Below are 52,816 nucleotides of genomic sequence, written 5' to 3'. Positions count from 1 at the left end.
CCTGGAGGAGGCGGCGGCGCGCCGCCTCGACGCCACGGCCCGTCCCGTCGACGCCGGTCTCGTCGGCGCCGTCGTGAACGGCGTGCGGGCGGGCCTGCCGGTGGCGCGGATCGCCGCCGACGCCGGGGTCGGCGAACGGCGGCTGCACCGCCGGTGCCTCGACGCGTTCGGGTACGGGCCGCGCACGCTCGGCCGGATCCTGCGGATGAACCGGGCGGTGGACCTGGCCCGCCGGGGCGCGCCGTTCGCCGCGGTGGCCGCCGTGGCCGGGTACGCCGACCAGGCTCACCTGTCGCGCGAGGTGAGGTCGCTGACCGGTGTGACGCTCGGCGCGCTGATCCGATGAGCGGTCACATGGCGGGCAGGGCGGCGAACAGGTCCACCCCGTTGCCGTCCGGGTCGTGCACCGACGCGTAGCGCTGCCCCCAGAACGCGTCCCACGGCGGCAGGCTTCCCTCGTATCCGGCCTCGACCAGGTCCGCGTACACGCGGTCGACCTCCTTCGGGTCGTCGCAGCGGAAGGCCAGCGCCATGCGCGGCCCGCCGACGCCGGGCGTCCAGGCGGGGTCGAACGAGCGGACGGTGTCGGCGGTGTCCCACGCGAGGCGCAGCCCGCCGGGCAGGGTCACCTCCACGTGGGGCTCGGTGTCGGCCGAGGGCGGGATGTCCAGCCCGAGCCGGCGGTAGAAGGACAGGGAGGCGGCCATGTCGGACACGACCAGGCCGATGAGATCGAACGAAGGTGCCATGACGGCCACGCTAAGGGGCGCACCGGTCGGCCGTATTGAACGAATCGGACACTCAGCGGGAGAAGGGCGTGACGGCCGTGACGGCGGCCACCGGGATCGGCCCGTAGATGTGGGGGAACGCCTCGTCGGACCCCTCGGGCACCTCCAGCCTGACGGGGCAGCCGAGCCGGTCCTCGTCGATCTCCAGCAGCACCAGGGGCTCGGCGACGCCCGCGTAGTAGCGGTTCGCGACCCCTCGCGCCTGGGTCAGGTCTGCGGAGGCGTGGACGTAGCCCTCCTCCGCCAGGGTCCGGCCGAGGGTCGAGACGCGGTATTCGCCCGCCGTGACGGCCGCGTCCCAGTCGGCGGCCAGCGCGAGATGGAAGATCATGGGCTGACCCTAGCGGGCGGTCCGAGCGCGGCGAGCGCGCGGGCCACCGCCTCCCGGGCCCGGTCCCTGGAGTCGGGGCGGGCCTCGACGACGTCTTCGACCCACAGTCCCGACAGCAGGCCGGCGACGAAGCGGACCTCCGCCGGCCCGCAGGGGTAGCCGGCGCGCTCCAGCACGGCGGCCACGATGCCGTCGCAGCCGTCGGTCCAGGCGCGGGCGATGGCCTGCAACGCCGGGTCGCGGCCCGCCTGCAGGTACAGCTCCCACAGGCCGAGCTGGCGCAGCCGGTCGGAGGCGTACACGCCGGTGAGCGTCTCGGCGACCGCGGGCGGCGTACGGTCGGACGGGCGGTCCACCGACTCCCGCATGCGGGCGAGTTCGCGCTCGACGAGCAGGGCGAACGCCTCGGCCAGCAGCTGGTCTCGGCTGGTGAAGTAGTAGGAGGTCGCGGCCAGGGGAAGGCCGGCCCGGCGGGCGACGGCGCGGTGGGTCACGGCGGCGAAGCCGCCGTCGCCGAGCAGGTCGACGGCGGCGTCGAGCAGCGCCTCCCGGCGGCGTACGGCACGCTCCTGCGGGCGCCGCGGCTGAGGTGAGACCGCCCGCACGGCGACGCCGTGCGGGGAGGCCGCCGCGGGGACGGGTGCGGGCCGGTCCTGATCGGGCACGCCGTGATCCTCCCCTGGATCGTCGGGGCTCCCCCTCGGCGGGGAAGCCGTCCGGAACACCCATAGGTCGCTGACAATCATGCCCTGCCGTGCGCGGCTCGGTGTCCCGGTGACGACGGGATCGGCCCGGCGGCGGCCCGTCCGCTCCCCGTCCCTGTTCAGGGGCCGAGCGGGTGCCCGGTCGTCGCGTCGACGTGGCCGGGGATCTCGCCGTGGCGGTCGCCGACCGTCGATGTCCCGGCGGGTTCGAACATGAGGATCGCGGCTCCGGCGGGAGCCGACGGCTTGTGCTCGGTGCCGCGGGGGACGGTGAACACCGCGCCCCGGGGGAGCCGGACCGTGCGCTCCCCGCCGGGCTCCCGCACGGAGATGAACAGCTCCCCGTCGAGCACGAGGAAGAACTCGTCGGTGTGGTCGTGGGCGTGCCAGACGTGCTCGCCTTCCACCTTGGCGACGCGTACGTCGTAGTCGTTGACGCGGGTGACGATGCGCGGGCTCCACAGGGCGTCGAAGGAGGCCAGGGCCTCGCCGAGGGCGATGGGTTCGTTGCTCACGAGTGCATCCTGGCCGCTGCGGCACGCCCGGCGTGAGTGCTAGGAATAGCGCATGGCGCAAGGATCCTCGCACGACGGACGGGGGGCCGGCCCGCACCGGGTCGTCGTGATCGTGGACGAGAACTCCAACCCCTTCGAGCTGGGCTGCGCGACCGAGGTGTTCGGCCTGCGCAGGCCCGAGCTCGGGCGCGACCTCTACGACTTCCGGCTGTGTTCCCCCGAGCCGCGCACGCTCATGCGCGACGGGTTCTTCACGCTCGCGGGCGTCGCCGGCCTGGAGGCGGCCGAATCGGCGGACACGTTGATCGTCCCCAACCGTCCCGACGTCGAGGTGCCGCGCCGCCCCGCCGTACTCGACGCGGTCCGGCGGGCGCACGCGCGCGGCGCCCGCCTGGTCGGCTTCTGCAGCGGTGCTTTCACCCTGGCCGAGGCCGGGGTTCTCGACGGGCGCCGGGCCACCGCGCACTGGCGGTGGGCGGCTTCCTTCCGGGCCCGCTTCCCCGCCGTGCGGCTGGAGACGGACGTGCTGTTCGTGGACGACGGTGACATCCTGACCTCCGCGGGGAGCGCCGCCGCGCTCGACCTCGGCCTGTACATCGTGCGCCGCGACCACGGCGCGGAGGTCGCGAACTCCGTGAGCCGCCGGCTCGTCTTCGCCGCGCACCGTGACGGCGGGCAGCGGCAGTTCGTGGAGCGGCCGGTGCCGGACGTGCCGGACGAGTCGCTGGCGCCGGTCCTGTCCTGGGCGCAGGAGCGGCTGGACGCCCCGCTCACGGTGTCGGATCTCGCGGCCCGCGCCTCGGTCAGCCCGGCGACGCTGCATCGCCGCTTCCGCGCGCAGCTGGGCACCACGCCGCTGGCGTGGCTCACCGGGGAACGGCTCGCCCTGGCCTGCCGCCTGATCGAGCGGGGAGAGTCGCGCTTCGAGACCGTCGCGCGGTGCAGCGGTCTGGGCACGGCCGCCAATCTGCGCGCGCTGATGCGCCGCAAGATCGGGCTCACGCCTGTGGAGTACCGACGCCGGTTCGGCCCGGCGACAGGAACGGGGACGCGGTCCCGCTGAGCGGACGGACGGGAGCCGGCCCGCACTTGCCTGTCGCGACACCTCGCGGACAGGCCGCCACCGGCTCGGCGGTGTTCACGGCCTGATCGGCCTCGCCGAGCGCGGCAGGGGCCTAGTGGTCCTGGGCCCGCCGGTCGTACAACGTGGTGAGCTGGACGGCCAGCTTCGCCAGTTCGTCCCGGACGGCCTGCGGGCCCTCCACGACGACGAGGTCGCCCCAGCCCGCGAGCTGGCGGGCGATGTCCAGCGCGGTCGGCGCGGTGAGCGCGACACGGACCCGCTCGCCCTGGGAGATCACCTCGCAGTGGCGGCCGAAGCGGTCGCGCAGGACGGGCAGGTGGCGGGCCTCGACGGTCGCGGTGGCGGTGGTCGTCGCGCGTCGCGCCTCCATCGCGGTGACGACCTCGTCCCAGGCCGCCGCGAGGTCGAAGTGCGCCGGGCGCTCGGCCGGTTCCTCCGTGACCTCGGCGCCGGTGATCCGGTCGACGCGGAAGGTCCGTTGCCCGCCGGGGGTTGCGGCGATCAGGTACCAGGTGTCGTCCTTGTCGACGAGGCCGAGCGGTGCGACGACGCGCTGCCGTCCGGAGTAGGTCAGGCGGGCCTTGCGGCGCCGGACCACCGCGTCCTCCAGCAGACCGACGAGCGCGGGCCGCGCGCGGCGGCGCTCGCCCCAGCGGGCCGGATCGACCACGACCGCGTCCGCCGCCGCCTCGGCCTCCTGCCGGAACGTCGAGGGCAGGGCGCGCACGAGCTTGCGCAGCGCCGCCTTGGCCTCCGGCGCGATCGCGGAGGCCGGGCCGAGCAGCAGGAACAGGGACCTGGCCTCGGAGGCCTTGAGCCCGGACAGGTCGGTGCGGGCGCCGCCGAGCAGTGCCCAGCCGCCGCCGCGTCCGGCCTGCGGGTAGACGGGGACGCCCGCGGCCGACAGCGCCTCCAGGTCGCGGCGGGCCGTGGCGACCGAAACCTCCATCTCGGCGGCGATCTCCGCCGCCGTCACCCTGCCGCGCGACTGCATCAGCAGCAGGACGGCCACCAGACGATCCGCTCTCACGTTTCGACGATGCCAAAAAAGTGCTCATTCGGTGAGCACTTTGCCTGGAAGCATCGGTTCCACAGGTCACCGAACGGAAGGCAGAAGGACATGCTCCGCGGACTCACCACCATCAGCTTCTACGCCCATGACGTCGTCGCCGCTCGTGACTGGTACGCCGAGTTCCTCGGCGTGCGGGCCTACTTCCAGCGGCCCGAGCAGGGCGACCCTGCCTACGTGGAGTTCCGCGTCGGCGACTACCAGCACGAGCTCGGCATCGTCGACGCGCGCTTCGCTCCGGCCGGCCGGAGCGCCGAGGACGGCGGAGCGATCGTCTACTGGGCCGTCGACGATCTGGAGTCGACCTGGGAGCGGCTGCTGGAGATGGGGGCCACGCCGTTCGAGAAGCCGACCGAGCGCGGCCCGGGGTTCGTCACCGCCTCGGTGCGCGACCCGTTCGGCAACATCCTCGGCGTCATGGTCAACCACCACTACATGGACGTCCTCGCGGGCCGGAGGGGCTGACCACGATGACCGGCAACGCCCTGCTCATGGACGACGCCGCCGCCTGGAGGGCATGGCTCGCCGAGCATCACGAGACCGCCCGCGACGTCTGGCTGGTGATCGCCAGGAAGAACGGCGACGCGACGACCGTCACCCTCGACGAGGCCTTGGACGAGGCGCTGTGCCACGGCTGGATCGACAGCCACCGCAGGGCGTTCGACGGCGACTACTACCTGCAGCGCTACTCGCCGCGTACCCGCCGGAGCCCCTGGTCCCGCGTCAACGCCGCGAAGGCCGAGGCGCTGACGGCCGCCGGCCGGATGCGCCCGGCAGGCCACGCCGCGATCCGGGCCGCCAAAACCGAGGGCCGCTGGCCCGCCTGAACGCGTCGCCGGCTCGGCCCGGTGACGCGCGGCGCGTGTGCCGCGGGGGCGGCGACGGTCAGTGCGCGCCGGAGAGGTTGAGCACGGCGACCCCGGCGATGATCAGCGCGATGCCGGCGGCCTTGACGAGATTCATGTGCTCGCCGAGGAACAGGGCGCCGATCAGCGCGATCGCGGCGGTACCGGTGCCCGCCCACACCGCGTACGCGATCCCGACGGGCATGCGTAGCTTGAGCGCCCAGGCCAGCAGGACGAACGACGCGATGTAGCCGACGGCGACCACGATGGTCCAGCCCCAGCGGCTGAAGCCGTCGCTGAGTTTGAGCGCGGAGGTGGCCAGGACCTCCGAGGCGATCGCGCCGACGAGCAGGAGCCAGGCCATTGGGAACCTCTCCGAACCAAAAACTGTACGCTTGTCCCAATTTTACTCGGCATGGCATCGCAAGGCCATGGGCGGGGCAACCGGGTGCTCCAAGCTTGTGAACCGGTGGTCCCAAGGCGGGCGTCATCTCCGGCCGCGAGGACCTGCGGCTCCCGGACCGGTCAGGGTCGCGGCGAGGCCGCGTCCAGGAGAGCGCGTCCGGCCTCGGTGAGTTCGTGCCGTGCGCAGCCCTTCACGGTTGACCTGGATGGCCCGGTCCAGCATCTCGGCACGCAGCGCCTGCCGCAGCGCGAGCGCGCTGCCGGAATCAAGCGGGCCCGTGACCCGCACAACGTGTTCCGCGCGAACTACCCCGTGCTCGGATAGGCCGGGCGGGCGGTGAGGGATGCGTTACGGCGGATGAACGCGCCCGTGACGACGGGGAAACGACCGCGCCGTACATATCTGTCAACCGACAGAAATCCCCCCAGCTCCCGGAGCCACGATGGCCGTCACCGTCCCTCCCTCGCCCCCCACCGACGAGAGCGCCCTGCAGACGTTCGGCTACCGCCAGGAGCTGCACCGCAGCATGGGCAGGTACGCCTCGTTCGCCGCCGGATTCTCCTTCATCTCCGTGCTGACCACGGTCTTCCAGTTCTTCGCCTTCGGGTACGCCTCCGGCGGCCCGGCCTTCTTCTGGACCTGGCCCGTCGTGCTGGCCGGGCAGATCATGGTCGCCCTGTGCTTCGCCGAACTGGCCGCCCGCTACCCGATCTCCGGCGCCATCTACCAGTGGTCCACCCGGCTCAGCACGGCGGCGTTCGGCTGGTTCGCCGGATGGATCATGATCCTCGGGCAGATCGTCGTGATCGCCGCCGCGGCGCTCGCCCTGCAGGTCGTGCTGCCCGCGATCTGGCCGGGCTTCCAGCTCGTCGGCGGCGACCCCACGCCCACCACCGCCACGGGAGCGGCCAACGCCGCCGTCCTCGGCCTCGCCCTGCTCGCGCTCACCACGACCGTGAACGCCGTCGACAACCGCGTCCTCTCCCGGATCAACAGCATCGGCGTCACCGCCGAGATCATCGGCGCGGTGCTCATCGTGGTGCTGCTGCTCACCCACGCCGAGCACGGCCCCGGCGTCACGTTCAGCACCGGCGGGCACGGCGGAGCCGTCGGCGCGCTGCTGGTCGGCTCGTTCACCGCCGCCTACGTCCTCATCGGGTTCGACAGCGCGGGCGAGCTGAGCGAGGAGACCCGCAGCCCCCGGCGGGTCGCCCCGCGCACCATCCTGACCGCGCTCACGGCGGCCGGGCTGCTCGGCGGGCTCATCCTGTTCGCCGGTCTGCTCGCCGCACCCAGCCTGACCGACGGAAGACTGGCCGCCGAGGGCCTGTCCTACGTGCTCACCAGCAGCCTGGGCGACTGGGTGGGCAAGCTGCTGCTGGCCGACGTGGTGCTGGCGATCGCCGTGGCGACCATGGCGATCCAGACCGCCGCCACCAGGATGCTGTTCTCCATGGCGCGCGACGGGGTGATGCCGCTGTCGGGCGCGCTGTCCAGGGTCTCGCCCCGCACCGGCATGCCGACCGGGCCCGCGCTGGTCACCGGGGTGGCCGCCGGGGCCGTCCTGCTGCTCAACTTCGCCTCTCCCGAGGCGTTCCTGGCCATCGGCACCACCTGCATCGTGCTGCTCTACCTGGCGTACGCGATGGTGACGGGGCCCCTGCTGTTCCAGCGCCTGCGCGGCGGCTGGCGGGGCGGGGCGCCGGCCGGGGTCGCCGAGGACGGCAGCCCGCTGTTCAGCATGGGCCGCTGGGGCCTGCCGGTCAACGCGCTGGCCCTCTGTTACGGCCTGGCGATGGCGGTCAACCTGGCCTGGCCGAGGGCCGAGGTGTACGCCCCGATCACCGGCCACTGGTTCTTCCAGTGGTTCACGCTGCTCTTCCTCGCGGCGGTCGTGGCTCTCGGCGCGCTCTACCGGCGGCTACGCCGGCCCGCCGCCCTTCTTCCGCAGGTCGGGCAGATCCCCGTCGGCAACACCGGCCAGGCGTAGCGCCGCGTCGGCGGTGGCGGCGGCCAGCGTCTCCAGGACTCCGGCCGCCATCTCTCCCGGGGTGTCCCTGCGGATGAGGATGACGCCCTCGATCAGCGCGAACAGCAGATCGGTGCGCAGCGCCCGCTCGGCGGACGTCAGCGCCGCACCGGCGGAGGTGGCGGCCAGCAGCCGCCCGTAGGTGTCCTTGAGCTCGCCGCGCATGCGCCGGAACCCGGCGAACCGCTCGGTGCGCACCTCGGGCAGGAGATAGAGCGCGCCCAGGTTGTGCGGGCCCGAGCACAACAGCCCGGCGTCGCAGTGGCACAGCTGCCACAGCCGCTCCTCCGGCGTGGCGCCGGTCAGGGCGCGGGCGGTCTCCAGCGAGGGCCGCACCGTGCTCTCCAGCAGTTCGGCGAGGATGTCCTCCTTGCCGTCGAAATAGTGGTAGATCGACGCCTGCCTGATTCCGGCCCGCTCGGCCATCGCCCTCGTCGAGGTCGCGGCGTAGCCGTGCGTCGTGAACAACTCCGCCGCCGCGGTGAGGATCTCCTCGCGCGGGCTCAGGTCGCCGCGCGGGCGCGCGACGGCCCGCGGCCTGCCGACTCTCCTCCCTCCGGAGCCCCCGCCCGAGCCGGGCACGCGGGGTTCGGGCGCGCCGGATTTGGGCGTCGCTGGGCCGGTCACGCGGGAAACGGGCAGGTCGGAAGGGGCGGTCACCCCACGATCGTCGCACACCTCCCCCGAACTCTCTCGGCTGTGCGATCTCGGTAACGGACGGGAAACCTCGCGGCGCGTGAGAGGAAACACGCGCCACCTAATTTCTGTCGCACGACAGAAATTCCTGCCCCCTCTCACAGGAGATCGCGTCATGGCGACCAGCACGACGTACGGCGCGCGAGAGCACGCCCGCGCCCAGGAGGGCACCAGAAGCGACACCATGCCGGTGCTCCCGGCCTCGGACTGGCCCGCCCCGCCGGACGGCGTCGCCCCCGCCGACCTCGTGTGGGCCGAAACCGTCGCCGGAGGCGGCTACACCCACAAGGTGCTGGCCCGGGGCACCGAGCTGCGCCTCACCGACCTGGCCGGCGACGCCTGCGCGCACCTGCTGCTCTACGTGGAGGGCCGCCCCTGGGAGCGGCTCAACGTCGCCGACACCGTCAAGGTGCTGTGGAACGCCTACCTCGGCGAAGGCCACCTGCTGCTGTCGGACCAGGGCCGCGTGCTGGCCTCCGTGGTCGCCGACACCTCCGGCCGCCACGACACGGTGTGCGGGACCTCGACCCTGCGGCGCAACACCGCGCGGTACGGCGACGGCACGCCGCACGGCCCCGCCCCCGCCGGGCGGGAACTGTTCACGCTGGCCGCCGCCAAGCACGGCCTGGAGCCCCGGGACCTGCCCCCGTCGATCTCCTTCTTCCAGGGCGTCAGCGTCGGCGCCGACGGCGGCCTCGCCTTCACCGGCTCCGCCGGGCCCGGCGCGTCGGTCACCCTGCGCGCCGAGCTGCCGCTGACCGTGCTCATCGCCAACACCGCCCACCCGATCGACCCCCGTCCGGCCTACACCTGCACGCCGCTGGAGGTCCTGGCCTGGCGCGCCCGGCCCACCGGTCCCGGCGACCCCCTGTGGCAGGCGAGCCCCGAAGGCCGCCGCGCCTTCCTCAACACCGCCGAGGTGACCCGATGACCCTCCCCGACACAACCGTGCCCGGCGTACCCGTGCTTGATAACACCGTGCTCGACGTTCCCGTACTCGATGTCACCGTGCCCGCCCGCGCCCCCTGGTCGGCGATCGTCCGCGCGGGGCGGGAACTGACCATCACCGACCTCGGCGGCAACCAGGCCGTCGACTGCCTGCTGTACGACGCGCACGACACCGCCGTCCGCTACAGCGCCCCCGACACCGTCCACGCCCAGGGCGGCATCTTCCTGACCACCGGCAGCGTGCTGATGTCCAACGAGCACACCCCGCTGATGACCGTCGTCGCCGACACCTGCGGCCGCCACGACACCGTCGGCGGCGCCTGCTCCAAGGAGTCCAACACGCTGCGCTACGGACACCACACCTACTCCCAGCACGCCTGCGTGGAGAACTTCCTCATCGAGGGCAGCCGCCACGGGCTCGGCAAACGCGACCTGGTGAGCAACATCAACTGGTTCATGAACGTCCCGGTCGAACCCGACGGCACGCTCGGCATCGTGGACGGCATCTCCGCCCCCGGCCTGGCCGTCACCCTGCGCGCCGAGACCGACGTGCTGGTCCTGGTCTCCAACTGCCCGCAGATCAACAACCCGTGCAACGGCTTCGACCCCACGCCCGTGCGGATGACGATCCGATGAACACCCTCCTCGTCGCCAACCGGGGCGAGATCGCCGTCCGCGTCATCGCCACCGCCCGCCGCCTGGGTCTGCGCACGGTTGCCGTCTACTCCGACGCCGACCGGGGCGCCGCCCACGTCCGCCTGGCCGACCACGCCGTACGTCTCGGCCCCGCCCCCGTTCGCGAGAGCTACCTGGACGCCGACCGGGTGCTGCGGGCCGCCCTGGACAGCGGCGCGGACGCCGTCCACCCCGGTTACGGCTTCCTGTCCGAGGACGCCGCCTTCGCCCGCCGGGTCGAGGCCGCCGGGCTGGCCTTCGTCGGCCCCACCCCCGAGCAGCTCGACCTGTTCGGCGCCAAGCACACCGCCCGCGCCGCCGCCGAGCGGGCCGGCGTTCCCCTGCTCCCCGGCACCGGCCTGCTCCCCGACCTGGACGCCGCCCTGGACGCCGCGCGGGAGATCGGCTACCCGGTGATGCTCAAGGCCACCGGCGGAGGCGGCGGCATCGGCATGCGCGCCTGCCGCGACGCCGATGACCTGGCCGAGGCCTGGCAGAGTGTGCAGCGCACGGCCGCCGCGAGCTTCGCCTCGGCCGGGCTGTTCCTGGAACGCCTGGTCGAGGGCGGCCGGCACGTCGAGGTCCAGGTGTTCGGCGACGGCATGGGCGGCGTCGTCACGTTCGGCGACCGCGACTGCTCGCTGCAGCGGCGTCACCAGAAGGTGCTGGAGGAGGCCCCCGCTCCCGGCCTGCCGCCGCGGGTGCGGGCCACGCTCGCCGAGAGCGCCGCCGGCCTGTGCGCCTCGGTGCGCTACCGGTCGGCGGGCACGGTCGAGTTCGTCTACGACCCGGTGCGCGCCGAGCCGTACTTCCTGGAGGTCAACACCCGGCTGCAGGTGGAGCACCCCGTCACCGAGGCCATCTACGGCGTCGACCTGGTCGAATGGATGCTGCGCCTGGCCCAGGGCGACGTGGGCCACGTGCACGCCGCGCTGCGGAACCCGCCCCGGGCCGCCGGACACGCCGTCGAGGCCCGCGTCTACGCCGAGGACCCGAGCCGCGACCACCGGCCCGGCGCGGGCCTGCTCACCCGCGTCGAGTTCCCCGAGGGCGTACGGGTCGACGGCTGGGTGGAGACGGGCACGCAGGTGAGCAGCGCCTACGACCCGCTGCTCGCCAAGGTGATCGCGCACGGCGCCGACCGGGACCAGGCCCTGGACCGGCTGGCCTCGGCGCTGGCCGAGACCCGGATCGACGGCATCGAGACCAACCTCGGGCTGCTGCGCGCGGCCGTGGCCGATCCCTCCGTACGGGCGGCCGCGCACGGCACGGCCACCCTGGCCGGGCTCGCCGACGGCTCCCGGCGCATCGAGGTGGTCCGGCCCGGCACCCTCACCACCGTCCAGGACTGGCCGGGACGGACCGGCTACTGGCAGGTCGGCGTCCCGCCGTCGGGGCCGATGGACGACCGGTCCTTCCGGGACGGCAACGCCGCCCTGGGCAACGACCCCGGCGCGCCCGGCCTGGAGTGCACGTTGCGCGGCCCGGCGCTGCGCTTCAGCCACGCCACGACCGTCTGCGTCACCGGCGCGCCCGCGCCCGTCACGGTGGACGGCACGCCCGTCCCCCAGTGGGAGCCGGTCACCGTGCCCGCCGGCGGCGTGCTGGACATCGGCGCGGCCGAAGGGCCGGGGCTGCGGGTCTACCTGCTGGTGGCGGGCGGGTTCGACGTGCCCGCCTACCTCGGCAGCGCCGCGACGTTCACGCTCGGGGGGTTCGGCGGCCACGGCGGACGGGCCCTGCGCGCCGGGGACGTCCTCCACGGAGGATGTCTCAGGCACGGGGGACGGCTGTCGAACGGCGGCAGGCAGACCGGTGAGCGGCCCGAGTTCGGGCACCACTGGCGGATCGGCGTGGTCGAGGGCCCGCACGCCGACCCCGAGTTCTTCACCGGCGACGACATCCGCGACTTCTACGCCGCCCAGTGGAAGGTCCACCACAACTCCGCCCGCACCGGCGTACGCCTGATCGGCCCCAAACCGCGCTGGGCGCGTCTCGACGGAGGCGAGGCGGGGCTGCACCCCTCCAACATCCACGACACGCCCTATTCGGTGGGCGCGGTGGACTACACCGGTGACATGCCGGTCGTGCTCGGTCCCGACGGCCCCTCGCTCGGCGGGTTCGTCTGCCCGGCCACCGTCGTCACCTCGGAACGCTGGAAACTCGGCCAGCTGCGGCCCGGGGACACCGTCACCTTCGTCCCCGTGCCCTCCGCGGTCGGCGCCCCGGGCGACGGCGGCGTGCTGCGCCGCCTGCCCGAGACCGGCGAGCGGCCCCGCGTCACCTACCGGCGCAGCGGGGACGACAACATCCTCGTCGAGTACGGGCCGATGGAGCTCGACCTGGGCCTGCGCATGCGGGTGCACGCCCTGTCCGAGGCGCTGTCGCAGGCGCTCGCCGTCCGGGAGCTGCCCGGCGTGATCGACCTCACCCCCGGCATCCGTTCGCTGCAGATCCATCTCGACCCGGCCGTGCTCTCGCAGCGCGACCTGCTGGCCGAGCTGCTCCGGCTCGAGGACGGCCTGCCGCCCACGGGGGAGCTGGAGGTGCCGAGCCGCGTCGTCCACCTCCCTCTGTCGTGGGACGACCCGGCCACCCGGGAGGCGATCGCCCGTTACATGGCGGGGGTGCGCGACGACGCGCCCTGGTGCCCGTCGAACATCGAGTTCATCCGCCGGGTCAACGGCCTCGCGGACGTGGCCGACGTGCACCGCGTCGTGTTCGACGCCGAGTATCTCGTGCTCGGGCTCGGCGACGTCTATCTCGGCGCGCCCGTGGCCACCCCGCTCGATCCCCGGCACCGGCTGGTCACGACCAAGTACAACCCCGCGCGCACCTGGACCGCCGAGAACTCCGTCGGCATCGGCGGCGCCTACCTGTGCGTCTACGGGATGGAGGGCCCGGGCGGCTACCAGTTCGTGGGCCGTACGACGCAGGTGTGGTCGAGCTGGCAGCAGCGCGGCGCGTTCCAGCCGGGATTCCCCTGGCTGCTGCGTTTCTTCGACCGCATCCGCTGGTATCCGGTCACGGCCGGCGAGCTGCTCGAACTGCGGGCCGACCTGGCGGCGGGGCGGTTCGAACCCAAGATCGAGGAGGGGGTGTTCCGGCTCGCCGACTACCGCCGTTTCCTGGCCGAGCACGCCGAGTCCATCGCGGCCTTCCGCGACCGGCAGGCCGCCGCCTTCGCCGCCGAACGCGCGGCCTGGCAGGCGGCGGGCGAGTTCGACCGGGCGGAGCAGTCCCAGGGCCCGGCCGAAACGGAGCTGGAGCTGCCACCGGGCTGTGCGGTGGTGGAGGCGGAGTTCACCGCGAGCGTCTGGCAGGTCGGCGTCACGCCGGGCCTGCGGGTCGCGGCCGGGCAACCGCTGGTCGTGCTGGAGGCGATGAAGATGGAGTCCGCCGTCCCGGCCCCCGCCGGCGGCGTCGTCGAACGAGTCCTGGTCGCCCCCGGCGACCAGGTGGAGGCGGGCGCCCCGCTGGTGGTGCTGAGGAGCGATCATGCCTGAGACGACAGCTGAGACGGCACTGGAACGGGCCCGCAGGGCCTACGCCCGGATCACCGAGACCGGCCGCGGCGAGATCTGGATCGACCTGCGGCCACAGGCCGAGGTGGAGGCCGAGGCCGCCGCCGTGGACGCCCGCGTGGCGGGCGGCGAGCACCTGCCCCTGGCGGGGCGGATGCTGGCCGTCAAGGGCAACATCGACGTGGCCGGGCTGCCGACCACCGCCGGCTGCCCGTCCTACGCCTACCGGCCGGACGCCGACGCCCCCGCCGTGGCCGCCCTCCGTGCGGCCGGCGCGATCGTGCTGGGCACCACCAACCTGGACCAGTTCGCCACCGGGCTGGTCGGCACCCGCAGTCCGTACGGCGCGGTGCGCGCCGCCACCGACCCGGCGCGGATCTCCGGCGGGTCCAGCTCGGGCTCGGCGGTCGCCGTCGCGCTCGGCCTGGCCGACCTCGCGCTCGGCACCGACACCGCGGGCTCGGGCCGGGTCCCGGCCGCCTTCAACGGCATCGTCGGGCTCAAGCCCACCCGTGGCGTGGTCCCCACCGGCGGAGTGGTCCCGGCCTGCCGGAGCCTGGACTGCGTCAGCGTCTTCGCCCGCACGATCGCCGAGGCCCAGCGGGCCCTGGCCCTCATGGCCGGCCCTTCCGCACGGCCCGCGTCCCGCCCTGCCCGCCGTCCTGCCCGCCGCCCTGGGCCGTGGCGGGTGGCCGTGCCCGCCACCGCCGACCTCGGCGCGCTGGCCCCGGGATGGGCCGAGGCGTTCGAGGCCGCGGCCGGCGGGCTGGCCTCGGCGGGCGTGGAGATCCGCCCGATCGACCCCGCTCCCTTCCTGGAGGCCGCCGCGCTGCTCTACCAGGGGGCGTTCGTCGCCGAGCGGTACACCGCCGTCGGCGCGTTCGTGGACGCGCTCATGGACAAGGGCGGCCCGGACCTGGACCCCACCGTCGCCTCCATCATCACCGCGGCCCGTGACCTGCCCGCCCACCGCCTGTTCGCCGACCGGGAACGCCTGGCGGAACTCCGCGAGCGGGCCATGTCCCTGCTCGGCGACAGCGACGCCCTGCTCCTGCCGGTCACTCCCCGCCATCCCACCCTCGCGCAGGTCGCGGCCGACCCCGTCGGGGTCAACAGCGACCTGGGCCGCTTCACCAACTTCGTCAACCTCTTCGACATGTGCGCGCTCGCCGTACCCGCCGGGCAGGTGGACGGGCTGCCGTACGGCGTGATGCTGGCCGGCCGGGCCCACGCCGACGACGACCTGGCCTCCGTCGCCCGGCTGCTCCGCCCGGCCGCCCGCCTGGCGGTGGTCGGCGCGCACCTGTCGGGACAGCCGCTCAACCACGAACTGACCGCGCGCGGCGGCCGCCTGCTTGTCACCACCGGCACCGCCGCGCGCTACCGGCTGCACGCCCTGGCCACCGACCCGCCCAAACCCGGGCTCGTACGGGTCGCCGAGGGCGGCGCGGCCGTCGAGTGCGAGGTGTGGGAGCTCCCCTCCGAAGGACTGGGCGACCTGCTGTCGGCCCTTCCCCGTCCGATGACGCTGGGCCGGGTCGAACTTGCCGACGGCACGAACGTGCCCGGCTTCCTGTGCGCCCCGGAGGGGCTGCGGGGCGCCGCCGACATCACCGCGTACGGGGGGTGGCGCGCCTACCTGCGATCGGTCCACGGCTGACGCGGCGGGCCCTCCGGGCCGGAGACGCCGTCACAGGGTCACCGGCAGCGCGGTCAGCCGCCACGTGCCGGGGTCGGGGGCGCGCAGCCCGTCGATCGGGGCGGCCAGGGCCAGGCCGGGGAAACGGCGCAGCAGCGCGGTGATCGCGGCCTGGGTCTGCACGCGGGCCAGGGAGGCGCCCAGGCAGAAGTGCGGGCCGTGGGCGAACCCCAGGTGGCCGGCGCCGGGCGCCCGGGTCACGTCCAGCCGGTCGGGGTCGTCGAACACCCGGGGGTCGCGGTCGGCCGCCGCGATCAGGGCGGTGACCTTCGCACCCTCCGGCACGGTCACGCCGTACAGCTCGACGTCCTGACGGGCGTGACGCGGGATCGCCAGCAGTGCGGGGCCGCACCAGCGGATGAGCTCCTCGACGGCGGCCGGCATCAGCGCGGGATCGGCGCGTACGGCGGCCGCCTGGGCGGGGTGGGACAGCAGGGCGGCCACGGCGTTGGCGATCAGGTTCGTCGGCGTCTGCCCGGCGATGACCAGGTGCCAGACCAGCGTGACGATCTCGGTGTCGCTGAGCCGGTCTCCGTCCTCGGCCCCGTCCTGGGCCTGGGCGCGGACGAGGTCGGCCAGCACGCCTCCGGGCGCGTCCGTTTCGGCTCGGGCGGCGGCGACGGCGGCCCTGGCGCCCGCGATGATGCCGGGAATGGCCCGGGCGAAGTCCCCGCCCGCGCCGGCGGCGACGGTGGCGCCCCATTCGCGCCAGTGAGGGCGGTCCCGTTCGGGGATGCCGACCAGTGCGCAGATGACGTCCATCGGCAGCGGCCGGGCGAAGTGGCGCAGCAGGTCGACCTGTCCGCCTTCGGCGTGCGCGGGCAGGTCGTCGAGCAGGGCGCCGACGATGGCGTCGATGCGGGGCCGGAACTCGGCCGCGCGCCGGGGAGTGAAGGCCGGGGCGGCCAGTTTGCGCAGCCGCGCGTGCTCCGGGCCGTGCATCTCGCTCATGGTCCGCATGTACGGCAGGCAGTCGTCGGGGACCGGCGGGCGCATGAAGCTGTCGGCGGTGAGGGCGAAACGGGCGTCGCCGAGCATCGCCCTGGCACCGTCGTACCTGGTCAGAGCCCATACAGGGTCGAGGCCGGGGATGAGCAGCCGCGCGAGCGGCGCGGCCTCCCGCGCTCGGCCGTACGCGGTGAAGGGGTCACGCAGGACCTCGGGGTCGGTGAGGTCCACCTCGGGCAGGGAAATCACGGCAACTCCAAATGCTAATCCCAGATGTTCATGTCATCTGGATGGCGACGGTATCTTGGGCCTCGCCGTGCGGCAAGCGGGCGTACGCGGACGAGGAGAACGATGGAACGCCTCACGAGGGCCGAGCTTCAGGCACGCAACCGGGCCAGGGTGCTGGCCGCCGCCCGGGAGGAGTTCGCCGAGCGGGGATTCCGCGACGCCAAGGTCGACGCGATCGCCGACCGGGCGGGACTCACCCGCGGCGCCGTCTACTCCAACTTCCCCGGCAAGCGGGCCCTGTACTTCTCGGTGCTGGCCGATCTGGCCGAGCGGGAGGCCGCCGTGGACGGCGTGGACGGCGTGGACGGCGTGGACGGTGCGGCGTCCGGAGCGGGCACGGCCCGGGAGGCGCTCGCCGCGTTCGCCCGCGCCTGGGTCTCCCGGCTTCCGCTGGCCACCGAAGGCCCGGCCAGGCTCGGCATGGACCTGATGCCGGAGGTGCTCGCCGACCAGCGGATCCGCCGGCCGTTCGCGCAGCTGATGAAGCTGAACGCGATCGTGCTCGGGCTCGCGCTCGAGGGCCTGGGCGTGCCCGGGCGGCGGCTGGTGCGGGTCGCGGAGACGGCCCTGACCACCCTGTACGGCGCGAGCCAGATGGCCGACGCGGCGCCCGGGTTCTCCGAGCCGTTCGACGTCGTCGCGGCGTGCGCCGCCCTGGCGGACCTGGACCTCGGGGACCGGTGGGACGCCCCTCATCTGCCGTTCGTCCCCCGCGCGCGGCCCGGCGACGGGCCGTGGTCGCCGCCGCCCGCGGTGGACGCGCTGGGCGGCGGACCGGCCCCGCTCGCGCGCGACGGCGTGGTGGCGATCCTCGGGCTGCACCGCCTGGGGGCCGTGGAGGAGGCGGTGCGGGCCGCGCCGCCCGCCGGCGAGGTCACCGTGGTCCTGGTCACCGGCGACCCCGGCGAGCTGGGGCCGCTGGCCCGGCTGACCCTCGCCGAGCTGCGCTTCTGCCTGCGCCGGGCGCTGCCCGCGCCGGCCTGGCCGTGCCTACGCGTGGTGCACGACGAGGAGGGGGCCGTCGCGGCGGCGGCCGGGGTGACCGCGGTGAGCGACGGGACCGAGGCGGCCGTGCGGGTGCGGTCGGGCCGCATGGTCGCCCGCGCGGACGGGTACGGCGCCTGTCACGCCGCCGCCTCCGCCGAACCCTGACCGCGCGGGCGTGGACACTTGGCGCGACGGTCGAATGCGTGTTCTACTGAACCCCATGCGTCGCGACGCCACTTCCCGCGCGGGGGACCAGAGCCCGGCGCGGCCCCGAGCGCATGAGACGGTGCAGGAGCCGCTCGTCGGTGCGGGCGGTCAAGCGGCCGCAGCCCGCCCGCGCATCGAACGGCAGGCCGTCACCCGCGTCTTCGGCGGCATCACCTGCTACGAGGTGCCGGCCCGTGCGGCGCTGGAGCGGGTGCCCGAGGCCGCCGAGCTGCCCTTCGCCTGGGGCGCGAGCCCCTATCGCGGCTGTGAGGCGGGCTGCGGCTACTGCACCGCCCGTCGCGGCCACCGCTACCTGGGCCTGGACCCCGGCACCGACTTCGCCACGAAGATCGTGGTCAAGACCGATCTGGCCCGCCGCCTGCGGCGCGAGCTCGCCTCCCCCCGCTGGGGCGGCGATCCGGTCGCACTCGGGCTGACCGGCGACTGCTACCAGCCGGCCGAGGAGATCTACCACCTGATGCCCGGTGTCATCCGGGCCCTCGCCGACGCGGCCAACCCGTTCACCGTGCTCACCAAGAGCCCTCTGGTCCTGCGCGACCTGGACCTGTTACGCGACGCCGCGAAGGTGACCCAGGTCGGCGCCCTGGTGTCGGTCGGGTTCGTCGACGACCGCCTGCGGCGCGCCGTCGAGCCGGGGGCCGCGACGCCGCAGCGGCGCCTTGAGGTCTGCGCCGCGCTGAACGAGGCCGGCATTCCCTGCGGTGTGCTGATGGCCCCGATCCTGCCGCTCATCACCGACTCCACCGACCACCTGCAGGCCACCGTACGGCGGGCGGCCGAGGCGGGCGCGGTCAGCGTCACGCCCATCGTGCTGCGTCTGCCGGCGGGGGCGCGGGAGTGGTACCTGCGGTGGCTGGAGCGCGAGCACCCCGGTCTGGTGCCGCGTTACCAGGCGCTGTACGGCAGGGGCCAGGTCGCCGAGGAGGGCTACCGGCTGCGGATCGCCGAGCAGGTGCGGGCCCTCGCCGAGACCTACGGCATCGGCAGGGACGCCCGGCGCTGGCGGCGGCGCCGCTCCCCCGCCCGCCAGCTCGCCCTCGTCTGATTCCTCGGCCGACCCGAGCCACCACCGGTGCCGTACCGTCCGGGCCGTGGCAGGCCCCTGCGGTGGAAAGGCAGCGCTGTCGCAGGACCGGGCCGCGGAAAGGCGACGCCACGGGAAGGCGGCGCCGTGGAAACGCGGCGCTGTATAGGGCCGGGCCGTTCAGCCGGCGGGGCGGACGGCGAGGCCGCCGAGGGAGGGCTCCAGGAGGCCGAAGGCGGCCTCGACGTAGCCGGTGAGAGCCGTCGCGATCTCCGCGTTCTCCTGCCCCGCGACGGCGCGGCGGAGTGTCTCGTCGAACAGCAGCCGGTGCACGCCGCCGAGCTGGGCGGCGGCCACCCGGGGCAGGATGTCGTCGGGCCCGGCGCCGGTCTCCGCAGCCAGCGCGCAGGCCAGGGCCTTCTCGCGCTCGTCGTGGAACTCCCGCAGCCGGGCCGTGAGGGCCGGGCTACCGGCGACCATCCGGGCGAACGCGGGACCGGAGAAGCCGATGACCGGGTCGTGCTCGGTGACCGCGGCGAGGTAGGCGCGACGGAGTGCGGCCAGGGCCGATTCGCCGGGCGCCCTGTCCCGCACGGTCCTGGCCAGTGACTGCACGAACTCCTCGCTCAGGTCGAAGACCAGATCCTCCTTGCGGGGGAAGTAGTTGGTGACCGTCATCTTGGCCACCTGCGCCGCCTGCGCCACCTCGGCGATCGTCACCTCGTCGAAGCCGCGCTCCAGGAACAGCCGGGTGGCCTCGTGGGAGATCTTCTCCTTGGTCTGCCGCTTCTTCAGCTCTCTGAGGCCGGTCTTCTCCGCGTCCATGTACCCACTGTACATGTAATCGACCTAAGAATTGGTTTGACATATTTCTAGGTTGGACATAAGTTTTGAGCCCGCCGGCCGATCCAGGCTCGTGCGACACCGAAGGGACTTGCTTTTGACCACAGCCGCGCTTCCCGCCAGCCCCGCCCGCCATCCGAAGGGAGCCGTCGACATCGACCCGGTGAAGGACTACCTCAAGCAGATCGGGCGCACGCCGCTGCTCACCGCCGAGCAGGAAGTGGAGCTGGGCGAGCGCATCGAGACCGGGCGGCTCGCCATGGAGCGCCTCGCCGCCGGGCCCGGCGACCCGGCCGAGCGGCGCGAGCTGGAGCGGCTGGCCGCCGGCGGCCGCCGTGCGCGGGACCACATGGTCGAGGCCAACCTGCGGCTGGTCGTGTCGATCGCCAGACGCTACGCCGCCAGGGGCGGGCTGCCACTGCTGGACCTGGTGCAGGAGGGCACCATCGGCATGATGCGCGCGGTGGAGAAGTTCGACCACCGGCGCGGGCTGAAGTTCTCCACCTACGCCACCTGGTGGATCAAGCAGGCGATCGGCCGCGCGCTGGCCGACCAGAGCCGGACGGTCCGCCTCCCCGCGCACGTGGTCGAGGATCTCAACCGGCTCCTCCGTGCCCGGCACGTGATGCAGCTGGAGCTGGGCCGTGAGGCCACCCCCGAGGAGCTGGCGGCCGAGCTCGGCCTGACGCCCGAGAAGGTCGAGCGGTTGCTGCGGCATGCCCGCGAGCCGATCTCACTGCACACCCCCGTCGGCGACGACGGCGCCGAGCTGAGCGACCTTCTCGCCGACGACGCGCCCGGTCCCGCCGCCGAGGTCGCCGCCTCCTCACTCCGCCGTGACCTGGAGGCGGTGCTGGCGACGCTGAGCGAACGGGAGGCGGCCGTCATAACCCACCGGTACGGCCTGGCCGACGACACGCCGCGGACCCTGGACGAGATCGGCCGGACGTTCGGGGTGACCCGGGAACGCGTGCGCCAGATCGAGGCCAAAGGCATGCGCAAGCTGCGCGAGCCCGCCCGCGCCCGCGTCCTGGCCGACCTCCTCGCCTGACCTCGCCTCGAAAGGACTCCCCCGTGATCCCCGACCCCACCATCGTGCACCCGCTGCCCGCCCACGAGCGGGTGGTCTTCCTCAAACCGCTGATCAGCTCGCCGGGCATCGAGGTGGGTGAGTACACCTACTACGACGACCCCGACGGCGCGACCGGCTTCGAGCACCGCAATGTGCTGTACGCCTACGGCCCGGAGCGGCTCATCATCGGCAAGTACTGCGCCATCGCCTGCGGCACCCGGTTCCTGATGGCCGGCGCCGACCACCCGGCGATGGGCGTGTCCACCTTTCCGTTCACCATGTTCGGCGGCGAGTGGACCGAACGCACCCTCGACATCGTCACCGGTATGCCCAGCCGCGGCGACACCGTGATCGGCAACGACGTCTGGTTCGGCTATCGGACCACGGTCATGCCCGGAGTGACCATCGGCGACGGCGCGATCATCGCCACCGGGGCCGTGGTCACCGCCGACGTCCCGCCCTACACCATCGTCGGCGGAAACCCGGCCAGGCCCATCCGCCGCCGCTTCGCCGACGCCGACGTCGAACGACTGCTGCGGGCCGCCTGGTGGGACTGGCCCGTCGAGCTGGTGACCGAGCACGCCCGCGTCATCATGGCCGGCACCCCCGCCGACATCGCCCGCATCGCCGCCGAGCACGGACTGGAGAAGAGCCTTTGACCCACGTGACCATCACGGAGCACACCGTGGCCGGCCCCGACGCCGGGCCGTACGCGATCACGACGGGCCCGGACGGCGCTCTGTGGTTCACCATGGTCCACAGCAGCCGGATCGGCCGGCTGATCCCCGGTTCCGAGCCGGCGAGCCACGAACTCGGCCCCGGCCGCGGGCCGACGATCATCGTCCCCGGCCCGGACGGCGCCCTGTGGTTCACCGAATACCAGGCACATCGGATCGGGAGGATCACCACCGGCGGCGTCGTCGACGAGTTCGCCCTGCCCACGCCCGGCTGCGGGCCGTTCGGCATCGCCCCGGGACCGGACGGCGCGCTGTGGTTCACCGAGACCGCGGCCGACCGCATCGGCCGCATCACCCCCGACGGCCAGGTCACCGAGTTCCCGCTGCCGGTCGCCGGCGGGTTCCCTTCCGCCATCGCCGCCGGGGGCGACGGCGGGTTGTGGTTCACCCTGAATCAGGCCGGAGCCCTCGGACGGATCGGTACGGACGGCATGATCAGCCTCCACACGCTGCCGACCCGGGACGCCGCGCCGGTGGGGATCACCGCGAGCCAGGATGGCGCCCTCTGGTTCGTGGAGATCGCCGCGGGCCAGATCGGCCGCATCACCCCCGACGGCCAGGTCACCGAGTTCCCGCTGCCCGATCGGGCGGCCCGGCCCCACGCCGTCACCACCGACGCCGATGGCGTCCCGTGGTTCACCGAGTGGGGCACGGGCCGAGTCGGCGCCGTCGCCGCCGGCGGCGCCATCGAGGTGTACGACCTGCCCACCCCCGGGTGCGAGCCGCACGGCATCACCCTCGGCCCCGACGGCGCGCTGTGGACGGCGCTGGAGATCGGCGCGCTGGCCCGCATCGCCCCGGCCCGCGACGAGGGCTGAATCCGAATCCCGTCACCTTCGCCGCCGTCCGGCGGCCCGGGCGAAGCGGGCCGACAGCGTGCGCAGGTGACGGGCGAGTTCCGGCGGCGACTCGACGTCGAAGTCGACCCCGAGCGTGCCCACCGTGAGCGCGACCAGCTCGAGCGAGTCGGAGGCCAGTTCCAGCAGGCAAGTGTCGTCGTCGGCAGGGGTGACGATCCCGTCGACGCGCCCGGCGACCCGGGAGGCCGGTGCGTGCACCCGCAGCCGCGAGCGATACGGCCAGATCTCGTGGCCGATCGATCTGCGCAGGTAGGCCGCGACGTCGCCGCCGGGTGGATCACGACGGGCGAAGCGGGGCCCGTTGGGCGTGCGCAGCGCCATCCGGTCGGCCCGGAAGGTACGCCAGCCGGCCCGGTCGGCGTCCCAGGCGACCAGGTACCACCTGCGGCCCCAGGCGACCAGGCGGTGGGGTTCGGCTACCCGGGTGGACCGGACCCCGTGATGGCCGGCGTAGTCGAAGCGGAGCGTCTCGGCGGCGCGGATCGCGGCGGAGATCGCGGTGAGGACGGCCGCGTCCACCGTGGGCCCGCCGCGCGGCGGGATCGCGACCATGGCCTCTTCCAGGGTCTGGACCCGGTGGCGCAGCCGGGACGGCAGGACGTGCTCGACCTTGGTCAGTGCGCGCAGCGCGGCTTCCTCGATCCCGCTGACGCCGCTCGCGGCGCCGGTGCGCAGCCCGACGGTCACCGCCACCGCCTCCTCGTCGTCCAGCAGCAGCGGAGGCAGCGAGGCGCCGGCCCCGAGCCGGTAGCCACCCGCCGGGCCCAAGGCGGCGTGGACCGGGTAACCCAGCTCGCGCAGCCTTTCCACGTCGCGTCGCACCGTACGGGTCGTGACGTGCAGGCGTTCGGCGAGTTCGGCGCCCGGCCAGTCGCGGCGCGCCTGCAGCAACGACAACATCCGGAGCAGGCGGGCGGAGGTGTCCGACATCCGTCCATGATTACCGGAATGTAGGACCGCGTCTGTCCTCCATAGGCGCGACGCTTCACGCCATGAGCACACCGGAACCCTTCCGCGTCGACATCCCGCAGGCCGACCTCGACGACCTGGCCCTCCGCCTGGCCCGCACCCGCTGGCCCGACGAGCTTCCCGGAGCCGGCTGGTCCTACGGGGTGAACAGGGACTACCTCATGGAGCTGGTCGGCCACTGGCGGACCGGCTACGACTGGCGCGCGCACGAGGCCCGTCTCAACGAGGTCCCGCAGTTCACCACCGAGATCGACGGCCAGACCATTCACTTCCTGCACGTCCGCTCCCCCGAGCCCGGCGCCACGCCGCTGATCGTCACGCACGGCTGGCCGAGCACGGTGTACGACTTCCTGGACGTCCTCGGGCCGCTGACCGACCCCAAGGCGTACGGCGGGGACCCGGCCGACGCCTTCCACGTCGTCGCGCCCTCGGTGCCGGGCTTCGCGTTCTCCGGCCCGACCCGCGAGGCCGGCTGGGGCGTCGGCCGCGTCGCGCGGGCCTGGGCCGAGCTCATGTGCCGCCTTGGATACGAGCGGTACGGCGCCCAGGGGGGCGACTTCGGCAGCATCGTCTCGCCCGAGCTCGGCCGCATCGCACCGGAGCACGTGATCGGCGTGCACGTCAACGCGCTGGTCAACGCCTCGACGGCGGCCGGCCCCGGCGTGCTGGACAAGCTGTCCGGTGAGGAGCGCGAACAGGCGGAACGCAACCAGAAGTGGTGGTACGCCCACTCCGGCTATGCCACCCAGATGTCCACCCGGCCGCAGACGCTGGCCTACGCGCTCAACGACTCCCCCGCCGGGCAGCTGGCCTGGAACCTGGAATGGTTCGTGGACTGGGACCCCACCCGGACGGACCGCACCCCCGTCGACCGCGACACCGTTTTGACGAACGTCACGATCTTCTGGCTGACCGCGACCGCGGGATCGGCCGCGCGGCTGTACTTCGAAAGCGCGTCGGAGGCCTGGGGCCGGCGGCCGGCGCCCTCACCGGTGCCGACGGGGGTGGCGAACTTCCTCGGCGACCGAGCCATCCGCGGGCTGGCGGAGCTGTCGAACACCGTCACACACTGGTCGCGGTTCCCCCGTGGCGGGCACTTCGCCTCGCTGCAGGCTCCCGACCTGCTGGTCACCGACATCCGGGACTTCTTCCGGAGCCTGCGCATCCGGTAGCGGCCGGAAACCGGTGTGCGCGCCGGGCGCCGGGAGGCGCAAGGCGATCAACGCCGCAGACCCCGCCGAAGCGACAACGCCGCCGCCCTACGGGAGGTGACGATGCCCGGCCTGCCCATCGACGACGAGCACGGCCCGCTGTGCTCGGCCGGGGGCAGCGCCGTAAATCGGTCGACTCCGGGCGCGGGAGGTCGCTAGCGTCCCGCCATGCCTGTTTTCAGCGACGCCGACCTCGACCGCTTCGTCTCCGACGGGTTCCTCAAGGTGGAGGAGGCCTTCCCCCGCGAGACCGGTGACCGGATCAGGGAGCAGCTGTGGCGGCAGATCGGGTTGTCCCCCGACCGCCCGGAGGACTGGACGCAACCGGTGGTGTGGGCGGCCCCCGACCCGACGGGGCAGGGCCCCTCCGGGGAGGCGATGCGAAGCCCGCGCCTCGCCGAGGCGCTGGACCTGATCGCCGGCAAGGGCGGATGGGCGCCGCGGGGCACCATCGGCAACACGCCGGTCCGCTTCCCCCACCCTTCCGACGCCGGGGACACCGGCTGGCACATCGACCAGAACGACCCCGGACCGGCCGGCGCGTGGGGAACCGTCACGCTGCGGTCTCGCACCATGCTCGTGCTGGTCCTGCTGTCGGAGGTCGGTCCCGACGACGCGCCCACCCGCATCAGGGCCGGATCCCACCTCGACACCGCCCGCGTGCTGGAGCCGCACGGCGAGCAGGGGCTGGAGTTCTTCGCCTCCGGCCCGCTGCTGGACGAGGCGAGCGCGCACCGCCCCGAGACCTACGCCACGGGACTACCCGGCGACGTCTACCTGTGCCACCCGCACCTCGTCCACGCAGCCCAGCCCCACCACGGGAGGCGGCCGCGTTTCATGTCCCAGATCCCGTTCTTCCTGACCGACCCGCTGGCCCCCGGCGACGCCACCCCCCTCGCGCGGGCCGTACGGCTCGGCCTCGGCGGCTGAGGGAAACCGCGACCCGCTCGGCGGCCCCCCAGCCGCACCCGGGGGCCACACCGGAGCCGGCAGTCGCCGCACGGCCGTACCCTGAACGCCGGGAAAGCGTCGGTCTGTGCTGCCCGCCGGCGACCGCGCACTGGGCGACATGACAGGAGAGGTGCGGCACAACCGTGGACCGCGACGCCGTCGTACTGGACGACCCGGTGGGCGAATCACTGCGCGGTCACCACGCACATCTCGCCCGCCGGCTCGGCGGGGCCGCCACCTACCCACCGGAGGTCGCCACCTTCTCCACGGTCACGGCGGACCCGGAGGCGGAGGAATGGGCCGACCTCGCCCGGCTGCTCGGCCGGGGCGAGCTCGCCGACATGTTCAGCTGCCCGGCGGCGCCGCCACCGGACTGGGAGCCGGTCTTCGTCCTGGAGGGCCGCCAGATGATCTGGACCGGCGGCCGGCCCGATCACCCCGGCGCCGACGACGTCGAGGTGGTCGAACTGGGCGCACGCAGCGTGCCCGAGATGCTCGACCTCGTCGCGCGGACCCGGCCGGGGCCGTTCTGGCCGCGCACCCGCGAACTCGGCACCTATCTCGGCGTCCGGGAGAACGGGACGCTGGTGGCGATGGCGGGCGAGCGGCTCCGGCCGCCGGGATGGACCGAGATCAGCGCCGTCTGCACCGCCCCCGAGGCGCGCGGGCGAGGACTCGCCGCCCACCTGGTCACCGCGCTCGTCGCGCGTGTCGTGGCCCGCGGCGATCGCCCGTTCCTGCACGTGGCCGAGGCGAACACCGGTGCGATCGCCCTCTACGAGCGGCTCGGATTCGACACCAGAAGGCCCGTGACCTTCCGGGGGTTCCGCACGCCGTGACGGCCCCGCGCCGCCGGGATCGCGGCGCGAGGGTCAGGCGGGCTCCTTCACCAGCGTGGTGACGAGCCGGAACACCTCGGTGGTGTCGGCCACGCCGCCCACAATGATGATCTTCAGGCTGGCCCGTTCCTCGTCGTAGACGGTCTCCACGCGCAGGGGCCGGTCGGCGGGGGAACGGCTCGCGGCGGCGGCCATCAGCATGTTGCCCAGCATCGTCATCTCGTCGGGGGCGATGCCGTCGATCTGCACGATGCTCGAGGCCTCGACGTGGCGGCGCCGGGCGGTCTCGGCGGCCGGCGGCCCGGCCGGCTGGCCCAGGAACGCCTCGAGGTCCTCGCGGGCGATGCGGTACTGCTTGCCGATGCGCACCGCCTTGAGCCGCCCGTCGCGCACGTAGGTGCGCACGGTCTTCACGTGCAGGCCCAGCAGGTTCGCCACCTGCTCCACCGAGTACGGCTGCTGCGGCATCCCACTCCCCTCCGTCCGGCTCCCCCACGTACCCTATCCAGCCGTCCGACGAGGGATGTTGGGGAGTCCTGAGGGCATGAACGGCCAAGGTCGCGGAAAGGGTCGGGTGACACGGCCGGTAGGCTGCTTTCATGTTCCACCGCAAACCCATCGAAGAGCGCATCGCCGAGCGTGTCGCCAAGCGCCCGCCGCTCAAGGAGGGCAAGCACTTCGAGCACCGCCCCGCGTTGATCGTGTTCTGCGTGGTCATCGCGCTTGTCGCGCTGAAGATCGTGGGCGCGTTCGTCCTCATGAAGTCGGGCGTCCAGTAGGACGCCGCCGCACTGACCGTACTCGACGGAAGATCGGTATGCGCGCGGAGGTCGAGTGGGTGGACTCACGTCCGTGAATCTACTGGTCATGTCTCAATTCCCTCTGTTTCACGGCGTTCCGAACCATGTGGAGAGTGCCTCGCGCAGCGGGGGCATGGCGCTGTCCGTGGATTCGTCGAGGCCGGCGGCCCAGGCGACGTGGCCGTCCGGGCGGATCAGCAGCGCGTCAGCCGGCCGATCGTCGGTCTTGGCGGTGTGGACGTTGAGGAGGTGCCGCCAGTCCCGGGCGATCTGGCGGAGCTCTGGGCGGTCGGCCAGGTCGAGGAGGACGGGCCGGGCGGTGTGCAGGAGGTCGGCGACGCTGGTGACGCCCTTGTCGGTGTGCAGCGTGAGGTCGGGGGCGAAGGTGCCGGTCAGCGGGTGGTGATTGGAGCCGGGCATCGGGTAGCGGATGTCGGTTCCGGCGACGAGGGCTCCCATCCGGCGTAGCGGCTGCTCGTCGGTGAGCAGTTCGGTGAAGACCTCCCGGAGCGCTTCGGCGGCCGCGTCGTGCCCGCGCCGCAGGGCTACCTGTGCTCGGGTATGCAGCAGGGTGCGGGCGCCGGCCAGGTGACGTTCGGTGTGGTAGGTGTCCAGCAGGCCGGCCGGGGCCGTGCCGTGGAGGTCGGCGGCCAGCTTCCAGGCCAGGTTGACCGCGTCCAGCATGCCGGCGTTGAGCGCCACTCCGGTGGCGGGGAACAGATGTGCCGCGTCGCCGGCGAGCAGGATGCGTCCGGCACGGTATCGCTCGGCCTGGTGGGCATTGAAGGTGAACCGGGACAGCCGGGTCGATCCGGCCAGGGGCAGGTGTGCGCCGAGCACGCGGTGGACGCTGTCCTGGAATTCGGCCAGGGTCATGGGGACGTCGTCGTCGTATTCGGTGGTCTCGTCCTCGACGGTGTAGAGGGAGACGGACCGGGTGCCGGGTGAGGAGCCGACGCCGAGCAGGCCATGGTTCGTGCGGGTGAAACCGGCGCGGACCGCGCCGAAGCCGGGGATGTCGAGATCGCCGTTGCCCAGAACGGTGACCGTGTGGGGCAGGGTGACCTGGGCCAGGCGGTTGACCTCGGGATAGGTGGTGCCGGGGAACGGAATGCCGGCCCAGCCACGGATGTGGCTGCGCGCGCCGTCGCACCCCACGAGGTACCGCGTGCTCGTCCGGTAAGGACCGTCCGGGCCGCGCACGTCCACGGTGACCGCGTCGTCGTCCTGGCTTACCCCGGTCACCTCGTGTCCTCGGCGAAGGTCGACGCCGAGTTCGCCTGCTCGTTCGCCGAGCAGCCGCTCGAGCAGTTGCTGCGGCAGCGGCAGGGCGTGCATCGGGGGATCCGGCAGCTGGGTGAAATCCAGGTGCACGCCGCCGAACGGGAACCGGGGCGCCGGCGCAGGGCCGGTGCAGGCCGCTTCGAAACGTTCCAGCAAGCCCCGGTAGCGCAGCAGCTCCAGAATCTGCCCGCCCAGGCCCCCGGCCTTGGGGGTGTCGCGGGGGCGCGGCTGTCGTTCCAGCACCAGCGGCCGCACTCCGGCCAGACACAGCTCGGCGGCCAGCATGAGACCCGTCGGACCGGCTCCCACGACGATCACGTCGGCGTCCCCCGCCGGCCGCTCTTCTCGCAGGTCTTCTTCCGCAGGCCGGGCGGCATCGTGGTGCTTCATCATCTATGACCTTTCGATCGTGTCGTTCGTCGCGTCGGAACGCGCGAATCGGACGGAGCTGTCAGCCGGGTGCCAGGCGGCTGAGGTGTTCCCAGGCGCGGTACTCTTCGGCCCTGGCCTCGTTCATCTGCTGAACCAGATCGAAGGACCGGCTGCCGACGATCAGCCGCAGGGGCGGGTCGGGCAGGTCCACGAGCCGCATGACGACCGGCGCGGCCGTGCTCGGGTCGGGCCCCACTTCGTCGCCCCACATCTCGGTCAGCTTCGCCCGCAGCGGGTCGTACGCCGCGTCGGGCGTGGTGGCCGTCGTGCCGGTCGTGAACAGGCCGGTGTCGTAGCCGCCCGGCTGGACGATGGTGACCTTGACGCCGAAGGGTTCGACCTCCATGGCCAGCGCCTGGCCGAGGGAGTCGATGGCCGATTTGCCGGCCGCGTACAGGCCGGCCGAGGCCATCCCGCCGCCCGTGCCCATCGTCGTCACCAGGAGGATGTGGCCCGAGCTCTGGGCGCGCAGGTGGGGCAGCACGGCCTGGGTGACCCAGATCGGCCCGAGGACGTTGACGTCGAAGTGGGCGCGGATCTGGGTCTCCGTGGCCTCTTCAACCATGCCGTACAACATCGCGCCGGCGTTGTTGACCACGATGTCGAGCCTGCCGAACGCGGCCACCGCCCGATTTACACCCTCGTGCACCGCGGCGTGGTTGGAGACGTCGAGCGGAACGCACGCCAGGGTGTCGGGATGGCGGGCCCGCAGGCTCTCCAGCGGCGCCATGTCGCGGGCCGCGGCCACGACGCGATCTCCCCTGCTCAGCGCAGCCTCCGCGAACGCCCTGCCCAGCCCCCTGGACGCGCCCGTGATGAACCAGACGCGCATGGCACTCACTCCTTGCATCAGTTGTCGAGAGCCTGGTAGACGGTGGTCCAGAAGTCGCTCATCAGGTGGGCGGGGTTGGGCACGCTGTAGCCGAGCTGGCAGAGCAGGATGCCGGTGAGCTGGTTGGCCGGGTCGGCGTAGGCGGAGGTGCCGCTGCCGCCGTCCCAGCCGAACTGGCCGATCGGGGCGTAGTCGCCGCGGTAGGTGCGCACCGCCATGCCCAGGCCCCAGCCGCCCTGCTGGCCCTGGCCGAAGGAGATGTGCACGGCGTCGCGGGCCAGCGCGGTACGGGCGGCGTTCTGCTCCGGAGTGAGCCGGTTGGTGGTCATCAGCTCCACCGCCCGCCGCGACAGGATCCGCCGGCCCTCGTGAACCCCACCGTTGAGCAGCGTCCGGAAGTAGGCGTGGTAGTCGTCGGCGGTGGAGACCAGGCCGCCACCGCCGCCCTGGAACGCCGGGGGCTTGCTCCACCTGCCGCCCTCGGGTTCGTCCCACGCGAGGAACTCGCCCGTGACGGGGTCGGGGGCGTACAGGGTGGGCAGCCGGTCGATCTGGTCGGCGGGCACGTGGAAGCCGGTGTCCTTCATGCCCAAGGGCTCGAAGATGCGCTCGCGCAGGAAGTCCTCGAAGCTCTGGCCGGTCACCCGGGACACCAGCACGCCGACCAGGTCGCTGCTGATCTGGTACTGCCACTGCTCGCCGGGCTGGTGCATCAGGGGCAGCTCGCCCAGGCGGCGCATCCACTCGTCCTGCTCCGGAACCTCGGTCGGCAGGTTCGGGGTCAGCCCCCGCTCGAAGATGGCGTTCAGGATCGGGGTGCCCAGCGCGGTCATGTCCATACCCAGGCCGAAGGTGGAGGTCAGCACGTCGCGGACGGTGATCGGGCGGCGGGCCGGCACGATGGCGTCCAGCTCGGCGTCGATGCTCTTGAGCACCTGCCGGCCGGACAGCTCGGGCAGCCACGGGTCGACCACGTCGTCCAGCCGCAGCCGGCACTCGTCCAGCAGCACCATCGCCGCCGCGATCGAGACCGGCTTGGAGGTGGAGGCCATTCGGAAGATCGTGTCGCGGCGCATCGGCGCGCCGCCGTCTTGCCGCATCGTGCCCAGCGTCTCCACGTGGGTCTGGCCGCCGCGGCTGACCAGGGCCACCAGGCCGGGGATCTTCCCCGAGTCGACATGCCCTGCCAGCACCTCACGCAGCCTGCGCAGCCCCTGCTCGGAGAAGCCGTTTCCGCCGATTGCCATGATCCTTGTCTCCTTGTCGTCATGATTGGTCCGCCGGTTCCGTTCCGATCCGGCGTTCGTGCACTCACCCTCGCGAATGGGCCCGACCTCGGGCCGCCGCTGACGCGGCAGCGCCAGGTCAGCGGGCAGCCCGGCCGGGTGAAGGCCGCCCCGTGGCGAAGCCGGGAACATAGTCCTTGAGCCGCATCAGGCGCGGGCGGGCCGCCGTCGTGCGATCGAGCCCCTCCTGCGGAGGCGTGCCCAGGAGGAACTGGTCGGCGCCTTCGCGCCCCAGGTGCTGGTGCTCGGCGACGAAGCCGCGCATCTCCCGCTCGTAGGCGGCGAACCGCCCGGCCACGATGCGCTTGTGCTGCCCGGCGTCATCGCGGTCGTAGGCCAGCGGCCCGGAGGCGAAGTGCATGCCTCACCGCGCAGGCCCGCCGCATACCCGCCCGCGCGCACCCGCGGGGCGCGCTCCACCACGGCCGAAGTAAGCCCGTGGTGGCGCAGCCAGTACGCCAGTGCGGCCCCGGCGACGCCGGCGCCGCAAACCAGGACGTCCAACCACATGCTCCCTCGACCAGGCGAATCGTACGCATCGAGGATCAAGTACGGTGAACACCCGAAACAACGACGAACCCCGAAAGATCACCTTCAGCGGGAGTGAACGGAGCAGGTCAGGCGTGGAACTGCGGGACATCGAGATCTTCCTGACCCTGGCCGAGGAACTGCACTTCGGCCGCACCGCCACCCGGCTGTGCCTGTCACCCGCTCGCGTCACCCAGGCGATCCAGAAGCAGGAACGGCAGGTCGGCGCTCCGCTCTTCGAGCGCAACAACCGCACGGTCCGGCTGACTCAGGTGGGGCGGCAGCTCCGGGACGACCTCCGGCCGCTGTATGCCGGGCTGAAGGACAGCATGGAACGCGCCCAGCTCGCCGGCCAGGGCATCACCGGCATCCTGCGGGTCGGCATGCTCCCGCTCAACGCCCACGACCTTCGCCCCTACTGGGACGTATTCCGCCTGCGCCACCCGCTGTGGAAGCTGCGCGTCCGCAAAGCACAGGTGGGCGAAGCCTTTCCCGCGCTGCGGCGCGGAGACATCGACGTCCTGGTGAGCTGGCTCCCCGTCGACGAACCCGACCTCACCGTGGGGCCGGTCGTGTTCGCCGAGCAGCGCGTGCTGGCCGTCGCCACCGATCACCAGCTCGCCCCGCGCGCGTCGGTCTCGCTGGAGATGGTCTCCGACTTCCAGCACCCGCACGCCGACACCGGGCCCGGCTACTGGTACGACGCCTACGCCCCGCGCCTTACCCGGCGAGGCCGTCAGATCGAGCGCGGTCCCGTGGTGCGGGACGCGGAAGAGGCCATGACCCTCGCCAGCATGGACGGGCTTGTCGTGCTCTTCCCCGCCCACGTCACCCGCTACTGGGTACGGCCGGACATCGCCTACCTGCCGGTCACCGATATGGAGCCGCTGTCGTACGCGCTGGTGTGGCGGAGCGAGGCTGAGAGCGAGCCCATCCGGGCCCTGGCCGGGATCATCCGCGATCTGGGCCCTCTTCCGTCGGTCCCTGCCCTTGAGGTGGCCTCGGCGCCACAGCGACCGCGATCGCCGTCGCCATCGGGATAATCACGGCAGCGAAAAAATACGAACGCAAGCCCGAGCACAGCGATGCACACCTGAACCGGGTTACCGTGACCATATCGCGATCGGCGGTCAGCCGCTGCTCGCGCATGGCCAGCAGCAGGTCCTGGGGCTCGGCCCGGTCTTGGCGATCCTGAGCCCGTTCCGCCGCGTGCCTGCGCTCACCGTCAAGCGGTCGCATCTCCTCAGCGACGTCGCCACCGTGGTAACCCAGGCAGCCTTGCCGCTCCGCGGCCCGCGCGGTCACGCCGCCCGGCCCGCTCGGCCAGTTCCTGCAGCAGGGCCGCGAGCGCCCCCGCCTCCCGCTCGTGCTGCCGCGCGGCCCCGGCTACAGCCGCCGGGTGCTGGCCATCCTGCGTTATCTCGACGCGTGAGCACGCCGTGGATGCCAGAGCGTCTCCCCCGAGATGGCGAGAGCCGGGCGGATCAGGCCTCCAGGGCGCTGCCCTTCTGCCACTTGCTGAACGGCATCTGCCAGAAGCCCCAGCCGTTGTTCCACTCCAGTGCCCGGTCGGTGCCGACGATCTTGACGACGTCGCCCCGGTGGAAGTTGTCGTAGAACCACTTGGCGTCGCTGGGGTGGGCGTTGATGCATCCGTGGCTCACGTTGGCCCGGCCCTGCGAGCCGACCGACCACGGTGCGCCGTGGACGTACTCGCCGCTGTTGGAGATGCGGACGGCGTGGTTGACGACCTCCTTGTAGTACCCGGGGTCGCCCTCCTTCTTCCCGGGAGAGATCATCGTGACCGGGTTGCCGCGTTCCATGGTCAGGTGGACGCCGCTGGTGGTGGTGTACTCGCGGGTGGTCGCCTTGCCGGCGCTGATCTTCATGGTCTTCACGACCTTGCCGTCGCGCCGGACCACCATCATGTGGGTCCTGGTGCTGACCGAGCTGATCCAGGCCGCGCCGATCTTGATGGTCGTGCTGTGGTCCTCGACGCCGTAAGTGTCCTGCCCGGCCTTCACCCCGGTCAGGTGCGCGGTGAACTTGACCTTCTGGTGCGCGGGCCAGTACTTGGCCGTCCGGTAGATGACGAACTTGTCGTCGACCCACCGCCAGGCGCCCTTGACCGGCTTCTCCGCGTCCACTTCGAGGGCCTGCTCCACGGCGGCCTTGTCCCGCACCGGCGCGTTGAACCTCACCATGATCGGCATGCCGACGCCGACGGTCTCCCCCTTGATGCCGGGGGTGACGTCCACGACCTCGAGCCCGACCTTGGGCTTGAGCGTGGTGAAGCGGCTGGTCGCGGTCGCGGGGCCGCCCTCGCCGGTGGCCTTGGCCGACACCGTGTACCTGGCGGAGGGCTTGAGCGGCTGCTTGGATGTCCACTTGGTGTGGCCGGCGTCGAACTCGCCCTCGAGCGTCTCGCCGCCCGCCTGGACCGTGACCTCCTCCAGTTGGCCGTTGGCGGCGGTGACGACCACGGTCTTGTCGGGACGCACCTTGGCGCTGCCCGTCGCGGGGCTGATCGTGATGGCGGGAGCCGGGACGGCGGGCGCGGCGGCGCCGCCGCCGGAGTCCCCGGTTCCGCCGCCCGACGAGCCTGGCGCGCCCGATCCACCGGAACACGCCGACAGAGCCGCGGTCAACGTGACGGCGACTGCGGCGATCGGCCACCTCGAACGACTACCAGTGCTCAGCACAACTACTACTCCCCCATGAGCGCGAAGGGCACCATAAGACCTTATTCGGGGTTGCCTCTTATGTTGTCATTTTCTCCTGCGCTAAGGTCACATTTCGGTCGCTTCTCCGGTGGAGTCGTCTCTGTTGACGGTAAGGTGCGGGTCAAGACTGATCAAGCACCCAGTCAGCATCCGCCGTGGCGAGGGCCTGCACGTCCGCGTACGACGGGAGGCCGGCGGGGATGTCCCCGCCTCCGGCGACCGCCCGGGCGGTCTCGGCCACCGCGTGCAGGGCGGCCCGCAGGAGCAGCGACCCGGTGCTGATCCGCCGGACGCCGAGCGCGGCCAGACCCGCGACCGTGTGGCGGCCGGGCAGGAACAGCACGTTGAGCGGCAGGTCGACCGCCTCTGCCAGCGCCCGTACGTCGTCGTCGCCTGCCACCCCGGGAACGAACGTCCCGTCGGCCCCGGCCTCGGCGAAGGCCCGCTGCCGGGCGAGGGTCTCCCGCAGGTCCCCGGCGCCCAGCCAGTAGGTGTCGGTGCGGGCGTTGACGAACAGCTCCGGCGCCCGCGCCTTGACCGCCGCGATCGTCTCGCACCGCTCGCCGAGGTCCGCCAGTGTGCCGTCCGGCCGGCCGTCCTCGATGTTGACGCCCGCCACGCCCAGGGCGGCCAGGTGGGCGGCGATCTCGGCCACCCCCTCCGGCGTGTCCGCGAAGCCGCCCTCGATGTCCACCGACACCGGGCACGGCAGCCCGGCCAGCCGCCGGGCCAGCGCCAGCGTCTCCGCCGCGGTGTCGCCGGTCGCGTCGGGCTTGCCCGCCGCCGCGGCGACGCCGAGGCTCGTGGTGCCGATCGCGGCGAACCCGGCGGCGGCCAGCACGGCCGCCGAGGCGTGGTCCCAGGCGTTGGGCAGCACCAGGGGGCGCTCGGCATGATGGAGCGCCCGGAATGTCGCGGCGTGCGTGCTCATCGGTGTCCTTCCGTTGTGTCGGGGTCGTGCAGGCAGAGCCGGGCGGGCACCCGCAGGTTCGGCGACGGCTCGTACGAGAGCTCGGGGTCGGCGAGCCGGTGGGCGGCCGCGGCTTCCACGATGCCCGCGGCCAGGGCGAGCGCGGCGGCCTGCCCCGGGCAGGGCCTGATGCCGTCGCCGAAGCCCAGGTGCCTGCCACCGAAGCGCAGGTGCTCGCCGCCGCCCCGCTGCCGGAAGCGGGCCGGGTCGAAGCGGTGCGGGTCGGGGAAGACCTCGGGGTCCCGGTTGGCCGCGGCCAGATCCAGCACGAGGACGGCCCCCGCGGGCACGGGGACTCCCCCTGCCGTGGGGTCCTCGGCCGCCACCCGGCGCGTGAGCCGTACGGGCGGGTCCCACCGCAGGGTCTCGGCCAGCAGCGCCTCGACCGGCCACCGCAGGGCCAGCTCGGCGGGCATGCGCGTCACGGCGGCGAGGGCGTTGCCCACCAGGCCGGCGGTGGCGTCACACGCCTGCACCAGCACCCCCGCCACGGCGGCCAGCAGGCGCGGCTCGGGCGCGTCCCCTCCGCCGAGCGCGGCCGCCAGCACGGCCACCGCCGCGTCGGCCGCGCCCCCGGCTGGCGTCGCGGCGGAAACGGCGGACAGGTGGTAGGCGGCGGCCATGGCCCGCACCGCGGCGACGACCTCCTCCCGCCGCTCCTCCGGGACGCCGAGCCGCGTGGCGAGGACCCCGACCGGGACGCGGCGCGCGATCGTGGCCATCACGTCGACGGGTGCCCCGCCCGCCAGTTCGGCGCGCGTCCGCTCCCGGGCCTCGCGGCGCAGCCGTGCGGGGTCCAGGGCGTCGAGCGACTCCAGCACGCGCGCGCGGCGGCGGGCGTGCTCGGCCCCGTTGCTGAACCTGCTGACCGCTCCCCGCAGCCAGGCCATCCCCGGCCCCGAACCCGTTCCGGGCGGCGCGGCGGGCGCGGCCGGGACGAGGAACCGGGGATCGGCGAGCACGGCGCGCACGTCCGCGTACCGGGTAAGCCGCCGTTCCCGTACGGCGGGCGGATCTGCTGTCATCGGTCGCCGGGGGCGCGTGGAGGCCGCCCCCTTCACCCCTTTCGTGGTGGTCGTCGCCTCCCAGGCAGGTTAGAGCCGTGATCCTTCGGCACCGGTCGAACGATGAACGTTTCATGTCCGGGCATGCTGTGCGCGGCTTGTGGGTCTTTGGGCCTTTTCAAGGGTCGCCGCGCGGGTTATCACAGGGCGAGAGGGCGAATGTGATCTCCCGTCCTTCCGAGCGCGATCCACGGCTCCACCGACGTACGGGTTCCACGCGCCGGGTCACCGGCGTCGACATCTGCACGCCCACTGGGCACCACCGCGATGGAGGACGGCATGCGCCTGTTACGGACCGTGGTCACTCGATTACTCCTGTTGTGCGCGATGGTCGCCGCGGGCGCCGTCGCCGGGGCGGGGGCCGCCAACGCGGCCGTCCCCGACGTGTGGGGATTCGCCTACGTCAACGTGACCTCCGGTGTGCCGAGCATGGCCCACCAGGCGGGCAGCTGGGCGGCCGGGAACGTGTCGGTCTCACCCGGCGTTCCCGGTGAGTTTTTCGTGCGGTTCCCCCAGATCGGCATTCGCGGCGGCGTCGCGCATGTGACGGCGGTCTCGCAGGCGGCCGAGTGGTGCCAGCTGGAGAAATGGGGACAGAGCGGCTCGGACGAGATCGTGGCGGTGCGGTGCTACCGGTACGGCGGAGGCCCCGCTCCCGACGCGCGGTTCACCATCGTCTTCGCCTCCAGCAGCGGGCCGCTGGCCTCGGCGACCCAGGCGTTCGGCTACGTCCACTCGGACGGCAGGTCCATCGTCTCCGACTACAACTCCTCACTCGCCGCCAACACCGTCGTCCACGACGCCACCGGCGTGTGGACGGTGACGATGCCCGGCCTCGGCGCGACCTCTCCGGCGGGCAACATCCAGGTCACCGCGGTCGACTCGGGCTCGCCGGCGCGGTGCAAGGTGGGCGACTGGAGCTGGTCGGCGGGTGCGCAGAAGTTCCGGGTGCTGTGCCACAACGCGACCACCGCGCTGCGCGACACCGGCTGGACCCTCACCTACCAGCGTGAACGTGCCATCACCGGCGCCGCCGCACCGCCGAGGTTCTTCGCCTACACCTTCGACCACACCCCGGGCAACGCCGGACCGTACGCGCCGGCCCCCGCCGGGATCAACTTCAACAACGCGGGGGCGGTCAACACGGTGCAGTCGGCCGGGCTCGGCCTGCGCCTGGTGCGCTTCCCCGCGGTCGGATCGCCGCCCGACGACGTCCAGGTGACTGCGTTCGGAGCCGGCCCCGGGTTCTGCAACCTGCTCACGGTGTGGGGCGTGTCGGGTTCGGAGGCCGTGGTCCGCGACGTGGCCTGCTACAGCGGCGGCGTGCGGGCCGCCCAGCAGGCGTTCGTGACCTACACCTCCAAGTACTGACATCACCCCCCGGCCGGGGCGGGCCGGGCGGTGGCGGGGCGGCGCGGTTCGCGTCCCCTGTCACCGGACCGACTACCACCACCGGACCGACTGTCACCGGACCGACTGTCACCGGACCGGCGACCGGGCACGACCCGCCGGGCCATCCCCGGCGGGGCCTCTCGCACGACCTGTCATGGAGGACAGATGCGCCTGTTACGAAAAGTGGTCACTCGAATTCTTCTGCTGTGTGCGATGGTCGCCGCGGGCGCCACCGCCGGGGCGGGGGCCGCCAACGCGGCCGTTCCCGACGTGTGGGGGTTCGCCTACGTCGACGTCACCTCCGGCGTGCCGAACCTGGCCTACCAGGCGGGCAGCTGGGGGGCCGGGCCGACGGTCAGCGTCACGCCCGGCGGCACGGGTGAGTACTTCGTGCGCTTCCCGAAGATCGGCATCCCCAAGGGCGGGATCGCGCACGTCACCGCGATCTCGCAGGCGGCCGAGTGGTGCCAGATCGAGAAGTGGGGGCAGTCCGGCTCGGACGAGATCGTGGCGGTGCGGTGCTACCGGTACGGCGGCACCCCCGTCAAGGCGCGGTTCTCGATCGTCTTCGCCAGCAGCAGCGGGGCGCTGGCCTCGGCGTCCCAGGCGTACGGCTACGTCTACTGGGACGGCGGATCCATCGCCTCCGACTACAACTCCGCGCTCGGCGTGAACGCCGTCTTCCCCAACACGACCGGCGACTGGACCGTCTGGCTGCCCGGGCTCGGCTCCGCCGTGCAGGCGGGCAACATCCAGGTCACCGCGGTCGACTCCGGCAAGCCGGCGCGCTGCAAGGTGGGCGCCTGGAGCTGGGCGCCGTCGGGGCAGAAGATCCAGGTGCTGTGCCACGACGTGTCCGACAAGCCGTACGACACCGGCTGGACCCTCACCTACCAGCGCGAGCGGGCGATCACCGGGGCGTACGCGCCGCCGAAGCTGTTCGCCTACACCTTCGACAACGTCCCGGCCAACCCCGGCCCGTACGCGCCCGCCCCCGCGGGGATCAACTACAACTCCCAGAGCGGGATCAACACGGTGCGGACGGCCGGGCCCGGCATGCGCCTGGCGTTCTTCCCCAGGGTCGGAGTGACGCCCAACAACGTGCAGGTGACGGCGTACGGCCCCGGGCCGGAGTTCTGCAACCTGCTCACGCTGTGGACGACCTACGGGTCCGACGTCTACGTGCGTGACGTGGTCTGCTACAAGGGCACCACCCAGGTGGACCAGCCCTCGTTCGTGACCTACGTCTCCGCGTACTGACGGCACCCGCCCGCCGGGCGGGCCGGGCGGTGGCAGGGTGGCGCGGCCCGCGCCCCCTGCCGCCGATGGCCGGGCACGACCCGCCGGGCCACCGCCGGCGCGGCCTCTCCCCCGACCACAGCATCACCTGTCATGGAGGACACGTGCTCCTGTTACGCAACGTGGTCATCCGGATACTGCTGATGTGCGCGGTCGTCGCGGCGGCGACCGTCGCCGGGGCGGGGGCCGCAAACGCGGCCGTCCCCGACGTGTGGGGATTCGCCTTCGTCAACACGACCTCCGGCGTGCCGAGCCCGGCCTACCAGGCGGGCAGCTGGGCGCCCGGGCCGACGGTCAGCGTCACCTCCGGCGGCTCCGGTGAGTACTTCGTGCGCTTCCCGAAGATCGGCATCCCCAGGGGCGGGGTCGCGCACGTGACCGCCATCTCGCAGTCGCCGGAATGGTGCCAGATCGAGAAGTGGTGGCAGGACGGCCCGGACGAGGTCGTGGCGGTGCGGTGCACGCTGTACGGCGGCGGGCACCACGCGCAGACGTTGTTCTCCGTCGTCTTCGCCTCCAGCAGCGGGGCGCTGGCCTCGGCGTCCCAGGCGTACGGCTACGTCTACTGGGACGGCGGATCCATCGCCTCCCACTACAACTCGGCGCTCGCCACCAACTCCGTCGCCCACACGGGCACCGGGGCCTGGACGGTCGTGCTGCCCGGGCTCGGCTCGGCCGCGCAGGCGGGCAACATCCAGGTCACCGCGGTCGACTCGGGCCGGGCGGCGCGGTGCAAGGTCGGGGCCTGGGACTGGTCCAAGGACGCCCAGAAGATCCGGGTGCTGTGCCACGACGCGACCGATGTGCCGCTCGACACCGGCTGGACCCTCACCTACCAGCGGCAGCGGGCGATCATGGGGGCGGCGGTGCCGCCGAAGTACTTCGCATACACCTTCGACAACGACCCGTCCAACCCCGGGCCGTACGCGCCCGCCCCCGCCGGGGTCAACTACAACTACACCGGTGCGGTCAACACCCTGACGAGGACCGTGACCGGCCGGCGCTGGGTGGCGTTCCCCTCGGTCGGGGTGCTGCCCAGCAACGTGCAGGTCACCGCGTACGGCTCCGGGCCGGAGTTCTGCAACCTGGTGACGTTGTGGGTCACGGCGGGCTCCGACGTCCACGTCCGCGACGTCTTCTGCTACCGGGGGAACGTCAAGGTCGACTCCCCGTCGCTGGTGACCTACACCTCGCAGTACTGACGCGGCCGGGGCGGGCGCGCCGGCCAGGACCCGCGGATCAGGGCACACGGATCAGGGCACACGGATCAGGGCACACGGATCAGGGCACACGGATCAGGGCACGCGGATCAGGGCACGCGGAGGCGGTGGGTCAGCCCCGTGTGGCGGCGGCCCGCCCCCCGCGTGCGCACCGCCTGGCCGAGCGCCCGCCGCGACCCGACGACGACCACGAGCTTCTTGGCCCGGGTGATGGCGGTGTAGAGCAGGTTGCGCTGCAGCATCATCCAGGCGCTGGTGGCCAGCGGGATGACCACCGCCGGATACTCGCTGCCCTGGGAGCGGTGGATGCTGACCGCGTAGGCGTGGGCGAGTTCGTCGAGCTCGTCGAAGGAGTAGTCGACGTTCTCGTCCTCGTCGGTGAGCACGGTCAGCTTGCTCTCCTCGGGGGTGATGGCGGTGACCACGCCGACCGTGCCGTTGAACACCCCCGCCGCGCCCTTGTCGTAGTTGTTGCGCAGCTGGGTGACCTTGTCTCCGACGCGGAAGACCCGCCCGCCGTACCGGCGCTCGGGCATGCCCTCCCGGGCGGGGGTCAGCGCCTCCTGCAGGGCGATGTTCAGCGCTCCCGCGCCGGCCGCGCCGCGGTGCATGGGCGCGAGCACCTGGACGTCCCTGCGCGGGTTGAGGCCGAACTTCCTCGGGATCCGCCGGGCCACCACGTCCACGGTCAGGGCGGCGATCTCCTCGGGTTCCTCGCAGGGGAACAGGAAGAAGTCGGGGAACTCGCGCACCAGCGGCTGCTGTCCGGTGTTGACGCGGTGGGCGTTGACGACCACGCCGGACTCCTGCGCCTGACGGAAGATCTGCGTCAGTCGCACCCGGGGGATGGCGGGGGCGGCCAGCAGGTCGCGCAGCACCTCTCCGGCGCCGACCGAGGGAAGCTGGTCGACGTCGCCGACGAACAGCAGGTGCGCTCCCGGGGCGACGGCCTTGGCGAGCTTGTTGGCCAGCAGCAGGTCGAGCATGGACGCCTCGTCCACCACGACCAGGTCGGCGTCGAGGGGGTTGTCGCGGTCGAAGGTGGCGTCCCCGCCGGGGCGCAGCTGGAGCAGCCGGTGCACGGTCGTCGCCTCGTGCCCGGTCAGCTCCGCCAGCCGCTTGGCCGCGCGGCCGGTCGGGGCGGCCAGGATGACCTTGGCCCGCTTCGCGCGGGCGAGGGTCACCACCGAGCGCACGGTGAAGCTCTTGCCGCAGCCGGGGCCGCCGGTCAGCACCGCGACCTTCTCGGTCAGCGCGAGCCGTACGGCCTGGGCCTGCTCGGGCGCGAGGTCGGCGCCGGTCCGGCCGCGCAGCCAGTCGAGGGCGGCCGGCCAGTCGACGTCGGTGAACGCGCCGAGCCGGTCGTGCCCGGCGTTCAGCAGGGTGCGCAGCGTGCCGGCCAGCGACAGCTCGGCGCGGTGGAAGGGGACGAGGTAGATCGCGGGGACGGTGCTGTCGCCGTCGTCCCCGTTCTGCTCGCCGTTCCCTCTGGCCGGGATCTCCTCGCGGACCACGCCCTCCTCGGCGACCAGCTCCTCCAGGCAGGCCGTGGTCAGGTCGGCCGGCACCTCCAGGATCTTCACGGCGTCGGCGACCAGATTGGGCGCGGGCAGGAAGCAGTGGCCGTCGTCGGCGGCCTGGGAGAGCGTGTAGCGCAGCCCGGCCTTGACCCGCTCGGGGCTGTCGTGCGGGATGCCCACGGCCTGCGCGATGGTGTCGGCCGTCTTGAAGCCGATGCCCCACACGTCGTCGGCGAGGCGGTAGGGCTCCTTGCGGACCACGTCGATGGAGTCCTCGCCGTACTGCTTGAAGATGCGCACGGCGATGGAGGTGGACACCCCGACGCCCTGCAGGAAGATCATCACCTCCTTGATGATCTTCTGCTCCTCCCAGGCCGCGGCGATCATCTTGGTCCGTTTCGGCCCGAGGCCGGGGACCTCGACCAGCCGCTTCGGCTCCTCCTCGATGACCCGCAGCGTGTCGGTGCCGAAGTGGTCCACGATCCGCTCGGCCATCTTCGGGCCGATGCCCTTGATCAGGCCGGAGCCGAGGTAACGCTGGATGCCCTGGATCGTCGCCGGCAGGACGGTGGTGTACGACCAGACCTCGAACTGCCTGCCGTACTTGGGGTGGGAGCCCCAGCGACCGGTGAGACGCAGCGACTCCCCCACCTGCGCCCCGAGCAGGGGCCCGACGACGGTCAGCAAATCGGTGCCCGACCGTTCGGTGGCGACCCTGGCGATCGTGTAGCCGGTCTCCTCGTTGGCATACGTGATCCGCTCCAGTACGGCGTCGAGCTGCACGCCGGGCGGCCTGCCCGCGGCGCCTCCGGGAGGATTCGTCATGGGTCGCATTGTCTCCCACCCGGCGGGGCCCGCCCGACCGTGACCGGCCGGGTGGGGACGGGGCCGCCCCCGGCCTCGCAGGGGCCGGGGGCGGCGTTTCCGCGGGTGCTACCCGGTGAAGTCCGCGGCGTGGTCGCGGGCCCAGGTGGCGAAGGTGCGGGGAGCGTGGCCGGTGACCTGCTCGACGACGTCGGTCAGGGGCACGGGGCGGCCGTCGTTGCCCCGCCAGTAGGCGAGCAGGGCGTCGGCGTACGGACCGGGGATGTAGCCGGCCATCTCCTTCTTCCACTCCCCGGGGGTGACGTGGCCGACGGTGATGGGCCGCCCGACGACCTCGGCGAGCCGCTCGATCTGTTCGGTGAACGTGAGGCTCTCCGGGCCGGTCGGATGCAGGCACCGGCCCTGGTGGCGTGGGTCGGTGAGCACGGTGAAGGCCACCTCGGCGAGGTCCCGTTCGTGGATGGGGTCGGTGTGCGAGCCCGGGTAGGGCAGGTTCACCGGGTTGCCGGCCCTGATGGACCAGGCCCAGGCGCCCGCGTTGCCGGCGAAGGAGCCGGGGCGCAGGATCGTGGTGGTCAGCGGCGCGGCGAGCAGCGCGGTCTCGACGTCGAGGTGCGACTTGGCCAGTGGGTCACCGGCCGCGTCGGGGTTCAGCACGCTGGCGGACGACAGCAGGACGACGTGCTCGACGCCGGCCGTGACGGCGGCGTCGGCGAACTCCGCGATGTGCGAGGCCTCGGCGTACAGGAAGACCTCCCTGACGCCGGCGAGGGCGGCCGGGAAGGTCGCGGGATCGGTGAGGTCGCAGGTGACGGCGGTGACGCCGTCCGGCACGCGCAGCCGGCCGGGGTCGCTGGAGGCCACGCGTACGACGCGGCCGGCCTGCAGCAGCAGGGTCAGCAGGTGGGTGGCGACCGCGCCGCGGCCTCCGGTGACGAGAATCATGGAAATGCTCCTGTGAACGCTGGGAATGCGGGTGCGGATGCCTTCCGGCAACGGGGAAGGCTCAGCGGGCGTGGGCGACACGGCGCGCGGGCAGCGGGACGCCCGTCGCGCAGGCGGCGGTGACGGCCTCGGCCGGAGGCGCCCACGGCGGTGCCGCGCCGGTCACCGTGGGGCCGGGCGGGTCGAACACACCGGGGGCGGACGCCGACGGGAAGATCGCCCATCTGGGCGGAGACTGGGGTGCGGACATGGCGAGGCAGACTCTCCACTGAGAGATCCAGACAGCCTGTGCTGAGGCTGTCGTGCCGGCCGGATGTCCCGGCACGCTCGGGAACGAGCGCCGCACCTTACGATCAAGAAAGTACCACGGCCTGGCGGCTCCGCGGACGGACGCAGGTCGTGCACCGATGAGGTTCCCGCGCCGCGCCCGTCTGTATGTGTGAGATCGACTCACGGGAGGCTGGCACTATGCGGAAACTGGTCTTCGGAATGAACGTGACCCTGGACGGCTACATCGCCGCGATCGGTGACGACATCGGCTGGGGCGGAGGGGACGGTCCGGACTCATCGCCGAGCGCCGAGCTGTTCCAGTGGTGGTACGACCAGATGCGGGCGAGCGAGCTGTCGCTGTACGGGCGCAAGCTGTGGGAGGCGATGAGCTCCCACTGGCCGACCGGCGATCAGCGGCCCGACGCGACCTTGGCGGAGATCCAGTTCGCGCGCCTCTGGCGGGACATGCCGAAGGTGGTGTTCTCGTCGACGATCGACAAGGTCGACTGGAACACCCGCCTGGTCACCGGCGACGCGGTCGCCGAGATCGCCCGGCTCAGGGCGGAGGACGGCGGTCCGATGGACATCGGCGGTGCGACGCTCGCCGGGGCGGCCATGCGAGCCGGGCTCATCGACGAGTACGCGCTGGTCACCGTACCGGTCCTGGTGGGCGGCGGCACGCCGTTCTTCACCGCGCTGGACAGCTGGGTGAACCTGAACCTGGTCGAGACGCGGACATTTCCCGGCGGCGTGGTGATGACCCGGTACGAGACGAGGCGATGAAGGAGCCTCCTTTCTTCGGACACGAAGACGCCCCGCCGGCGATGTCGGCGGGGCGGGGGTGGTCCGCTGGTCGGGGTGCTCGCTCCGCGGGGACTCCGGCGACGCCGGGGCGTGCGCTGGACTCGTCGACGATGAGGGCTTGTCCGATCACAGCGTCGCGGGCAGGGCCAGCCATGGTTTGTCGGTGGCGTCGAATCCGGTGAGTTCGGCGATCTCGCCGTCGACGATGTGCAGGACCGCGATGGTGAACAACCGGTATTCCGGGTCGTCGGGGGTGCGGAGGTACAGCGCGGCGGCAGGCATGCGGTTGAGCGTGGTGGCGGTGCAGCGCCAGTCGTCGTGGCCGCGCTGGAAGAGCCCACCGGAGACCCAGCCGTCCACCGCCTCCTTGGCCGTGACGGTCAAGGTGCCCGGGTCGGGCAGCATCGTGAAGCGCAGGTCGTCGCGCAGCAGGGCCGTCAGGCCGTCGAGGTCGTTGCGCTCATGGGCGTCCATATACGACCTCACCACGCCGCGCTCGTCATCCGACAGCTCGTGCGTGGCAGGGCTGCGCCAGTCGAGGCGGCGGTCGGGCAGCCGCTCGCGCATCGTCACGCGCGCCCGCTGCAGTGCGCTGGTCACCGATGCGACGGTCAGATCGAGGGCGTCGGCGGCCTTCGACGCCGGCCAGCCGAGGACGTCGCGCAAGACGAACACCGCCCGCTGCCGCGGCGGCAGGTGCTGGACGGCGACGATGAACGCCAGCTCGACCGTCTCCCGCGCCACCGCCGATTCCTGCGGGTCCTCCGGGAGCATCCGGTCCGGGTAGGGCTGCAGGTAGTGCACCTCCGCGCCCGCGCCGGGCAGCTCGGCAGGGACGGGTGTGCGGTCGTTGCGCTTGTCCAGGTAATCGAGGCAGGCGTTCGTCGCGATCCGGTACAGCCAGGTGCGCAGCGCGGCGTGACCCTTGAACGACTCCCGTTTGTTCCACGCCCGCAGGAACGTTTCCTGCGTCATGTCCTGGGCATCCTCGTAGTTCGCGAGCATCCGGTAGCAGTGCACCTGCAGCTCACGCCGGTAGCGCTCCGTGCTGAGCGCGAACTGTGCCGCGTCGTTCGAGCGGGCCGCCGCGATGAACGCGGCCCCCTCGTCGTCTGGCGATCTGGCGTCAGTCATGGTCGTCAATCCTTTCGCGGGTGGCGAGGAGCTACCAGAACCGACGACGCGGCGGAGGATTTCTGAGCGGTAGCCGCTGCACCGGCCGTAGCCCTCCAGCCCCCGGCTGATCACGGTGGCACGATCGCAGACCTGCCTGAACAGCCCACGACGAGGGCCCTGACCGCCGGAACTCCTCACGCGTCTGCGCCGGCTCGCCCGCCGATACACCCGCGCGACCATCCGCTAGCGGGGCAGGCGCAGTCCTGCGATGAGGATCCCGGCCATCCGGCGCGCGTCGTAGTGGGGATCGCTGTCCGCGCCGATGCAGAGGTTCCCGACGCCGCGCATGAGCTCGATGGCCTCGATGTCGGAGCGGATCTCACCGGCGGCGGCCGCGGCGTCGAGCAACTCGGCGCACACGGGCACGAGCCGGTCGAGGAAGTAGGCGTGCAGCGTCTCGAAGCCTGCGCTGTCGGAGCGCAGCACGGCGGCCAGGCCGTGCTTGGTGACCAGGAAGTCGGCGAAGAGGTCGATCCATCGCCCGAGCGCGACGTACGGAGTCTCGCCGGCCGCCAGCAGGGCCGGCCCGGCCTCGGCGCACGCCTCGACCTGGTGCCGGTAGACGGCGATGATGAGGTCCGCCCGCGTCGGGAAGTGGCGGTAGATCGTGGCCGTCCCGACGCCGGCCTTGGCCGCGATGTCGCGGACCGGGGCGTCCACACCCGAGGTCACGAAGACCGCGGCGGCCGCGTCGAGCAGGGCCTTCTCGTTGCGCCGGGCGTCCGCCCGCCTGGGCCGGGCCGCATGCCCCGCGCCCGGGTCGTTGTCGTTCATCGCGTCGTTCCCTCCGCCGCCGGGCTTGCTAAACGGGACGTTGTTCCGTATCGTCAAACGGGACGCCGTCCCGCTTGTTCATACTGCCAGATCAGCGGCCCGGTCACCAAGAGCACGCCGTCATGGCTCAGTCGCGTCGCGATACGCCGTGCGTGCCCGCCTTCTCCCCCTGTCGGCGCCGAAAGGACCGAATACCCCGATGCACTCCACTTCCCCGCCCCGTTTCGGGATCATGACCGCTCCGCAGCAGGTCGGCTACCACGACGTCCTGCGGGTCTGGCGCGAGGCCGACACGATCCCCCAGATCGAGCACGCGTGGCTGTTCGATCACCTCATGCCGATCGGCGGCGACCCGGACGGGCCGGCCTACGAAGGCTGGACGCTGCTGTCGGCGCTCGCCGCGCAGACCCGCCGGCTGCGCCTCGGCGTGCTCGTGACCAGCAACCGCTTCCGGCCGCCGGCGATGCTCGCCAAGATCGCCGCGACCGTCGACGAGGTCTCCGGCGGGCGGCTCGACTTCGGCATCGGCGCCGGTTCGCGGCCGGGCCACCCTCTGGCCCGCCGCGAGTACGACGCACACGGCCTGCCCTTCCACGACGCCGCCCACGCCGCGGAGAGCCTCGCCGAGGCATGCGCGGTCATCCGGCGGTTGTGGACCGAGACCGAACCGTTCGACTTCCACGGCGCCCACGTCCGGCTCACCGGAGCGTTCTGCAATCCCAAGCCCGTCCAGCGCCCCCACCCGCCGATCCTCATCGGCGGGCGCTCGAGCCCGACGCTGCGCGTGGTCGCCGAGCACGCCGACATCTGGAACATCCCCGGCGGCGGCGACATCCACGACGTCGCCGGTCGCAGCGCCCTGCTGGACCGCTACTGCGCCGAGATCGGCCGCGACCCCGCCTCCATCACCCGCTCGATCCACCTGCCCGTCTCCTACGACCGGCCCGCCGTGACCCGGGACGCGATCGGCGAGGCACTCGACGCCGGATTCCGGCACATCGTCCTCGGACTGCCGGCGCCCTATCCCAGCGGCGTCGCACGGTGGGCCGCCGGCGAACTCATCCCCGCAGACAACCGAAGGAGCATCCTGTGAACGAAACGCTCATGACCATCGGCGCACCCACCCCGGTCGTCTCGGTGAAGCCGGTGGCGCTGCCGGCTCCCGGCCGCGGCCAGGACCTGCACGTACGCGTGTCCGCGCCCACGACCGGGCACGAGCTGCCGGTCGTCGTCTTCTCGCACGGCTTCGGCGAGTCGCTCGACGGCTACGCCCCCCTGGCCGACTTCTGGACCGCGCACGGCTTCACGGTGATCCAGCCCACCCACCTCGACTCCAGGACGCTGAGCCTTCCCCCCGACGCCCCCCGTACGCCGCTCATCTGGCGGTCGCGGGTCGAGGACCTCAGGCGCGTTCTCGACCGGCTCGACCTGCTGGAGCACGCCGTCCCCGGCCTCGCCGGGCGGCTCGACCGCGGCCGCATCGCCGTCGCCGGGCACTCCTGGGGCGCCCAGACGGCGAGCATGCTGCTGGGCGCGCGGGTCCTCGGTCCCGACGGCGAGCCGGGAGAGGACATGGCCGACCCGCGGATCAAAGCAGGCGTGCTGCTCGCCGTACCCGGCAGGGGCGGCGCGGACCTGACCGCGTTCGCCGCCGAGCACTTCCCGTTCATGAACCCGGGCTTCGCGGAGATGACCACACCGGCCCTCGTGGTCGCGGGAGACAAGGACCAGTCCCTGCTGTCCGCACGCGGACCGGACTGGTTCACCGACGCCTACCACATGAGCCCCGGCGGCAAGAGCCTGCTGACGTTGCCGGGAGCCGAACACTCGCTCGGCGGGATCTCCGGATACAACGTCACGGAGACGACCGACGAGAGCCCCGAACGCGTCGCCCTGCTCCAGAGGGTCACGTGGGCCTACCTGCGCCACGCCCTGGGGATCGAGGATTCCGCGTGGTCGGCGGCGCGCACGGCCCTGGCGGACGGCGGCCATCCGCTGGGCCGGATCGAATCCCGGTGAATCCCCGCCGCGTACGACCGAACCGAGTATCTTGCACTGGCTAACTTAGCTTGCTAAGTTAGCTTCATGGAACGGAACCTCAGCCTCAACCTGCACGTGCTCACCGCCCGGCTGGACCGCGCCGCCGACCGGATCCTCCGGGCGGAGCACGACATCTCCTACAGCCGCTTCCTGGCGCTGACCCTGGTGGGCGAACTGGGGGCGTCGACGCAGCGGACCCTCGCCGACTATCTCGGCGTGACCGAGCCGTCGGTGAGCCGCATGACGGGCGTCCTCGCCGCCGACGGCCTCCTCGACGTTCAGCCCGACCCCGGCGGGGGGAACCGCCGGCGGCTGAGCCTCACCGACGAGGGGAAGCGGCGGGTGGCCTCCATCCGGCAGGAGTTCGAGGACCGGCTGGCCGCGGTCGTCGCGGAGAGCGGCGTGCCGTACGCCGAGTACGCCGAGCACACCGCGCGGCTGCTGGCGACGTTCGACCGGCTGGAGCGGGAGGCGGGCAAGTGAGCCGGGACATCGACACCACGCCCTTACGCCGGCACACGGCCGTCTCGGCCGACGGCACGGCGATCGCCTACCGGACGCTCGGCGCGGGCCCCGCTCTCATCCTGCTCGGCGGCAATCTCAAGACCTCCGAGGACTACCTGCCGCTGGCCTCCTCGCTGGCCCGCTCCTTCACGGTGCACGTCGTCGACCGGCGCGGACGCGGCGACAGCGGCCCTCAGGGACCCGGCTACTCCCTGGCCAAGGAAGTGGAGGACCTGCGGGCCGTCCAGGAGGCGACGGGGGCGCGCCTGGCCTTCGGGCACAGCTACGGCGGGCTCGTCATCCTCGAGACCGCGCGGTCGTTCCCGCTGTTCGACCGCATCGCCGTCTACGAGCCCGGAGTGCCCTGCGCACCCGTCCCCACCGCATGGATGGCGCCCTTCCGGGAACGGCTGGCCGCGGGTGACGACTACGGGGCGTTCATCCACTTCATCCAGGGGTCGGGCGGCGCACCGGACTTCATGACCAAGCTGCCGCACTGGTATCTGCGGGCGGTCTTCCGCATCGCCTTCCGCGGCGCGGCCTGGCAGCGGATGCGGCCCCTGCTCGGCGCCTGCCTGGCCGAACACGAGCAGCTCGCCGCGCAGTACGGCCGGCTCCCCGAGTTCGCGGACGTCGCCGCCCCGGTGCTGATCCTGGTGGGCGGCCGCAGCAAGCCCGCGCACCGGGAGGAGTTCTCCACGCTGGCCGGCACCCTTCCCAGCGCCGTGCTGCGCACCGTCGACGGCCTCGACCACATGGGGCCCTCGGAGCGCAAAGCGGCCCCCGCGGTGGCCGAACGGGCGCTGCCCTTCCTCCTGTGACGAGCCGCGCGGCTCCCCGCGTCTGTCCATCCGGAACGGGGCATGGCCTGGGCCGTCTCCGGGCCGCCGGGACGGCGGGACGCTAACCTGGTGCGGGTCACGGAAAGGGGACGACCGGAATGGTGCTGGAGGGGACGGCCCGAGCGCTGCTGCGCAGGCTGGCGGTCGAGCAGGCGGAGGCGCGGGTGCCGTCGCTGGTGGCGGCGATCGTGCGGGGCGGCGAGATCGCCTGGTTCGGGGCGCGCGGCCGGGTGGACGGCGAACCGCCCACCCGCGAGACCCAGTACCGCATCGGATCCATCACCAAGACCCTCGTGGCGACCGTCGTCATGCGACTGCGCGACGAGGGCAGGCTCGACCTGCTGGACCCCCTGGACAAGCACGTGCCCGGCACGCCGCTGGGCGACGTCACGGTCGCCCAGCTGCTGTCCCACAGCGGCGGGCTGACCGCGGAGTCGCCCGGCCAGTGGTGGGAGCGCACCCCGGGCGTGCCGGTGGGCGACCTGGTCGCCGCGCTCGGTCCCGAGTCCGCCCGGCACCGGCCCGGCCGCCGCTACCACTACTCCAACCTCGGATTCGCCCTGCTCGGCGAGCTGGTCGCGCGCAAGCGGTCGACGCCGTGGGACGAGGCCGTACGCGAGGAGGTCCTCGAGCCGCTCGGCATGCGCGACACCACCCCGCGCCCCCGGGCGCCGCACGCCACCGGGTACGCCGTGCACCCCTGGGCCGACGCGCTGCTGCCCGAGCCCGAGAACGACCACGGCGCCATGGCCCCCGCCGGCCAGTTGTGGACCACCACCGCCGACCTGGCCCGATGGGCGGCCTTCATCGGCGGCGACACCGGCGACGTGCTGCGCCCGGCCACGCTCGCCGAGATGCGCGAGCCGGCCGTCGTCGAGGACGGCGACATCTGGGTGCGCGGCTACGGGCTGGGTCTGCAGCTCGTCCGGCACGTCGGCCCCGGCGGCCCGCGCCGGCTGGCCGGACACAGCGGGTCGATGCCCGGCTTCCTCGCGAGTGTGTGGGCCGACCCCGCCGACGGCGTGGCCGTGCTGTGGATGGCCAACACCACCTCGGGCATGCGCAACCTCGACACCGCCCTGCTGGACATCCTGGCCGAGCACGAGCCGCCGCTGCCGGCCGAATGGTCGCCCTCCCCGGTGGACGAGGACCTGCTGGAGCTGACCGGGCCGTGGTACTGGGGCCCCACGCCGTACGTGGTGCGGGTCCTGCCGCACCGGGGGCTGTCGGTTACCCCGGTGAGCGGGCAGGGCCGGGCCTCCCGGTTCGTCCCCCAGGCCGACGGCACCTGGCTCGGGCTCGACGGCTACTACGCCGGGGAGACCCTGCGGGTGGTCCGCTCCCCCGGCGGGGTGACCCACCTGGACCTCAATACGTTCGTCTTCACGCGTGAGCCGTACGACCCGCAGGCCCCGGTGCCGGGCGGGGTCGACCCGGCCGGCTGGCGGTGACCGGTCAGGTGGCGGTCAGCGCGACCGTCGGCGACAGGCGGGCGGCGCGCATCGCCGGGTAGAGACCGGCGAGGGTGCCGACGACGAGCGTCGCGCCGACCGCGCCGGCGAACGCCCAAGCCGGGACCACCGGCGGCCAGCCGCGCGACAGCGCGTAGCCGGCGGTGACCAGGCCGCCGAGCGCCGCACCCGCGGTCCCGCCGAGCACCGACAGCAGCAGCGACTCCGCGAGGAACTGCAGGCGCACCTGCCCTCGGGTGGCGCCCAGCGAGCGGCGCAGGCCGATCTCCCTGCGCCGCTCCAACACCGAGATCACCATCGTGTTGGCCACGCCGACCCCGCCGACCAGCAGCGCGACCGCGCCCAGGCCGAGCAGCAGGCCGGTGAACGCGCTCGCGGCCGCCGCCCGGGCCGCCAGCGCGTCCGAGGGCCTGCTGACGGTGACCTGCTCCGGGTTCTCCGGGTTGACCGTGCGCGGCAGCACCGCCCGCACGGCCTCCACCGCCTCCTCCGCGGACCGCTCGTAGATCGTCGTCGGGTGGCCGTCGAAGCCCAGGTACTTCCGCGCGGCCGGGAATCCGACGAGTGCCGAGCGCTCGATCTCCGGGGCGAGCGGCATCGGGCCCAGGACGCCGGTGACGGTGAACCACCGCTCGCCCATCCAGACCTGCACGCCGGTCCGGGTGACGCCGAGACGTTCCGCCGCCTTGGCGCCGAGCACGACGGCGGGCCGCGCCTCGGTGGCGGCGTTCAGCCAGGCGCCCGTGACCACCCTGCCCTCCAGGGTGGTGAGCAGGTCGGCGGTGGCGGCCTGGACGGCGATGCCACCGGTCACGGCCTTGGGGATGCGGTCGGTGCGCCTGATCGTGGTGTCGACCGAGCCGGTGGCCGAGGCGGTGCGGACCGGCCCGATGCGCCGGACCATGTCGAGCGCCTCGACCGGCAGCGCGGCCTCCTCTCCGAAGACCGTCTGCCCGGGCGTGACCGTGAGCAGGTTGGTGCCGAGCCGGTCGAGCTCGCGCAGCAACTGCTCCCGGGACGAGGACGAGACGCCCAGTACGGCGATCATGGTGGCGATGCCGATGGCGATGCCCAGCGCGGACAGCACCACCCGGGCGGGACGGGTGCGCAGCGCGGCCACCCCGGTCCGCAGGACGTCGGACGGCGCTAGCCTGGCGGGAGTCAGCCTCTGACCGGTCATCGTGGTGCTCCCTTCGCCGCCGCTCCGGGCTCGTCCGTCGTCTCGCGCTCGGGCGCCGTTGCGGGGGTGGACGCCGTCTTGAGGGTGGGCGCCGTCTTGGGGATGGGCCCGGGTTCGCGGCACCCGGCGCCGGCCCCGGGGTCGCCGACGACGAGGCCGTCGCGTACGCGCACCTGCCGGGGGCACCACGCGGCGATCTCGGGATCGTGGGTGATGACCGCGATCGTGGTGCCGGCGGCGTGCAGGTCGCGCAGGACCCCCAGCACCTCGGCGCCCGCCGCCGAGTCCAGGTTGCCGGTCGGCTCGTCGGCCAGCAGCAGCGGCGGGTCGCCCGCCACCGCGCGGGCCACCGCGACCCGCTGCT

At 73.0% G+C, this 52,816-nt stretch carries 52 protein-coding genes and 2 pseudogenes; 28 read left to right on the top strand and 26 right to left on the bottom strand.

Going from position 1 to position 52,816, the window contains the following annotated elements:
• A partial coding sequence (locus tag AB0J39_RS11795) for a helix-turn-helix domain-containing protein (RefSeq protein ID WP_363463460.1) occupies positions 1 to 346 on the top strand: 346 nt, incomplete at its 5' end.
• Positions 347 to 350: 4 nt separating this feature from the next.
• On the opposite strand, the gene AB0J39_RS11790 is transcribed toward AB0J39_RS11795, so the two are convergent.
• The 4 genes from AB0J39_RS11790 to AB0J39_RS11775 form a co-directional block, all read right to left on the bottom strand.
• Positions 351 to 749, bottom strand: coding sequence for a VOC family protein (locus AB0J39_RS11790; RefSeq protein ID WP_363463458.1), 399 nt, complete (start codon positions 747 to 749; stop codon positions 351 to 353).
• Between the two features lie 52 nt (positions 750 to 801).
• Complete coding sequence (locus tag AB0J39_RS11785; RefSeq protein WP_363463456.1) at positions 802 to 1,119, bottom strand: DUF952 domain-containing protein; 318 nt, start codon at positions 1,117 to 1,119, stop codon at positions 802 to 804.
• Complete coding sequence (locus AB0J39_RS11780; RefSeq protein ID WP_363463454.1) at positions 1,116 to 1,784, bottom strand: TetR family transcriptional regulator; 669 nt, start codon at positions 1,782 to 1,784, stop codon at positions 1,116 to 1,118. Before AB0J39_RS11780 ends, AB0J39_RS11785 begins: the two co-directional genes overlap by 4 nt.
• 158 nt (positions 1,785 to 1,942) lie before the next feature.
• Complete coding sequence (locus tag AB0J39_RS11775) at positions 1,943 to 2,338, bottom strand: cupin domain-containing protein (protein ID WP_363463452.1); 396 nt, start codon at positions 2,336 to 2,338, stop codon at positions 1,943 to 1,945.
• A 52-nt stretch (positions 2,339 to 2,390) separates the two neighbouring features.
• Between AB0J39_RS11775 and AB0J39_RS11770 the strand changes: the two genes are divergently transcribed.
• Complete coding sequence (locus tag AB0J39_RS11770) at positions 2,391 to 3,401, top strand: helix-turn-helix domain-containing protein (protein WP_363463450.1); 1,011 nt, start codon at positions 2,391 to 2,393, stop codon at positions 3,399 to 3,401.
• Positions 3,402 to 3,513: 112 nt separating this feature from the next.
• On the opposite strand, the gene AB0J39_RS11765 is transcribed toward AB0J39_RS11770, so the two are convergent.
• A complete protein-coding gene (locus AB0J39_RS11765; RefSeq protein ID WP_363463448.1) occupies positions 3,514 to 4,452 on the bottom strand; it encodes a WYL domain-containing protein in 939 nt (312 codons plus the stop codon).
• Positions 4,453 to 4,542: 90 nt separating this feature from the next.
• Between AB0J39_RS11765 and AB0J39_RS11760 the strand changes: the two genes are divergently transcribed.
• Both AB0J39_RS11760 and AB0J39_RS11755 read left to right on the top strand, forming a co-directional pair.
• The gene (locus tag AB0J39_RS11760) at positions 4,543 to 4,956 is read left to right on the top strand and encodes a VOC family protein (RefSeq protein ID WP_363463446.1); all 414 of its coding nucleotides are present in this window, start codon (positions 4,543 to 4,545) and stop codon (positions 4,954 to 4,956) included.
• 5 nt (positions 4,957 to 4,961) lie between these two features.
• On the top strand, positions 4,962 to 5,318 hold the full coding sequence (locus AB0J39_RS11755) for a hypothetical protein (protein WP_363463444.1): 357 nt from the start codon (positions 4,962 to 4,964) through the stop codon (positions 5,316 to 5,318).
• Positions 5,319 to 5,376: 58 nt separating this feature from the next.
• On the opposite strand, the gene AB0J39_RS11750 is transcribed toward AB0J39_RS11755, so the two are convergent.
• Positions 5,377 to 5,700 carry a multidrug efflux SMR transporter gene (locus AB0J39_RS11750; RefSeq protein ID WP_363463442.1) on the bottom strand — a complete coding sequence of 108 codons (324 nt, stop codon included), beginning with the start codon at positions 5,698 to 5,700 and terminating at the stop codon, positions 5,377 to 5,379.
• 484 nt (positions 5,701 to 6,184) lie between these two features.
• Here AB0J39_RS11750 and AB0J39_RS11745 point away from each other — a divergent pair, with 484 nt between their 5' ends.
• Positions 6,185 to 7,732: an amino acid permease gene (locus AB0J39_RS11745; RefSeq protein WP_363463440.1), complete on the top strand. Its 1,548-nt coding sequence runs from the start codon at positions 6,185 to 6,187 to the stop codon at positions 7,730 to 7,732.
• Here AB0J39_RS11745 and AB0J39_RS11740 read toward each other — a convergent pair.
• The gene (locus AB0J39_RS11740) at positions 7,664 to 8,431 is read right to left on the bottom strand and encodes a TetR/AcrR family transcriptional regulator (RefSeq protein WP_363463438.1); all 768 of its coding nucleotides are present in this window, start codon (positions 8,429 to 8,431) and stop codon (positions 7,664 to 7,666) included. The genes AB0J39_RS11745 and AB0J39_RS11740 overlap by 69 nt on opposite strands.
• A gap of 151 nt (positions 8,432 to 8,582) precedes the next feature.
• Here AB0J39_RS11740 and AB0J39_RS11735 point away from each other — a divergent pair, with 151 nt between their 5' ends.
• The 4 genes from AB0J39_RS11735 to atzF are packed head-to-tail and all read left to right on the top strand — an operon-like array spanning position 8,583 to position 15,274.
• Positions 8,583 to 9,398 carry an urea amidolyase associated protein UAAP1 gene (locus AB0J39_RS11735; RefSeq protein ID WP_363463436.1) on the top strand — a complete coding sequence of 272 codons (816 nt, stop codon included), beginning with the start codon at positions 8,583 to 8,585 and terminating at the stop codon, positions 9,396 to 9,398.
• Positions 9,395 to 10,051, top strand: a complete 657-nt coding sequence (locus AB0J39_RS11730) for an urea amidolyase associated protein UAAP2 (RefSeq protein ID WP_363463434.1) — start codon at positions 9,395 to 9,397, stop codon at positions 10,049 to 10,051. The genes AB0J39_RS11735 and AB0J39_RS11730 overlap by 4 nt, the downstream gene beginning before the upstream one ends.
• Complete coding sequence (locus AB0J39_RS11725; protein ID WP_363463432.1) at positions 10,048 to 13,596, top strand: 5-oxoprolinase/urea amidolyase family protein; 3,549 nt, start codon at positions 10,048 to 10,050, stop codon at positions 13,594 to 13,596. The genes AB0J39_RS11730 and AB0J39_RS11725 overlap by 4 nt, the downstream gene beginning before the upstream one ends.
• Positions 13,589 to 15,274: an allophanate hydrolase gene (gene atzF, locus AB0J39_RS11720; protein WP_363463430.1), complete on the top strand. Its 1,686-nt coding sequence runs from the start codon at positions 13,589 to 13,591 to the stop codon at positions 15,272 to 15,274. The genes AB0J39_RS11725 and atzF overlap by 8 nt, the downstream gene beginning before the upstream one ends.
• 30 nt (positions 15,275 to 15,304) lie before the next feature.
• Here atzF and AB0J39_RS11715 read toward each other — a convergent pair whose 3' ends face one another.
• Positions 15,305 to 16,510: a cytochrome P450 gene (locus tag AB0J39_RS11715; protein ID WP_363463429.1), complete on the bottom strand. Its 1,206-nt coding sequence runs from the start codon at positions 16,508 to 16,510 to the stop codon at positions 15,305 to 15,307.
• Between the two features lie 102 nt (positions 16,511 to 16,612).
• Here AB0J39_RS11715 and AB0J39_RS11710 point away from each other — a divergent pair, with 102 nt between their 5' ends.
• Both AB0J39_RS11710 and AB0J39_RS11705 read left to right on the top strand, forming a co-directional pair.
• Positions 16,613 to 17,701, top strand: coding sequence for a helix-turn-helix domain-containing protein (locus AB0J39_RS11710; RefSeq protein WP_363463427.1), 1,089 nt, complete (start codon positions 16,613 to 16,615; stop codon positions 17,699 to 17,701).
• A gap of 121 nt (positions 17,702 to 17,822) precedes the next feature.
• Positions 17,823 to 18,809, top strand: a complete 987-nt coding sequence (locus tag AB0J39_RS11705; protein ID WP_363463426.1) for a radical SAM protein — start codon at positions 17,823 to 17,825, stop codon at positions 18,807 to 18,809.
• Between the two features lie 159 nt (positions 18,810 to 18,968).
• On the opposite strand, the gene AB0J39_RS11700 is transcribed toward AB0J39_RS11705, so the two are convergent.
• Positions 18,969 to 19,613, bottom strand: coding sequence for a TetR/AcrR family transcriptional regulator (locus AB0J39_RS11700; RefSeq protein WP_363463425.1), 645 nt, complete (start codon positions 19,611 to 19,613; stop codon positions 18,969 to 18,971).
• Between the two features lie 115 nt (positions 19,614 to 19,728).
• Here AB0J39_RS11700 and AB0J39_RS11695 point away from each other — a divergent pair, with 115 nt between their 5' ends.
• The 3 genes from AB0J39_RS11695 to AB0J39_RS11685 are packed head-to-tail and all read left to right on the top strand — an operon-like array spanning position 19,729 to position 22,258.
• Entirely contained in the window at positions 19,729 to 20,682 is a 954-nt protein-coding gene (locus tag AB0J39_RS11695) for a sigma-70 family RNA polymerase sigma factor (protein WP_363463423.1), read from the top strand.
• A gap of 23 nt (positions 20,683 to 20,705) precedes the next feature.
• Complete coding sequence (locus tag AB0J39_RS11690) at positions 20,706 to 21,362, top strand: CatB-related O-acetyltransferase (RefSeq protein WP_363463421.1); 657 nt, start codon at positions 20,706 to 20,708, stop codon at positions 21,360 to 21,362.
• Positions 21,363 to 21,367: 5 nt separating this feature from the next.
• Positions 21,368 to 22,258 carry a virginiamycin B lyase gene (locus AB0J39_RS11685; RefSeq protein ID WP_363463419.1) on the top strand — a complete coding sequence of 297 codons (891 nt, stop codon included), beginning with the start codon at positions 21,368 to 21,370 and terminating at the stop codon, positions 22,256 to 22,258.
• A 12-nt stretch (positions 22,259 to 22,270) separates the two neighbouring features.
• Here the strand turns inward: AB0J39_RS11685 and AB0J39_RS11680 are convergent, their stop codons facing one another.
• Complete coding sequence (locus tag AB0J39_RS11680; protein ID WP_363463417.1) at positions 22,271 to 23,230, bottom strand: YafY family protein; 960 nt, start codon at positions 23,228 to 23,230, stop codon at positions 22,271 to 22,273.
• Between the two features lie 62 nt (positions 23,231 to 23,292).
• Between AB0J39_RS11680 and AB0J39_RS11675 the strand changes: the two genes are divergently transcribed.
• The 3 genes from AB0J39_RS11675 (at position 23,293) to AB0J39_RS11665 (ending at position 26,270) form a co-directional block, all read left to right on the top strand.
• A complete protein-coding gene (locus AB0J39_RS11675) occupies positions 23,293 to 24,441 on the top strand; it encodes an epoxide hydrolase family protein (RefSeq protein ID WP_363463415.1) in 1,149 nt (382 codons plus the stop codon).
• Positions 24,442 to 24,648: 207 nt separating this feature from the next.
• Positions 24,649 to 25,410, top strand: coding sequence for a phytanoyl-CoA dioxygenase family protein (locus AB0J39_RS11670; protein WP_363463414.1), 762 nt, complete (start codon positions 24,649 to 24,651; stop codon positions 25,408 to 25,410).
• A gap of 164 nt (positions 25,411 to 25,574) precedes the next feature.
• Positions 25,575 to 26,270, top strand: a complete 696-nt coding sequence (locus tag AB0J39_RS11665) for a GNAT family N-acetyltransferase (RefSeq protein WP_363463412.1) — start codon at positions 25,575 to 25,577, stop codon at positions 26,268 to 26,270.
• A 33-nt stretch (positions 26,271 to 26,303) separates the two neighbouring features.
• Here AB0J39_RS11665 and AB0J39_RS11660 read toward each other — a convergent pair whose 3' ends face one another.
• Positions 26,304 to 26,738, bottom strand: coding sequence for a helix-turn-helix domain-containing protein (locus tag AB0J39_RS11660; protein WP_363463410.1), 435 nt, complete (start codon positions 26,736 to 26,738; stop codon positions 26,304 to 26,306).
• Positions 26,739 to 26,869: 131 nt separating this feature from the next.
• Here AB0J39_RS11660 and AB0J39_RS11655 point away from each other — a divergent pair, with 131 nt between their 5' ends.
• Positions 26,870 to 27,049 carry a hypothetical protein gene (locus tag AB0J39_RS11655; RefSeq protein ID WP_363463409.1) on the top strand — a complete coding sequence of 60 codons (180 nt, stop codon included), beginning with the start codon at positions 26,870 to 26,872 and terminating at the stop codon, positions 27,047 to 27,049.
• Positions 27,050 to 27,157: 108 nt separating this feature from the next.
• On the opposite strand, the gene AB0J39_RS11650 is transcribed toward AB0J39_RS11655, so the two are convergent.
• The 5 genes and pseudogenes from AB0J39_RS11650 to AB0J39_RS11630 form a co-directional block, all read right to left on the bottom strand.
• Entirely contained in the window at positions 27,158 to 28,744 is a 1,587-nt protein-coding gene (locus tag AB0J39_RS11650) for an FAD-dependent monooxygenase (RefSeq protein WP_363463408.1), read from the bottom strand.
• Between the two features lie 61 nt (positions 28,745 to 28,805).
• Complete coding sequence (locus tag AB0J39_RS11645) at positions 28,806 to 29,618, bottom strand: SDR family NAD(P)-dependent oxidoreductase (protein WP_363463406.1); 813 nt, start codon at positions 29,616 to 29,618, stop codon at positions 28,806 to 28,808.
• A gap of 17 nt (positions 29,619 to 29,635) precedes the next feature.
• A complete protein-coding gene (locus tag AB0J39_RS11640; protein WP_363463404.1) occupies positions 29,636 to 30,865 on the bottom strand; it encodes a serine hydrolase domain-containing protein in 1,230 nt (409 codons plus the stop codon).
• Between the two features lie 118 nt (positions 30,866 to 30,983).
• A complete protein-coding gene (locus AB0J39_RS11635) occupies positions 30,984 to 31,265 on the bottom strand; it encodes a hypothetical protein (RefSeq protein WP_363463463.1) in 282 nt (93 codons plus the stop codon).
• Positions 31,266 to 31,288: 23 nt separating this feature from the next.
• Positions 31,289 to 31,414 (bottom strand): annotated as a pseudogene (locus AB0J39_RS11630) (FAD-dependent oxidoreductase); the annotation flags it as partial.
• Positions 31,415 to 31,527: 113 nt separating this feature from the next.
• On the opposite strand from AB0J39_RS11630, the gene AB0J39_RS11625 reads away from it, so the two are divergent.
• Positions 31,528 to 32,475 (top strand): LysR family transcriptional regulator, encoded by a 948-nt coding sequence (locus AB0J39_RS11625; protein ID WP_363463402.1) that lies wholly within the window; start codon positions 31,528 to 31,530, stop codon positions 32,473 to 32,475.
• 441 nt (positions 32,476 to 32,916) lie between these two features.
• Here AB0J39_RS11625 and AB0J39_RS11620 read toward each other — a convergent pair whose 3' ends face one another.
• The 3 genes from AB0J39_RS11620 to AB0J39_RS11610 form a co-directional block, all read right to left on the bottom strand.
• Complete coding sequence (locus tag AB0J39_RS11620; protein WP_363463401.1) at positions 32,917 to 34,080, bottom strand: Ig-like domain-containing protein; 1,164 nt, start codon at positions 34,078 to 34,080, stop codon at positions 32,917 to 32,919.
• Positions 34,081 to 34,276: 196 nt separating this feature from the next.
• Positions 34,277 to 35,086: an isocitrate lyase/phosphoenolpyruvate mutase family protein gene (locus AB0J39_RS11615; protein ID WP_363463399.1), complete on the bottom strand. Its 810-nt coding sequence runs from the start codon at positions 35,084 to 35,086 to the stop codon at positions 34,277 to 34,279.
• Entirely contained in the window at positions 35,083 to 36,150 is a 1,068-nt protein-coding gene (locus AB0J39_RS11610) for a cytochrome P450 (protein WP_363463397.1), read from the bottom strand. Before AB0J39_RS11610 ends, AB0J39_RS11615 begins: the two co-directional genes overlap by 4 nt.
• Before the next feature lie 318 nt (positions 36,151 to 36,468).
• On the opposite strand from AB0J39_RS11610, the gene AB0J39_RS11605 reads away from it, so the two are divergent.
• The 3 genes from AB0J39_RS11605 to AB0J39_RS11595 all read left to right on the top strand — a co-directional run bounded on the left by AB0J39_RS11605 (position 36,469) and on the right by AB0J39_RS11595 (position 40,082).
• Complete coding sequence (locus tag AB0J39_RS11605) at positions 36,469 to 37,560, top strand: hypothetical protein (protein WP_363463395.1); 1,092 nt, start codon at positions 36,469 to 36,471, stop codon at positions 37,558 to 37,560.
• A gap of 186 nt (positions 37,561 to 37,746) precedes the next feature.
• A complete protein-coding gene (locus tag AB0J39_RS11600; protein ID WP_363463394.1) occupies positions 37,747 to 38,841 on the top strand; it encodes a hypothetical protein in 1,095 nt (364 codons plus the stop codon).
• A 143-nt stretch (positions 38,842 to 38,984) separates the two neighbouring features.
• A complete protein-coding gene (locus AB0J39_RS11595) occupies positions 38,985 to 40,082 on the top strand; it encodes a hypothetical protein (protein ID WP_363463393.1) in 1,098 nt (365 codons plus the stop codon).
• 107 nt (positions 40,083 to 40,189) lie between these two features.
• Here the strand turns inward: AB0J39_RS11595 and AB0J39_RS11590 are convergent, their stop codons facing one another.
• The 3 genes from AB0J39_RS11590 to AB0J39_RS11580 all read right to left on the bottom strand — a co-directional run bounded on the left by AB0J39_RS11590 (position 40,190) and on the right by AB0J39_RS11580 (position 43,640).
• Positions 40,190 to 42,445 carry an ATP-dependent RecD-like DNA helicase gene (locus AB0J39_RS11590; RefSeq protein ID WP_363463391.1) on the bottom strand — a complete coding sequence of 752 codons (2,256 nt, stop codon included), beginning with the start codon at positions 42,443 to 42,445 and terminating at the stop codon, positions 40,190 to 40,192.
• 108 nt (positions 42,446 to 42,553) lie between these two features.
• Positions 42,554 to 43,390, bottom strand: coding sequence for an NAD(P)H-binding protein (locus AB0J39_RS11585; protein ID WP_363463390.1), 837 nt, complete (start codon positions 43,388 to 43,390; stop codon positions 42,554 to 42,556).
• Between the two features lie 61 nt (positions 43,391 to 43,451).
• Complete coding sequence (locus tag AB0J39_RS11580) at positions 43,452 to 43,640, bottom strand: hypothetical protein (protein WP_363463388.1); 189 nt, start codon at positions 43,638 to 43,640, stop codon at positions 43,452 to 43,454.
• Between the two features lie 218 nt (positions 43,641 to 43,858).
• Here AB0J39_RS11580 and AB0J39_RS11575 point away from each other — a divergent pair, with 218 nt between their 5' ends.
• Positions 43,859 to 44,443, top strand: a complete 585-nt coding sequence (locus AB0J39_RS11575; RefSeq protein WP_363463386.1) for a dihydrofolate reductase family protein — start codon at positions 43,859 to 43,861, stop codon at positions 44,441 to 44,443.
• Between the two features lie 147 nt (positions 44,444 to 44,590).
• On the opposite strand, the gene AB0J39_RS11570 is transcribed toward AB0J39_RS11575, so the two are convergent.
• Together AB0J39_RS11570 and AB0J39_RS11565 are read right to left on the bottom strand one after the other, a co-directional pair.
• The gene (locus AB0J39_RS11570) at positions 44,591 to 45,598 is read right to left on the bottom strand and encodes an RNA polymerase subunit sigma-70 (protein ID WP_363463384.1); all 1,008 of its coding nucleotides are present in this window, start codon (positions 45,596 to 45,598) and stop codon (positions 44,591 to 44,593) included.
• A gap of 225 nt (positions 45,599 to 45,823) precedes the next feature.
• Positions 45,824 to 46,414, bottom strand: coding sequence for a helix-turn-helix domain-containing protein (locus AB0J39_RS11565; protein ID WP_363463383.1), 591 nt, complete (start codon positions 46,412 to 46,414; stop codon positions 45,824 to 45,826).
• A 199-nt stretch (positions 46,415 to 46,613) separates the two neighbouring features.
• Between AB0J39_RS11565 and AB0J39_RS11560 the strand changes: the two genes are divergently transcribed.
• The 5 genes from AB0J39_RS11560 to AB0J39_RS11540 all read left to right on the top strand — a co-directional run bounded on the left by AB0J39_RS11560 (position 46,614) and on the right by AB0J39_RS11540 (position 51,251).
• Positions 46,614 to 47,507, top strand: a complete 894-nt coding sequence (locus AB0J39_RS11560; protein WP_363463381.1) for an LLM class flavin-dependent oxidoreductase — start codon at positions 46,614 to 46,616, stop codon at positions 47,505 to 47,507.
• Between the two features lie 11 nt (positions 47,508 to 47,518).
• Entirely contained in the window at positions 47,519 to 48,433 is a 915-nt protein-coding gene (locus tag AB0J39_RS11555) for a chlorophyllase (protein ID WP_363463461.1), read from the top strand.
• 66 nt (positions 48,434 to 48,499) lie between these two features.
• A complete protein-coding gene (locus AB0J39_RS11550; RefSeq protein WP_363463379.1) occupies positions 48,500 to 48,937 on the top strand; it encodes a MarR family transcriptional regulator in 438 nt (145 codons plus the stop codon).
• Positions 48,934 to 49,779, top strand: a complete 846-nt coding sequence (locus AB0J39_RS11545; RefSeq protein WP_363463377.1) for an alpha/beta hydrolase — start codon at positions 48,934 to 48,936, stop codon at positions 49,777 to 49,779. The genes AB0J39_RS11550 and AB0J39_RS11545 overlap by 4 nt, the downstream gene beginning before the upstream one ends.
• A gap of 119 nt (positions 49,780 to 49,898) precedes the next feature.
• The gene (locus AB0J39_RS11540; RefSeq protein WP_363463375.1) at positions 49,899 to 51,251 is read left to right on the top strand and encodes a serine hydrolase domain-containing protein; all 1,353 of its coding nucleotides are present in this window, start codon (positions 49,899 to 49,901) and stop codon (positions 51,249 to 51,251) included.
• A gap of 4 nt (positions 51,252 to 51,255) precedes the next feature.
• On the opposite strand, the gene AB0J39_RS11535 is transcribed toward AB0J39_RS11540, so the two are convergent.
• Entirely contained in the window at positions 51,256 to 52,452 is a 1,197-nt protein-coding gene (locus tag AB0J39_RS11535) for an ABC transporter permease (RefSeq protein WP_363463373.1), read from the bottom strand.
• A pseudogene (locus AB0J39_RS11530) lies at positions 52,449 to 52,816 on the bottom strand (ABC transporter ATP-binding protein); the annotation flags it as partial. The gene AB0J39_RS11535 and the pseudogene AB0J39_RS11530, both read right to left, overlap by 4 nt.

The sequence above is a fragment of the Microbispora sp. NPDC049633 genome, assembly GCF_040675265.1.
Classification (GTDB): Bacteria; Actinomycetota; Actinomycetes; order Streptosporangiales; family Streptosporangiaceae; genus Microbispora; species Microbispora maris.
This window is presented reverse-complemented; position numbering and strand designations above follow the sequence as displayed.

Bases quoted from the DNA above. Each gene is read 5' to 3' on its own strand.
- AB0J39_RS11785 (WP_363463456.1), bottom strand. From the start codon at position 1,119: ATGATCTTCCATCTCGCGCTGGCCGCCGACTGGGACGCGGCCGTCACG.
- AB0J39_RS11610 (WP_363463397.1), bottom strand. From the start codon at position 36,150: ATGACAGCAGATCCGCCCGCCGTACGGGAACGGCGGCTTACCCGGTAC.
- AB0J39_RS11570 (WP_363463384.1), bottom strand. From the start codon at position 45,598: ATGACTGACGCCAGATCGCCAGACGACGAGGGGGCCGCGTTCATCGCG.
- AB0J39_RS11655 (WP_363463409.1), top strand. From the start codon at position 26,870: ATGTTCCACCGCAAACCCATCGAAGAGCGCATCGCCGAGCGTGTCGCC.
- AB0J39_RS11535 (WP_363463373.1), bottom strand. From the start codon at position 52,452: ATGACCGGTCAGAGGCTGACTCCCGCCAGGCTAGCGCCGTCCGACGTC.
- AB0J39_RS11710 (WP_363463427.1), top strand. From the start codon at position 16,613: ATGGAACGCCTCACGAGGGCCGAGCTTCAGGCACGCAACCGGGCCAGG.
- AB0J39_RS11635 (WP_363463463.1), bottom strand. From the start codon at position 31,265: ATGCACTTCGCCTCCGGGCCGCTGGCCTACGACCGCGATGACGCCGGG.
- AB0J39_RS11575 (WP_363463386.1), top strand. From the start codon at position 43,859: ATGCGGAAACTGGTCTTCGGAATGAACGTGACCCTGGACGGCTACATC.
- AB0J39_RS11555 (WP_363463461.1), top strand. From the start codon at position 47,519: ATGACCATCGGCGCACCCACCCCGGTCGTCTCGGTGAAGCCGGTGGCG.
- AB0J39_RS11565 (WP_363463383.1), bottom strand. From the start codon at position 46,414: ATGAACGACAACGACCCGGGCGCGGGGCATGCGGCCCGGCCCAGGCGG.
- AB0J39_RS11660 (WP_363463410.1), bottom strand. From the start codon at position 26,738: ATGCCGCAGCAGCCGTACTCGGTGGAGCAGGTGGCGAACCTGCTGGGC.
- AB0J39_RS11675 (WP_363463415.1), top strand. From the start codon at position 23,293: ATGAGCACACCGGAACCCTTCCGCGTCGACATCCCGCAGGCCGACCTC.
- AB0J39_RS11600 (WP_363463394.1), top strand. From the start codon at position 37,747: ATGCGCCTGTTACGAAAAGTGGTCACTCGAATTCTTCTGCTGTGTGCG.
- AB0J39_RS11550 (WP_363463379.1), top strand. From the start codon at position 48,500: ATGGAACGGAACCTCAGCCTCAACCTGCACGTGCTCACCGCCCGGCTG.
- AB0J39_RS11680 (WP_363463417.1), bottom strand. From the start codon at position 23,230: ATGTCGGACACCTCCGCCCGCCTGCTCCGGATGTTGTCGTTGCTGCAG.
- AB0J39_RS11650 (WP_363463408.1), bottom strand. From the start codon at position 28,744: ATGAAGCACCACGATGCCGCCCGGCCTGCGGAAGAAGACCTGCGAGAA.
- AB0J39_RS11755 (WP_363463444.1), top strand. From the start codon at position 4,962: ATGACCGGCAACGCCCTGCTCATGGACGACGCCGCCGCCTGGAGGGCA.
- AB0J39_RS11615 (WP_363463399.1), bottom strand. From the start codon at position 35,086: ATGAGCACGCACGCCGCGACATTCCGGGCGCTCCATCATGCCGAGCGC.
- AB0J39_RS11585 (WP_363463390.1), bottom strand. From the start codon at position 43,390: ATGATTCTCGTCACCGGAGGCCGCGGCGCGGTCGCCACCCACCTGCTG.
- AB0J39_RS11580 (WP_363463388.1), bottom strand. From the start codon at position 43,640: ATGTCCGCACCCCAGTCTCCGCCCAGATGGGCGATCTTCCCGTCGGCG.
- AB0J39_RS11760 (WP_363463446.1), top strand. From the start codon at position 4,543: ATGCTCCGCGGACTCACCACCATCAGCTTCTACGCCCATGACGTCGTC.
- atzF (WP_363463430.1), top strand. From the start codon at position 13,589: ATGCCTGAGACGACAGCTGAGACGGCACTGGAACGGGCCCGCAGGGCC.
- AB0J39_RS11540 (WP_363463375.1), top strand. From the start codon at position 49,899: ATGGTGCTGGAGGGGACGGCCCGAGCGCTGCTGCGCAGGCTGGCGGTC.
- AB0J39_RS11725 (WP_363463432.1), top strand. From the start codon at position 10,048: ATGAACACCCTCCTCGTCGCCAACCGGGGCGAGATCGCCGTCCGCGTC.
- AB0J39_RS11790 (WP_363463458.1), bottom strand. From the start codon at position 749: ATGGCACCTTCGTTCGATCTCATCGGCCTGGTCGTGTCCGACATGGCC.
- AB0J39_RS11590 (WP_363463391.1), bottom strand. From the start codon at position 42,445: ATGACGAATCCTCCCGGAGGCGCCGCGGGCAGGCCGCCCGGCGTGCAG.
- AB0J39_RS11560 (WP_363463381.1), top strand. From the start codon at position 46,614: ATGCACTCCACTTCCCCGCCCCGTTTCGGGATCATGACCGCTCCGCAG.
- AB0J39_RS11770 (WP_363463450.1), top strand. From the start codon at position 2,391: ATGGCGCAAGGATCCTCGCACGACGGACGGGGGGCCGGCCCGCACCGG.
- AB0J39_RS11730 (WP_363463434.1), top strand. From the start codon at position 9,395: ATGACCCTCCCCGACACAACCGTGCCCGGCGTACCCGTGCTTGATAAC.
- AB0J39_RS11745 (WP_363463440.1), top strand. From the start codon at position 6,185: ATGGCCGTCACCGTCCCTCCCTCGCCCCCCACCGACGAGAGCGCCCTG.
- AB0J39_RS11735 (WP_363463436.1), top strand. From the start codon at position 8,583: ATGGCGACCAGCACGACGTACGGCGCGCGAGAGCACGCCCGCGCCCAG.
- AB0J39_RS11750 (WP_363463442.1), bottom strand. From the start codon at position 5,700: ATGGCCTGGCTCCTGCTCGTCGGCGCGATCGCCTCGGAGGTCCTGGCC.
- AB0J39_RS11670 (WP_363463414.1), top strand. From the start codon at position 24,649: ATGCCTGTTTTCAGCGACGCCGACCTCGACCGCTTCGTCTCCGACGGG.
- AB0J39_RS11645 (WP_363463406.1), bottom strand. From the start codon at position 29,618: ATGCGCGTCTGGTTCATCACGGGCGCGTCCAGGGGGCTGGGCAGGGCG.
- AB0J39_RS11640 (WP_363463404.1), bottom strand. From the start codon at position 30,865: ATGGCAATCGGCGGAAACGGCTTCTCCGAGCAGGGGCTGCGCAGGCTG.
- AB0J39_RS11700 (WP_363463425.1), bottom strand. From the start codon at position 19,613: ATGGACGCGGAGAAGACCGGCCTCAGAGAGCTGAAGAAGCGGCAGACC.
- AB0J39_RS11605 (WP_363463395.1), top strand. From the start codon at position 36,469: ATGCGCCTGTTACGGACCGTGGTCACTCGATTACTCCTGTTGTGCGCG.